This window comes from Streptomyces sp. NPDC056128 (assembly GCF_042263835.1).
In the GTDB taxonomy this organism is placed as follows: Bacteria; Actinomycetota; Actinomycetes; order Streptomycetales; family Streptomycetaceae; genus Streptomyces.
Map to the genome: position 1 here is coordinate 275026 of NZ_JBHJVQ010000002.1, position 57671 is coordinate 332696.

General features: G+C 71.7%; 46 protein-coding genes and 2 tRNA genes (2 of these 48 only partly in view). 37 read left to right on the top strand and 11 right to left on the bottom strand.

Annotated elements, in window-relative coordinates:
- Positions 1–1177 carry the 5' portion of a sporulation protein gene (locus tag ACFC1X_RS05205; RefSeq protein WP_376348918.1) on the bottom strand. The gene continues 200 nt to the left of window position 1, outside the view, so the window shows 1177 of its 1377 coding nt (coding positions 1–1177); its start codon is at positions 1175–1177; its stop codon lies off the left edge, out of view.
- 208 nt (positions 1178–1385) lie between these two features.
- On the opposite strand from ACFC1X_RS05205, the gene ACFC1X_RS05210 reads away from it, so the two are divergent.
- Complete coding sequence (locus ACFC1X_RS05210; protein WP_376348919.1) at positions 1386–1952, top strand: ATP-binding protein; 567 nt, start codon at positions 1386–1388, stop codon at positions 1950–1952.
- A 323-nt stretch (positions 1953–2275) separates the two neighbouring features.
- Positions 2276–2575, top strand: a complete 300-nt coding sequence (locus ACFC1X_RS05215) for a hypothetical protein (RefSeq protein ID WP_376348921.1) — start codon at positions 2276–2278, stop codon at positions 2573–2575.
- A gap of 410 nt (positions 2576–2985) precedes the next feature.
- Here ACFC1X_RS05215 and ACFC1X_RS05220 read toward each other — a convergent pair whose 3' ends face one another.
- Positions 2986–3765: a GntR family transcriptional regulator gene (locus ACFC1X_RS05220; protein WP_376348923.1), complete on the bottom strand. Its 780-nt coding sequence runs from the start codon at positions 3763–3765 to the stop codon at positions 2986–2988.
- A gap of 164 nt (positions 3766–3929) precedes the next feature.
- Here ACFC1X_RS05220 and ACFC1X_RS05225 point away from each other — a divergent pair, with 164 nt between their 5' ends.
- From ACFC1X_RS05225 to ACFC1X_RS05240, 4 genes are all read left to right on the top strand, one after another.
- Positions 3930–4280: a hypothetical protein gene (locus ACFC1X_RS05225; protein ID WP_361855384.1), complete on the top strand. Its 351-nt coding sequence runs from the start codon at positions 3930–3932 to the stop codon at positions 4278–4280.
- The gene (locus tag ACFC1X_RS05230) at positions 4280–5581 is read left to right on the top strand and encodes an FtsK/SpoIIIE domain-containing protein (protein ID WP_376348925.1); all 1302 of its coding nucleotides are present in this window, start codon (positions 4280–4282) and stop codon (positions 5579–5581) included. The genes ACFC1X_RS05225 and ACFC1X_RS05230 overlap by 1 nt, the downstream gene beginning before the upstream one ends.
- Complete coding sequence (locus ACFC1X_RS05235; protein ID WP_136207521.1) at positions 5578–5775, top strand: hypothetical protein; 198 nt, start codon at positions 5578–5580, stop codon at positions 5773–5775. Before ACFC1X_RS05230 ends, ACFC1X_RS05235 begins: the two co-directional genes overlap by 4 nt.
- A gap of 295 nt (positions 5776–6070) precedes the next feature.
- Complete coding sequence (locus ACFC1X_RS05240) at positions 6071–7441, top strand: replication initiator (RefSeq protein ID WP_376349771.1); 1371 nt, start codon at positions 6071–6073, stop codon at positions 7439–7441.
- Positions 7442–7609: 168 nt separating this feature from the next.
- Here ACFC1X_RS05240 and ACFC1X_RS05245 read toward each other — a convergent pair whose 3' ends face one another.
- The gene (locus ACFC1X_RS05245) at positions 7610–9172 is read right to left on the bottom strand and encodes a recombinase family protein (RefSeq protein ID WP_376349773.1); all 1563 of its coding nucleotides are present in this window, start codon (positions 9170–9172) and stop codon (positions 7610–7612) included.
- Positions 9173–9563: 391 nt separating this feature from the next.
- On the opposite strand from ACFC1X_RS05245, the gene ACFC1X_RS05250 reads away from it, so the two are divergent.
- From ACFC1X_RS05250 to obgE, 7 genes are all read left to right on the top strand, one after another.
- Complete coding sequence (locus tag ACFC1X_RS05250) at positions 9564–11462, top strand: trypsin-like serine protease (RefSeq protein ID WP_376348928.1); 1899 nt, start codon at positions 9564–9566, stop codon at positions 11460–11462.
- Between the two features lie 37 nt (positions 11463–11499).
- Positions 11500–12501: a hypothetical protein gene (locus tag ACFC1X_RS05255; protein ID WP_376348929.1), complete on the top strand. Its 1002-nt coding sequence runs from the start codon at positions 11500–11502 to the stop codon at positions 12499–12501.
- Positions 12502–12549: 48 nt separating this feature from the next.
- Positions 12550–13326, top strand: a complete 777-nt coding sequence (locus ACFC1X_RS05260) for a TIGR03936 family radical SAM-associated protein (RefSeq protein WP_125493032.1) — start codon at positions 12550–12552, stop codon at positions 13324–13326.
- A 274-nt stretch (positions 13327–13600) separates the two neighbouring features.
- Positions 13601–17596: a ribonuclease E/G gene (locus tag ACFC1X_RS05265; protein WP_376348931.1), complete on the top strand. Its 3996-nt coding sequence runs from the start codon at positions 13601–13603 to the stop codon at positions 17594–17596.
- Between the two features lie 273 nt (positions 17597–17869).
- Positions 17870–18190, top strand: coding sequence for a 50S ribosomal protein L21 (gene rplU, locus ACFC1X_RS05270; RefSeq protein WP_003976204.1), 321 nt, complete (start codon positions 17870–17872; stop codon positions 18188–18190).
- Between the two features lie 14 nt (positions 18191–18204).
- Positions 18205–18459, top strand: a complete 255-nt coding sequence (rpmA, locus tag ACFC1X_RS05275; RefSeq protein ID WP_003976205.1) for a 50S ribosomal protein L27 — start codon at positions 18205–18207, stop codon at positions 18457–18459.
- 110 nt (positions 18460–18569) lie between these two features.
- Positions 18570–20006 (top strand): GTPase ObgE, encoded by a 1437-nt coding sequence (gene obgE / locus ACFC1X_RS05280; RefSeq protein ID WP_376348933.1) that lies wholly within the window; start codon positions 18570–18572, stop codon positions 20004–20006.
- Between the two features lie 68 nt (positions 20007–20074).
- On the opposite strand, the gene ACFC1X_RS05285 is transcribed toward obgE, so the two are convergent.
- From ACFC1X_RS05285 to ACFC1X_RS05300, 4 genes are all read right to left on the bottom strand, one after another.
- Positions 20075–21289: an acyltransferase family protein gene (locus tag ACFC1X_RS05285; protein ID WP_376348935.1), complete on the bottom strand. Its 1215-nt coding sequence runs from the start codon at positions 21287–21289 to the stop codon at positions 20075–20077.
- A gap of 162 nt (positions 21290–21451) precedes the next feature.
- Positions 21452–22597 (bottom strand): glycosyltransferase family 4 protein, encoded by a 1146-nt coding sequence (locus ACFC1X_RS05290; protein ID WP_376348936.1) that lies wholly within the window; start codon positions 22595–22597, stop codon positions 21452–21454.
- Entirely contained in the window at positions 22594–25470 is a 2877-nt protein-coding gene (locus ACFC1X_RS05295) for a CDP-glycerol glycerophosphotransferase family protein (RefSeq protein ID WP_376348938.1), read from the bottom strand. Before ACFC1X_RS05295 ends, ACFC1X_RS05290 begins: the two co-directional genes overlap by 4 nt.
- Before the next feature lie 19 nt (positions 25471–25489).
- Positions 25490–27736 (bottom strand): CDP-glycerol glycerophosphotransferase family protein, encoded by a 2247-nt coding sequence (locus ACFC1X_RS05300; RefSeq protein ID WP_376348939.1) that lies wholly within the window; start codon positions 27734–27736, stop codon positions 25490–25492.
- Positions 27737–28066: 330 nt separating this feature from the next.
- Here ACFC1X_RS05300 and galE point away from each other — a divergent pair, with 330 nt between their 5' ends.
- Positions 28067–29038 carry a UDP-glucose 4-epimerase GalE gene (gene galE, locus ACFC1X_RS05305; protein WP_376348941.1) on the top strand — a complete coding sequence of 324 codons (972 nt, stop codon included), beginning with the start codon at positions 28067–28069 and terminating at the stop codon, positions 29036–29038.
- A 24-nt stretch (positions 29039–29062) separates the two neighbouring features.
- Here galE and ACFC1X_RS05310 read toward each other — a convergent pair whose 3' ends face one another.
- A complete protein-coding gene (locus ACFC1X_RS05310; RefSeq protein ID WP_376348943.1) occupies positions 29063–31237 on the bottom strand; it encodes a hypothetical protein in 2175 nt (724 codons plus the stop codon).
- 187 nt (positions 31238–31424) lie between these two features.
- Here ACFC1X_RS05310 and proB point away from each other — a divergent pair, with 187 nt between their 5' ends.
- From proB to ACFC1X_RS05335, 5 genes are all read left to right on the top strand, one after another.
- The gene (gene proB, locus ACFC1X_RS05315; RefSeq protein ID WP_376348944.1) at positions 31425–32552 is read left to right on the top strand and encodes a glutamate 5-kinase; all 1128 of its coding nucleotides are present in this window, start codon (positions 31425–31427) and stop codon (positions 32550–32552) included.
- Positions 32553–32665: 113 nt separating this feature from the next.
- Positions 32666–33199: a hypothetical protein gene (locus tag ACFC1X_RS05320; RefSeq protein WP_376348946.1), complete on the top strand. Its 534-nt coding sequence runs from the start codon at positions 32666–32668 to the stop codon at positions 33197–33199.
- 97 nt (positions 33200–33296) lie between these two features.
- Entirely contained in the window at positions 33297–34583 is a 1287-nt protein-coding gene (locus ACFC1X_RS05325) for a glutamate-5-semialdehyde dehydrogenase (protein WP_376348948.1), read from the top strand.
- Positions 34584–34662: 79 nt separating this feature from the next.
- Positions 34663–35232: a hypothetical protein gene (locus ACFC1X_RS05330; RefSeq protein WP_376348950.1), complete on the top strand. Its 570-nt coding sequence runs from the start codon at positions 34663–34665 to the stop codon at positions 35230–35232.
- Positions 35233–35316: 84 nt separating this feature from the next.
- Complete coding sequence (locus tag ACFC1X_RS05335) at positions 35317–36387, top strand: hypothetical protein (protein ID WP_376348952.1); 1071 nt, start codon at positions 35317–35319, stop codon at positions 36385–36387.
- 15 nt (positions 36388–36402) lie between these two features.
- On the opposite strand, the gene ACFC1X_RS05340 is transcribed toward ACFC1X_RS05335, so the two are convergent.
- Positions 36403–37566, bottom strand: a complete 1164-nt coding sequence (locus ACFC1X_RS05340; protein ID WP_376348953.1) for a M48 family metallopeptidase — start codon at positions 37564–37566, stop codon at positions 36403–36405.
- A gap of 141 nt (positions 37567–37707) precedes the next feature.
- On the opposite strand from ACFC1X_RS05340, the gene ACFC1X_RS05345 reads away from it, so the two are divergent.
- From ACFC1X_RS05345 to ACFC1X_RS05385, 9 genes are all read left to right on the top strand, one after another.
- Positions 37708–37869 (top strand): hypothetical protein, encoded by a 162-nt coding sequence (locus ACFC1X_RS05345; RefSeq protein ID WP_185832559.1) that lies wholly within the window; start codon positions 37708–37710, stop codon positions 37867–37869.
- A 127-nt stretch (positions 37870–37996) separates the two neighbouring features.
- A complete protein-coding gene (locus ACFC1X_RS05350; RefSeq protein WP_125494020.1) occupies positions 37997–38164 on the top strand; it encodes a hypothetical protein in 168 nt (55 codons plus the stop codon).
- Between the two features lie 59 nt (positions 38165–38223).
- Positions 38224–38919 carry a nicotinate-nucleotide adenylyltransferase gene (gene nadD / locus ACFC1X_RS05355; RefSeq protein WP_376348955.1) on the top strand — a complete coding sequence of 232 codons (696 nt, stop codon included), beginning with the start codon at positions 38224–38226 and terminating at the stop codon, positions 38917–38919.
- A 16-nt stretch (positions 38920–38935) separates the two neighbouring features.
- Positions 38936–40666, top strand: coding sequence for a LytR C-terminal domain-containing protein (locus tag ACFC1X_RS05360; RefSeq protein WP_376348957.1), 1731 nt, complete (start codon positions 38936–38938; stop codon positions 40664–40666).
- A 106-nt stretch (positions 40667–40772) separates the two neighbouring features.
- Positions 40773–41219, top strand: a complete 447-nt coding sequence (gene rsfS, locus ACFC1X_RS05365; RefSeq protein WP_234954597.1) for a ribosome silencing factor — start codon at positions 40773–40775, stop codon at positions 41217–41219.
- Positions 41216–41887 carry a histidine phosphatase family protein gene (locus ACFC1X_RS05370; RefSeq protein WP_376348959.1) on the top strand — a complete coding sequence of 224 codons (672 nt, stop codon included), beginning with the start codon at positions 41216–41218 and terminating at the stop codon, positions 41885–41887. Before rsfS ends, ACFC1X_RS05370 begins: the two co-directional genes overlap by 4 nt.
- A gap of 121 nt (positions 41888–42008) precedes the next feature.
- Positions 42009–42081: transfer RNA gene (locus ACFC1X_RS05375), tRNA-Ala, on the top strand.
- A gap of 378 nt (positions 42082–42459) precedes the next feature.
- Positions 42460–42693 (top strand): hypothetical protein, encoded by a 234-nt coding sequence (locus ACFC1X_RS05380; protein WP_019523121.1) that lies wholly within the window; start codon positions 42460–42462, stop codon positions 42691–42693.
- 96 nt (positions 42694–42789) lie between these two features.
- Positions 42790–42862, top strand: a tRNA-Ala gene (locus ACFC1X_RS05385).
- 64 nt (positions 42863–42926) lie between these two features.
- On the opposite strand, the gene ACFC1X_RS05390 is transcribed toward ACFC1X_RS05385, so the two are convergent.
- Positions 42927–44537 carry an NADH-ubiquinone oxidoreductase-F iron-sulfur binding region domain-containing protein gene (locus ACFC1X_RS05390; RefSeq protein ID WP_376348961.1) on the bottom strand — a complete coding sequence of 537 codons (1611 nt, stop codon included), beginning with the start codon at positions 44535–44537 and terminating at the stop codon, positions 42927–42929.
- Positions 44534–45763: a cytochrome b/b6 domain-containing protein gene (locus ACFC1X_RS05395; protein ID WP_376348963.1), complete on the bottom strand. Its 1230-nt coding sequence runs from the start codon at positions 45761–45763 to the stop codon at positions 44534–44536. The genes ACFC1X_RS05390 and ACFC1X_RS05395 overlap by 4 nt, the downstream gene beginning before the upstream one ends.
- Positions 45764–46303: 540 nt before the next feature.
- Here ACFC1X_RS05395 and leuS point away from each other — a divergent pair.
- From leuS to holA, 9 genes are all read left to right on the top strand, one after another.
- Positions 46304–49204, top strand: a complete 2901-nt coding sequence (leuS, locus tag ACFC1X_RS05400; RefSeq protein ID WP_376348964.1) for a leucine--tRNA ligase — start codon at positions 46304–46306, stop codon at positions 49202–49204.
- 255 nt (positions 49205–49459) lie between these two features.
- Positions 49460–50194: a hypothetical protein gene (locus ACFC1X_RS05405; RefSeq protein WP_376348966.1), complete on the top strand. Its 735-nt coding sequence runs from the start codon at positions 49460–49462 to the stop codon at positions 50192–50194.
- 73 nt (positions 50195–50267) lie between these two features.
- Positions 50268–51113 (top strand): DegV family protein, encoded by an 846-nt coding sequence (locus ACFC1X_RS05410; RefSeq protein WP_125494028.1) that lies wholly within the window; start codon positions 50268–50270, stop codon positions 51111–51113.
- A gap of 137 nt (positions 51114–51250) precedes the next feature.
- Entirely contained in the window at positions 51251–52288 is a 1038-nt protein-coding gene (locus ACFC1X_RS05415) for a helix-hairpin-helix domain-containing protein (protein WP_376348968.1), read from the top strand.
- Positions 52285–54933: a ComEC/Rec2 family competence protein gene (locus ACFC1X_RS05420; protein ID WP_376348970.1), complete on the top strand. Its 2649-nt coding sequence runs from the start codon at positions 52285–52287 to the stop codon at positions 54931–54933. Before ACFC1X_RS05415 ends, ACFC1X_RS05420 begins: the two co-directional genes overlap by 4 nt.
- 4 nt (positions 54934–54937) lie before the next feature.
- Positions 54938–55774, top strand: a complete 837-nt coding sequence (locus ACFC1X_RS05425) for an arylamine N-acetyltransferase (RefSeq protein WP_376348972.1) — start codon at positions 54938–54940, stop codon at positions 55772–55774.
- A gap of 86 nt (positions 55775–55860) precedes the next feature.
- On the top strand, positions 55861–56742 hold the full coding sequence (locus ACFC1X_RS05430) for a YceI family protein (protein WP_376348974.1): 882 nt from the start codon (positions 55861–55863) through the stop codon (positions 56740–56742).
- 46 nt (positions 56743–56788) lie between these two features.
- A complete protein-coding gene (locus ACFC1X_RS05435) occupies positions 56789–57034 on the top strand; it encodes a hypothetical protein (protein WP_234954578.1) in 246 nt (81 codons plus the stop codon).
- 66 nt (positions 57035–57100) lie between these two features.
- On the top strand, positions 57101–57671 hold the 5' portion of the coding sequence (holA, locus tag ACFC1X_RS05440) for a DNA polymerase III subunit delta (RefSeq protein WP_376348976.1). Its footprint extends 419 nt past the window's final position; the window shows 571 of its 990 coding nt (coding positions 1–571); it begins with the start codon at positions 57101–57103; the stop codon falls past the right edge of the window.

Genomic DNA, 57671 nt, shown 5'->3' on the forward strand with positions numbered 1-57671 from the left:
GCTGGCTCTGGGCGAGAACCATGCGGCAGAAACCGAGAGTCCGTGCGTACTTCGGGTCCGTGCCGTCGACGGCACGCTGCGCCTGCTCGACGGCTTCTCGGCGCATCTTGAGGTCGCGGAAGCAGTGGCACAGTTCGCCCATGAGTTCCGCTGAGTCGAAGTAGCTGAGCCACGCCGGGTCTTCTCCCGTGTCCGCACGTTCGAAGTGGCGTTCCGCTTCGTTCATGGCGCGTCCGGCGCCGATCCGGTCACCTGCGTTCGACAGGGCGCGTGCTTCCATCGCGGAGTAGTTCGCCATGGCTCGCGGGGTGGCTCGGCCCTTGGCCCCCTCGACGGCGGCACGGGCCAGTTGGATGGCCTGGGTGTGGTGGCCGAGGTAGTTCGCCTGGTGGCTGAGGTTGCCAAGGATGCGGGCCCCGAACATGCGGTCATCGATGACCTGTGACAGGCGGAGTGTGGAAGTGAGGTAGCGATGGGCAAGCCGGTGGTTGCCGGTGTCGTACGCGGTCCACGCGAGTAGCTGGGACACCTCGGCTGCGGCGCTGTAGAGCGCGGTCCCCACCTTCTCGCTGTAGCTCGCACTGAGGAGGGGTAAGACCTCATGTCGGAAGTAGTGGCGTAAGGCGCGGTGGCCGTGGCCACCTCCATACTTGAAGTCGAGCTGCATGAACATGTCCCCTGCGTCTCGGATCGCGCGGACGTCGCGCATGCCGATTCGCTGGTGTGCCGGCCTGTCGGCCTGGATGCCGTCGGGCCTCCCGATCATCCAGGACAGGACTGTGGAGCTCAGGTCCGCGTCGGCGACGATCAGACCTCCGCCGGGCGGCGCGTCTTCGGCGCGTTCCTGGGCCAGTCCGTCAAGCATGGACAGCGCGTCGGGGACGGTGCTGGGGTAGCCGACGGCTTCCGGTGTGGACTGTTGCGAGTGGTCGAAGAAGCCAAGATCGCCGGGTGTGACGCGACGGCTCAGTTTGGCACTCAAGACATCAGCCATGATCGCTGCCGTATGCGGCTGGATGCCTGCGCCATCGCGCCAGCGCTGGACGGCTACGTGAGTGGTTCCGAGAGGCGTGCCGCGTTGCGTTGCGGCGTCCTTCATCCGCTTCGCTAGGCCCTTGTTCGAGACCTGCGCTTCGTTCATGACCGCGATCAGTTGCGCGTTCGGCTCTCGGCTCATGCTCCCCTGCCAACCCGAGAATGACGGCGAGTATTCATCGTGTCACAAAGTGGCGGGTTGGGGGGTTCATTGGTGAACCCCCCTTGGCTTTGCCGGTGTTCACGTGAACCCCCCGGCGAACACTCCCGGTCAGACGTCGTCCGCCGTGTACTGGATTCCGCGTAGCAAGCGGTCTCGGAAGGGCCGTCGAAGCTAACAAGGGGACGTCATGGACGCGAGGAAAGTGCGGCAGCGCGAACAAGTGGGCGCGGAGATCGAGGCGTTCGCCCATTGGTTCGCCAAGCCTGATCCCTCCGCCGGGCACTTCCTGACTGTGACGCTCTTTGCGGAGGCCGCCGACACGGCTCGCGTGGCGCGAGACATGACGGCCGTCTTCCTGCGGGGCGCCGGTGCGGATGCCATGGTGGACGACGCTCGGCTGATCGTCTCGGAGCTGGTCGGCAACGTGGTGAACCACGTGGTGCCGGAACGTGGCCTGGCCCAGCCTGGTGGATCTCGTCGTATGGACGTGAGCTTCAAGCTGTGGCCGAAGTGGCTCTTCATTGGCGTCGCGGACGAGGACTCGACGCCGCCGCTCCTCCCACTGGGAGATGTCTTCTCGCCTGGACTCATGGGTGAGCTGTCAGAGGCCGTGCTTCCCGACAACGGCCGGGGTCTGCTGATCGTTCAGCGACTCGCATCGGCCGTCTGGTGGACGCCGGGTGAGGGTGGCGGCAAGACGGTCTGGTGCCGCATGGACGCAGACCAGGGGGCAACGGCCGGCACGCCCCGTTGATCTCCGGGCCGTCGCCTCCACAACCCTCCTTCGCGATCAGGAGTGGGGTGACGGCCCGGGCATCGGCCGGAGTTTGACCTCTCCGGCCCACAGGGCGCGGTCCCTTGGGAACTGTTCATCGGGTTCCCCACCCGGCCAAGGGGCCGCGCTTCACAACCTCATACCGAGACCGGACCACCCCCGCGCCTGGCAGCAACCGGGGTGGTCCGGGAGGGGACACAGCGTTCCCCGGTGCCCGATGGTACCGGGGTCGTTGTGCTGTCTACACACCCCGGGCCACGAAGACTTGATGATCCGTTAGCTGAGCGGATGGGAGTGGCCAAATGACTGGCGCGGGTGAGGGTTGGCTGCATGACGGGCTCGATGACGTTGCGGGTGTGGAGTCGGGTCTGTGGGTGCGCGGGGTCGATTACGTCGGGGGCTGGCGGTCGGCGCGTGAGTCTGCGGACCGGCTGAACCGTGCGCTTCTGGGTGCGGGTTTCGAGCTGTCTGCGGTGCGGGCGGTGGCGTCGGCCGACGAGTGCGGGCGTGGGGTGGTGCGGCTGGCGGGTTGGCCGGAGACGGCTGATCGGCTCGCGGTGCTCCTGGAGGCGCTGGCTGATCGTGATGGCGGTGGTCGGTGATGGGCGCTGGGTCGGGTGAGCGGGTTGCGTGGGCACGTCGTCGGGCTCTGGGACTTTGGGCGGGAGCTGCCATGGGGCGAGTGAACAGGGGGCCTTACGCTCGTCAGGCGAATCGGGCAGGCACTGGTCCTGCCCGCGTTTGTGGCCGATGGGCCCCCTGTTCTTCGAGGCTCGCCCCATGGTGGCTGCCTAAAGTCCCGGAGCCCGGCGACCCCCGGCCCACCACGCCCCGGCTCCCGGCGGCCGGTCGTCCCCCGGACTCCCTGGGCGTGCTGCGGTGTGGGGCGTCTGCCGACCGGACGGGACCGGCGGTCACGCCGCACGCCCGGCCGGGGCGGCCGGGCGCCCCGGCGCGCCGCAGGCGCGCCCTTGAGGAAGTGAAGGTGGTTTCGACCGATCCTCGTTGCCGGTCAGGTCTGGCGGCGTCGGGTGCGCTGCTTGTCGGCGGTGATCCGGTAGGCGGCTTCGGCGCGGTCGGCTCCGATGCGGAGTTCTTCGAGGATCAGCGGCCGGTCGTCGGTGCCGTGCGTGACGCGGGACAGATGCAGGATCGGGGTCGCGTCCGGGAGCTGGAGCGTGGCGCGCTCATCCGGCACAGGCATACGGGCGCGCACGGTCTCCGACCACCACAGCTTGTGCCCGGCCTTGGCGAGTGCCGCGTAGGCGGTTGTCGGCTGCTGGCCAGGCTCTTCGGCGAGTGCCGGCACACTCTCAGCGACCTCGAAGGGGATCAGCGTCCGGTGCATCGCCCGCGCGCCGGTGCTGGCATCGGTCAGGAGACGGTCACAGCCGAACAGCTCCTCTTCCTCGCCCAGGTCGAGCAGTCGGCCCGTGCTCTTCGTCGTGCGGGTGCGGTACGTGCTCGGTTCCTCGGCCTCGCCCCAGACGTCACCGCCGAGCATGACGAACGTGCCGCCGGGGGCGTGGCTGATGCGGCGATCCAGGCTGAGGGTGGGGTGTCCGTCGGAGCGTACGAAGCTGCCCTTGCCGTGCCGGACGTCGATCAACCCTTCTGCCCGCAGGGCTGCGATGGCGTTGCGGACGGTGGGGCGGGATACGCCGTAGCGGGTCATGAGCTGGGCTTCGGACGGCAACGGGGCCTCGGGTGTGAGTTCTCCTGTCAGGATCGCTTCGCGGATGGCGGCGGCGACCTGTTGGTAGAGGGCTCCGGGGCGCTGGATCTCCGTCATCTCGGCATCTCCGGTCTGGTGTCGTAGGCACGTCGCACGCGCGACATCACTCGTCAGCATAAGTACTTGCACTCTCGCCGTACAGTGCTCCAAGCTTGGCACTCGTAAGGACAAGTGACGTCCGTATAGGTCGGGCGTCCTGATTGGCCAGGGAGGCCACAGAAATGCAGTCCATTCCCGTGGACACGACCCGGCTTGGCGTACTGCGCTGCGCCATCGCGCCGGAAGCAAAGCTCAGCAACCCCGAGACGCAGGAGGTGAAGAAGGACCGGGACGGCAACCCGGTCTACACCGTCGCCGTGACCGTGCGGCAGGACCGGCGGCGGATCTCCGTCATCGAGATCGCCGTGAGCGGCGAACCCAAGGGCATCCAAGAGGGCCAGATCGTCAAAGTGACCGGCCTGACCGCGTTCGCCTGGTCGATGGGCGACCGGCACGGCGTCAGCTTCCGCGCCGACGCCATCACCCCCGTCCCCGCCACGGCGACGGCGCACGGCAAGGGTGGTGACGCCTGATGGAACCGATCCTGATCGCCTTCGCCCTGGCGGTGGGGGCCTGGCTGCTGGTCGTCGGTGACCTGGTGCGCCGCCACCGACCGGCCTGGCACTGGTACCTCACCGGATACCCCGTGACGGCCTGGCGGGTGGCGTCCACCTGGCGGCGGGTCGCCCTGCTCAACGACCTCGCCGTGTCCCGGCTCCCGGCCCGCACGCTGGTCGGGCATCTGCTGGTCAAGGGTGACCCGGTGCGGCCAGTGGCCCCGCGGATCTCCTTCCCGCGGGCGACCCGTATGGGGCTGACGGTGGTGGTGCGGCTGCACGCGGGCCAGACCCCTGCGACGTACATGCAGGCGGCTGACGCGCTGGTCCACGCGTGGAAGGTCCACGCCGTGCGGGTCACCTCGCCTGAACGCGGCCTCGTGCTGCTGACCGCCACGGCCACCGACCCGTTGGAACGGCCCGGGTTAGCGAGCGCTCCGGCGGAACTGCTGTCGGCGTTGATCGGTGCGTTGGAGACGGGCGGGGCGTGGGTGATGAACCTGCGCCTGGTCCCGCACTGGCTCATCGCGGGGGCCACCCGCTCGGGCAAGTCGACCCTGCTCGCCCGGGTCATCACCCAGTTCGCACCCCAACCGGTCGCGCTGGTCGGCATCGACTGCAAGGGCGGCATGGAACTCGGTCTCTTCGCCGACCGGCTGAGCGCGCTCGCCACATCGAGGCGCGAAGCGGTCGCCGTGCTGACGGCCCTGGTGGTCGACATGCAGGACCGCATGAGTGCCTGCCGCACGGCTGGGGTGCGCTCGGTGTGGGAGCTGCCGGACAAGCTCCGCCCGGTGCCGGTCGTGGTCCTGGTGGACGAGATCGCGGAGCTGTACCTGTCCGACGGCACCCGGCAGAGCAAGGCGGAAGCAGAGCAGTGCTCCACGCTCCTACTGCGGCTGGCCCAGCTCGGTGCCGCGCTCGGCCTGCACCTGGTGCTTGCCGGCCAACGCGTCGGCTCCGACCTCGGCCCCGGTGTCACCGCCCTGCGCGCCCAGCTCGGCGGCCGGATCTGCCACCGCGTCAACGACCCCGGCACCGCAGAAATGACCCTTGGCGACCTCAACAAGGACGCCGTGGCGGTGGCGCAGGCGATCACGGCTCAGGAACGCGGCGTGGCGGTGTGCACCGGCCCGGACGGGGGCTGGGCCCGTGCCCGCTCCCACCTGACCCTCACGGATGAGGCCGTGGCCACGGCTCGGAAGCACTCCGCCATGACCCCCGAACTCCCGGCCATAGAGCGCGCCTTGGTGGCGCTGGAAGGAGACGTCAAGTGATCAGCGAAGGTACGGCGTTCACGTTCGCGGTGGTCTTCGGGATCATCACCGTCCTCCTCGTCCGCTCCCGCGACGTACGCGGCTGGGAGGCGGTGTGCGTGGGCCTGTTCGGCCTCTACCTCGGCCAGACCCCCGTCCTGTTCACCATCCACGGCTTCGTCACGTGGGCCGTCAGCGGCTTCTCCCACACCTGAGAGACAAGGACTCCTCCATGACGATGCGCCGCGTGAGGTGCACCCACTGCAAGGGTGACGGAGCCCGCAAGACCTGGACCGGACGACTGCGCCGCTGCCGCGTCTGCCGGGGCACCGGAACCATCCGCTAACCCACCATCCACCCCGCACCAACAGGAGTGATCCCCATGACGGATGACGCGCCACCACCCACCACCCGTGCCGCTGCGGCGGCCCACCCCGGAAGGTCACCACCATCACCCCGCACCCCACCACCCCGGCTGACCGGCGCGCCGCCCTCGACCGCGCGGCGCGCCTGCGTCAGCTCCCCGAAGCAGACCGAGACGCCCTCCGCATCGCCCAAGACCCCGACTTTCCCCGCTGGCTGCAACAGATCACCCAAACCGGCGGCTGCGCTCATCCCGTGCACCTCTCCGGTTCCACCACGACCCTGGACGGCACAACCGGCGAGATCCTCCGCCACTACGACACCCGCAACGAACCCGGCGAACGCCTCCTGGTCCGCTGCCGCAACCGCCGGGCGACCGTCTGCCCCGCCTGCTCCCGACTCCACGCGGGCGACACCTTCCACCTCGTCCGCGCCGGTCTCATGGGCGGCAAGAACGTTCCCGCCACCGTTCGCACGCGGCCCCGTCTCTTCGTCACCCTGACTGCCCCCTCCTTCGGAGCGGTGCACCGTGCGGGGCAAACATGCCGCCCTCGCCGTGACGGCGGCGCCTGCGAGCACCGCCGTCCCCTTGGCTGCCACACCGTGCACGCCCCCGACGCCCCCGTTGTCGGACAGCCCCTCTGCACGGACTGCTACGACTACACCGCACACGTCCTGTGGCACGCCCACGCCTCCAAACTGTGGGACCGCTTTGTCATCGACGTCCGGCGGCGCCTCGCCTCCTCGGCGGGCATCGTCCAGTCCCGCTTCGCCCGCCACGCCCGGCTGTCGTTCGCGCGCATCGCCGAGTACCAGAAGCGCGCGGCCGTCCACGTGCATGCCGTGGTTCGCCTCGACGGGCCGGACGGTCCCGCCGAAGATCCCCCGGCCTGGGGCACGACGGATCGGCTCACCCGCGCCGTGCACGCGTCCGCCCGGCGCGTCTCAGTCTGCACCCCCTACAGCCCGGCCGTCGGCGAACTGGAATTGAGCTGGGGCGCGCAGACCGACGTACGCGTCCTGCACGCCGACGGTGACGGGCCCGACGACGACGCCGTGGCCGCCTACGTCGCCAAGTACGTCAGCAAAGGCACCGCCGAGACGGGCGCCGGCACCGACCACAAAGTCACCACCTGCGACGACATCGACACGGCACCCGTCAGCCGACACGTCCGCACCCTCATGCACACCTGCTGGAACCTCGGCGGCCTCCCCGAACACGCACCGCTGCGCCTGCACACCTGGACCCACACCCTCGGCTACCGGGGCCACATCCTCACCAAATCCCGCGCCTACTCCACCACCTACGCCGCCCTGCGTGCCGAACGCGCCCACCACCTCGGCCACACCGACACCCCCGACGCGATCACGGATGCGCACTGGCGCTACGTCGGCTCCGGCCACACCCCCGGCGCCGCCCTCATCGCCGCTGGCGTCGCAGAAGACCTTGCGGAGTGTCGGCGACTCGGCGCAGATGCGATGCAGCAGGGAGGTGGGGCCGATCACTCCGCTGCCTAAACCTGAGCCTGGGAATGACAGGGCTACGAGCCTGATCGAAACCGAGATCGTGATCGTGGATGAGGACGGTACGGAAGCACCGTTCGACCCGGCGACATGGTTCGAATAGAACAACGGAGCCGCCTCCCTATGCGACGGGGAGGCGGCTCCGTTCATGGGTGGACGTGGTCAGAAGGCTTGCGCGAAGTCGTCCTCTCGGATGACGAGTCGTTCGCGTACGTCCTTCGGAATCAGAAGACGGAGATGCACCTTGGGGGCTCGGACCTTCGGCACCTTCGTACGGGTCACTTCGCAGCGGATGCCGACTCGGTACAAGTCGGCGGACATGGCCTCCATGCCGCCTTCCTGCCAGTGCTCACGGAACGTCTTACCGCCGTGGACGTTGACCCATCGATCCTTGGCCGTCTCGGGATCGATCGTTTCGAGCTCCCCAATGAGCTTGTCCAGCGTCGCCTCCGCCTGCTCCTTCGTGAACCGCGTCTTCGTGTAACGGCCTCCGGGTTCGAGCTCCTTCATATACAGAGCGATGGCCTCTTGAAGGCGCTTGATCTCCCTGCGCGCCTCGGCACCTTCGGCGTACTGGCGAACCTGCACGGGGAAGTCTCCGAGGACCTTCAGCACGTCCTCCACCAGACGCTCGTAGACCCGCTCCGGGTTGGGCGCGCCAAGACCTCCGCTCTTGCAGTTGCGGCACCGCAGGTACTGGTACGTCCCGAACTTGTTGTTCGTGATCTGTACCGTCATGTTCGTCTTGCAGGCGGCGCACAGCATCACGCCAAGGAACTGTGTCGCTCCGCCGACACGGCGCGGCGGCTGGTTCTTCGAGCGAAGATCGAGAGCGGCCCCGAGGGTTTCGAACTCCTCCTCGGTGAAGATGGCAGGAGCGACTTTGATCGGCCTGCCATCCTTGCCCAGTAGCGGCTTCGAGCGTCGCTGACCGCCGTTCTTGTCCTCCTCCACCCGGTAGCCGAGGAGCGCGGGATTGCGTAGACGGCGGTGGAGCGTCGCCACGGTGAGCCCCTGTGTCATCAGGCCGGACCGCTTTAGGCAGCGCACCATGAATCCGGCGGAGCGTCCCCGGAGGGCCATGCGTCGGGCCCAGTGCAGGGCCTTGGACGCCTCCGGGTCGACCACGAGAACGACTTTCCCCGTGTCGTCCTCGTCCGTGACGTACCCGTATGCCGGCTTCCCGATGATCCAGTCTTCCTGGGACTTTGCGTAGTCCCACAGACTCGTGACCCGGGTCGATGTGTTGGCCGCCTCGATCTCGGCGATACCACCGATGATCGTGACCATGATCTTCCCGGCGGTCGTCGTGAGGTCAAGGCTGTCGTTCTTCGAGACCAGGTTCTTGCCGCGCTTCAGGCTCCACTCGATCATCGTCGAGAGATCGGAAAGACGACGTACGAAGCGGTCGAGCTTCCAGAAGAGGAGCTCATCGAACTCGGGGGAGCGGTTGTTCAGCCACTCCCCGAGCTGCTTCCGCTTCCACGGCGGAACCTTCGTCGCCGACACGTTCAGATCGGATGCGACGCCGATGACTCGGCTTCCTCGCTCCCTGGCCAGGATGCGGAGATCCAATTCCTGCCGCACTGGTGACGTCGTGTCGTCCGTCAGCACCGATAAGCGGACCGACAGGAGAGCCCGGGGAGCATCCTCGGGGAGCAGGGCCTCAGCACGCTTGAGCTCTGCCAACAGGGCAAGGTCGGCTTCGGTCCACTCGGCTTCCACGCTGTAGGCCACTCGCTCTGTCGCAAGCCGCCGCTGTCCTCGTTTCCTCATGCTGAACAGCGTGGCGCAGTTTTAAGCGTTTTTCCATATGCCCCGCGATGGACACCGAGATCCAGGTCGGCCCGACCGGCAAGAAACTGCTGCCACTGACGGTCAAGTAGCGGCGGTCGTTTCTCGGGTGACGTAAGTCATGCTCCGGGTGTGACGTACTGTCAGTTTGGGTGGTTTGACCCGTGGACGAGATCATGGAGCACGGTCTTGGATGGCCGAGGGGGGCGGGTATCGGGTGTATTTCGTGAACGCCTAGCGAAGGCACCCTCCGACAAGTGAAGAGCAGTCGGCGTACCGCAACCTTCGAGCCAGTTTTCCCAGACCGACTCCTAGGACTGCAATGAACGCACGCAGCAAGACCGATTCCCGTCCGAACCGGCTCAGACATGCCGCCGCGCTGCTCGGTGCCGCGCCGCTGCTGCTCCTCGGCGTCACACCTGCGCACTCGGTGGTCGGCGAGCCCTCGACGGACGCCGGTCTCGGCTTCACCGCCCGGCTCTTGGTCGGTGACCACCAGCGGGGCTGCTCGGGCTCGCTGGTCTCGCCCGAGTGGCTGCTCACGACTGCCAGTTGCTTCGCCGAGGACCCGGCCGCCGACCTCTCCGTGCCGGCCGGCCCGCCCCGGCTGAAGACCGTCGCGACCGTCGGCGGCGAGAAGCGTAACGTTGTGGAACTGCGCCCGCACGGTGAGCGCGATCTCGTGCTCGCCCGGCTCGCGCAGCCCGTGCGGGGAGTGGCCCCCGTCGCCCTCGCCACCACGGGACCCGCCGCCGGACAGGACCTCACCGTGGCCGGACACGGCCGTACCGCGACCGAGTGGGCGCCGCTCGACAAGCACACCGGTACCTTCGCCGTCACCACTGTCGACGGCGCCGACCTGGTCCTGAGCGGCAAGGACGGAGCCTCGGTCTGCCAGGGCGACGCGGGCGGCCCGGTCCTGCGCACCGTCGACGGCCGCCCGGCGCTCGTCGCGGTCAGCAGCCGTTCGAACCAGGTGGGCTGCTTCGGCGTCGACTCCACGGCGGGAGCCACGAGCAGCGCGGTCGCCGCCCGCATCGACGACATCCGCGACTGGGTCACCGCGAACGCCGTGCCGACCCCCGCCGCCGACTTCGACGGCGACGGCCGTAGCGATGTGGGCGTGCTGTACGACAACGGTCAGGGCAGTGACGGGACCAACCGGACCGCCCTGTGGACGCTGACCAGCAACGGCTCCGGGTTCGGCGGGCCGGTGCGGGCCTGGGACAGCGCCACGGGCGGCAGCTGGGACTGGGGCCGCTCGAAGGTGGTCTCCGGTGACTTCGACGGCGACGGTCGCGGTGACGTGGGGGTGCTGTACGACTACGGCCGCCAGAGCGACGGGGTCAACCGGACCGCGCTGTGGACGCTGACCAGCAATGGTTCCGGCTTCGCTAAGCCCGTGAAGGTCTGGGACAGCGCCACGGGCGGCAGTTGGGACTGGGGCCGGTCGAAGGCGGTCTCCGGCGACTTCGACGGTGATGGTCGTGGTGACGTGGGGGTGCTGTACGACTACGGCCAGGGGAGTGACGGGGCCAAACGGAGCGCCCTGTGGACGTTGACCAGTAATGGTTCCGGGTTCGGTAAGCCTGTGAAGGTCTGGGACAGTGCGGGGTCGATCAGTTGGGACTGGGGTCGGTCGAAGGTCGTTTCCGGTGACTTCGACGGTGATGGTCGTGGTGATGTGGGTGTGTTGTACGGGAACGGTCAGGGGAGTGATGGGGCGAATCGGAGCGCGCTGTGGACGTTGACCAGTAGTGGTTCCGGGTTCGGTAAGCCTGTGAAGGTCTGGGACAGTGCGGGGTCGATCAGTTGGGACTGGGGTCGGTCGAAGGTGGTCTCGGGTGACTTCGACGGTGATGGTCGTGGTGATGTGGGTGTGTTGTACGGGAACGGTCAGGGGAGTGACGGGGCCAATCGGTCGGCCTTGTGGACGCTGACCAGCAACGGTTCCGGGTTCGGTGGGCCGGTGCGCAAGTGGGACAGTGCGGGGTCGATCAGCTGGGACTGGGAGCGGTCCAAGGTGGCGTCGGGTGACTTCGACGGTGATGGTCGTGGTGACGTCGGCGTGCTGTACGACAACGGTCGGGGGAGTGACGGGGTCAGTCGGACCGCCCTGTGGACGCTGACCAGTAACGGTTCCGGGTTCGGCGGGCCGGTGCGCAAGTGGGACAGCTCCGCGTTCGGCAGCTGGAGCTGGGGACGCAGCGAACTCACCTGACCGCATCCGGGCGGGGCGTTTCGGCGTCTGTGCCGGTATGGAGCTTGAGAAGCGGCCCGACGGCCGTCCGCAGGAGCCGCCGCGGCGATCGGACCCGGAGGGGTGCGTCGCCGCGGTGATCCGCGTTCCGGTGCGGATCGTCGTCCTGGTGCTGGTCGTACCGGTACGGATGGCGTGGGACGTACTGGTCGTCGCCGGGCGGTTCCTGCGGGACACCGTGTTCCGCCCGGCCGGACGGGCGCTGGCCTGGCTCGGGCGGGTCCTCTTCGTGTGGCCGCTGGTCGGGATCTGGCGGTACGCCGTCGTACCGCTGGGCAAAGGCGTGGCCCTGCTCGGACACGGGCTGCTCGTGGTGCCGGCGGTGTGGCTGTACCGGAGGGTGCTGACGCCGGCGGGGCGCGGGCTGTACGCGGCCCTCGCCTGGCTGGGGCGGTACCTCGTCGTCGTACCCGCCGCCTGGCTCTACGCCTGGCTGCTCACGCCGGTGGGCCACGGGCTCGCGTGGTGCGGGAGAGGGCTCGCCTGGTGTCTCGGCATGATCGTCACCGGTGTCGGCGCGGTCCTCTACTGGACCACCCGGGTGCTGGTGGTCCTGCCCGCCCTCGCCCTGTGGCGGTGGGTGCTCACCCCGGTGGGCCGGGTCCTCGCGGTCATCGGCAGGGAGGTCCTGGACGCCCTCGGGCACGCCTGGCGGATCGCGGGGTACGTCTCGCGCGCCTTCGGGCGGTTCCTCGGCACCCTGTGGCGGTGGACCGTGGCCGAGCCGGCCCGCTGGGCGTACCGGAGCGTGCTCACCCCGGTGGGGCACGCCGTACGGGACACCGTCCTGCGGCCCGTCGCCGACGCCGGACGGGCCGCGGGGCGGGCGACCCGGCAGGCTCTCGCCGCCGCCCGGCTGACCGTGCGGCAGGCCCGCGCCGACGTACGCCGGGCACTCTTCGGGGAGCCCGCGAAGCCGCGGCCGGTCGACCGGCGGGAACCATCCGTCGCCGAGGCACGTACTCTTGGTAGTAGTACGACCGCTCTCACGAAGGACTGAACGACACTGGGCAAGCGACAGCCCGAAGGCCCGCCGCCCGTACCCGCGGTGCAGCGCATCCGACTGCGCTACACCAAGCGCGGCCGCCTCCGGTTCACCAGCCACCGTGACTTCCAGCGTGCCTTCGAGCGCGCGCTGCGCCGCGCCGAGGTGCCCATGGCGTACTCGGCGGGGTTCACGCCCCACCCGAAGGTGTCGTACGCCAATGCCGCACCCACCGGCACGGGCAGTGAGGCGGAGTACCTGGAGATCGCGCTCACCGCGGCGCGTGACCCGGAGCAGCTCAGGGTGCTCCTCGACGCGTCGCTGCCCGCCGGGCTCGACGTCGTCGACGCGGTCGAGGCCCGGACCTCCGGGCTCGCCGACCGGCTGACGGCATCGGTGTGGGAGCTGCGGCTGGACGGGGTGGAGCCCGCGGACGCCGAGCGCGCCGTGGCGGCCTTCAACTCGGCCCCGGCCGTGGAGGTCCAGCGCCGGACCAAGAACGGCGTCCGTACCTTCGACGCCCGCTCCGCCGTCGCGAGCCTGGAGAGCGCCACCACGCACGGTTCACCGGCTGATAGGCCGACCGACCAGCCCTGTGCGATACTGCGGCTGGTTGTTCGGCACGTGACGCCTGCCGTACGACCCGACGACGTCCTGTCCGGTCTTCGCGCCGTGGCCGACCTGGCGCCGCCGGTCCCCGCAGCGGTGACCAGGCTGGCGCAGGGGCTGTTCGATGAAGAGACCGGTGCGGTGACCGACCCGCTCGCGCCCGACCGCGAGGCAGAAGCGCCCGAGCCGCAACCGGCCGCCGCTTCCGCCGCCGCGAAGGCGCCCGCGTAGGGAAGGTTCCGCGTAGGGACGGACGTCGTAGCGTCGCCCTCGAACTCGGGAGCCACCTGGGTCGGGCAGCGCACCGACCACAAGACTTTCGCCAGGCCGTGCACGACAAGGGGTACGGAACCGGCGAGACAAGACACGGAGAGCTTCCGAGCGGCGCCCGCGCCCCGGACGGCGGCGACCGCGCACCGCGCGAGCCGCGGACGTCACCGGCGGTCGATCAGATCGATGCCGGACCAGGCGCGGCGCCCGGGAGCCTGACGGGAGAAACCCCCGCATGCTCGAACCGACCGAACCCACCGAGTCGTCGACCACCTCGACCGACTCCGAGTCGAACACCCCGAGCGACACCCTGCCGCCGCGCCGTCGGCGCAGGGCCGCTTCCCGCCCGGCGGGTCCGCCGTCCGGCGGCTCCGACGCGCCGGCCGAGACCGTCGCGCCCGCCGAGGTGACCGCCACCACCGACGAGGCGGAAGAGACCGAGGAGACGGAGGCCGCGCAGGCCGCCGCCCCGGCCCCCGAGGCCGCCCCCGCCCGGCCGCGGCGCCGTGCGGTCCGCCGCGCCTCCGCGCCCGCCGGGACCCCGACGTCGACGGAGGCGGCCGAGACCGTCGTCGCGGCGCCCTCCGGTGCCGAGGCGCCCGTCGCCGAGCCGGTCGCCGAGGCCGGTGAGGTCACCGAGGACCCCGCGCCGCGCCGCAGCCGCCGCCGGGCCACGCGCAGCGTGACCACGCCCGCCGAGCCGGCCGCCGCCGAGACCGCCGCAGCCGCCCCCGCCGAGCCCACCGCCGCCGCGGAGGCCGAGCCCGCCGCCGCTCCCGCCGCCGGGACGGAGGCCGAGGACGCCGCGCCCAAGGGCCGCACCCGCCGTCGTGCCACGCGCCGCGTGGCCGCCCCGGCCGAGGCGCCCGCCGAGGCCGCCGCCGAGGTGAGCGAGCCCGCCCCCGAGCCCGTCCGTGAGCCCGCCCCCGAGGCCGCCAAGGACGCCGAGACCCCCGCTGCCGCCGAACCCGCCGAGCCCGTCGAGGACGCCGCTCCGCGCCGGGCGCGCCGCCGGTCCACCCGTAAGGCCGCCAGCGGTTTCGCCGCCCCGGCGCAGACCGCCGCCTCCGACGACGCCGACGCGCCCAAGCGCCCGTCCCGGCCCGCCGTCGCCGTGTTCCAGGCGCCCGTGTTCGCCGAGCCGCAGTTCCAGACGCCCGAGCGGGCCGCCGCCGAAGCCGCCGCCGAGGCGGCCGGTGCCGAGCCGGCGAAGCCCGCCGAGGCGGCCGAGGAGCCGTCCGAGGAGCAGGCCGCCGGGTCGCGTCGCCGTCGCCGCCGCAAGGGCGCCGCCGAGGAGGGCACCGAGGACCGGACGCCCGCGGCCGCGCAGGACGAGCGGGAGACCGACACCCGCGCCGCCACCCGGGCCGAGGCCGACACCGAGGCCGACTCCGACTCCGACGAGTCGGGCGAGGACCACGACGACGCCGACGGCTCCGAGGAGTCCGGCTCGCGCCGCCGCCGGCGCCGGGGCGGCCGTCGTCGTCGCCGCGGCGACTCCGCCGACGGCGACCTGAACGACGGCGAGAGCGAGCAGACCGCCGCCGAGCAGGCGGATCAGGACGCTGCCGACACCGCCGAGCAGGCCGAGGAGGATGCCGAGGAGGGCGCGGAGTCCGCCGGTGACGGTGGCGGCTCCAGCAGCAGCCGGCGCCGTCGCCGCCGTCGCCGCCGGGCCGGGGACGGCTCCGGGGACGGCGACGCGTCCACCGACGACCCCGAGCGCACCGTCGTCAAGGTCCGCGAGCCCCGCCCGCCGCGGGAGAAGAGCGAGCCCTCCGACGAGGTGCAGTCCATCAAGGGCTCGACCCGCCTGGAGGCCAAGAAGCAGCGCCGCCGCGAGGGCCGCGAGCAGGGCCGCCGGCGCGTGCCGATCATCACCGAGGCCGAGTTCCTGGCCCGCCGCGAGGCCGTCGAGCGCGTCATGGTCGTGCGCCAGCACGGCGAGCGCACGCAGATCGGCGTCCTGGAGGACGGCGTGCTCGTCGAGCACTACGTCAACAAGGAGCAGGCCACCTCGTACGTCGGCAACGTCTACCTCGGCAAGGTGCAGAACGTGCTCCCGTCGATGGAGGCCGCCTTCATCGACATCGGCAAGGGCCGCAACGCCGTCCTGTACGCCGGTGAGGTCAACTTCGAGGCGCTGGGCATGGCGAACGGCCCGCGGCGCATCGAGTCCGCCCTCAAGTCCGGCCAGTCGGTCCTGGTACAGGTCACCAAGGACCCGATCGGCCACAAGGGCGCCCGCCTGACCAGCCAGGTCTCGCTGCCCGGCCGCTACCTGGTCTACGTGCCCGAGGGCTCCATGACCGGCATCAGCCGCAAGCTGCCCGACACCGAGCGGTCCCGGCTGAAGACCATCCTCAAGAAGATCGTCCCCGAGGACGCGGGCGTCATCGTGCGCACCGCCGCCGAGGGCGCCAGCGAGGACGAGCTGCGCCGCGACGTCGAGCGGCTCCAGGCGCAGTGGGAGGACATCCAGAAGAAGGCCAAGAGCGGCAACGCGCCCACGCTGCTCTACGGCGAGCCGGACATGACCGTCCGGGTCGTGCGCGACATCTTCAACGAGGACTTCTCCCAGGTCGTCGTCAGCGGTGACGACGCCTGGCAGACCATCCACGGCTACGTGTCCCACGTGGCGCCGGACCTCGCCGACCGGCTGTCGAAGTGGACCAGCGAGGTCGACGTCTTCGCGACGTACCGGATCGACGAGCAGCTCGCCAAGGCGCTGGACCGCAAGGTCTGGCTGCCCAGCGGCGGTTCGCTGGTGATCGACCGCACCGAGGCGATGATCGTCGTCGACGTCAACACCGGCAAGTTCACCGGCCAGGGCGGCAACCTGGAGGAGACGGTCACCAGGAACAACCTGGAGGCGGCCGAGGAGATCGTGCGCCAGCTCCGGCTGCGCGACCTCGGCGGCATCATCGTCATCGACTTCATCGACATGGTGCTGGAGTCCAACCGGGACCTGGTGCTGCGGCGCCTGCTCGAGTGCCTGGGCCGGGACCGTACGAAGCACCAGGTCGCCGAGGTGACCTCGCTGGGTCTGGTGCAGATGACCCGCAAGCGGGTCGGCCAGGGCCTCCTGGAGTCGTTCTCGGAGACCTGCGTCCACTGCAACGGCCGCGGTGTCATCGTCCACCTCGACCAGCCGACCGCCGCCGGTGGCGGCGGCGGGAGCAAGCGCCGCAAGCGGGCGCGGGCCGGGGCCGACCAGCCGCACGAGCACGAGGCCGTGGCCGGCGTCGAGACCGGTCCGACGGCGGAGCAGGAGGCGGACACCGAGTCCGAGTCCGAGGTCGCCGCGGAGGTCGCCGAGCCGGTCGCCCTCCCGGCGCCCGACTTCACCCCGGACGAGGAGCTGTACAGCAGCGCCGCCGAGGCCGAGGCCGCCGCCACGCGCGGTCGTGGCCGGCGTCGCGCGAGCCGTCGGGCGTCCGCCCCGGCGGGCGCGCCGAAGGCCGGGAAGGGCGAGGCCGCGCGTGCCGGGGGCCCGACGGCGCAGGACGTCACGGTGCAGGAGGAGGTCGAGCGTCCCGTGCGGCGCGAGTCCGCCGCCGAGGTGCTGGCCGAGCCCGCGGCCGTCGAGGACGCGGTCGCCGGCGGTCACGTCACGGCACCCGCCGAGGCCCCCGCGGCGCCCGCCGCCGAGGAGGCCGCGCCCAACGGCCGTACCCGCCGCCGGGCCACCCGGAAGGTGTCCGCACCGGCCGGTTCGCCCGCGGGTGCGGAGGCCGCCGTACTGACGGTTCCCGAGACCGCGCCGTCCGCACCGGCCGCACCGGCCCCGCAGGCCGAGCAGGCGCCTCAGGCACCCGCCGAGGCCCCCGCGGAGCCCGCCGCCGAGGAAGCGGCCCCGGCCCGTACGCGCCGCCGGGCGGTGCGCAAGTCCACCGCGCCCACCGCGTCCGAGGAGGCGGCCGTCATGGTCGTCCCGTCGGCCGGTCCGGAGGAGGAGCAGGCCGCGTCGGACACGGAGGCCGCCGAGGAGGCCGCCCCGGCCAAGAAGGCGGCGGCCCGCAAGACGGCCAAGAAGGCGACGGCGAAGAAGGCCGCCACCAAGAAGACCGCGGCCAAGAAGACGACGACCGCGAAGAAGGCCACGGCGAAGAAGGCGGCCAAGACGACGACCGCCAAGAAGACCACGGCCAAGAAGACGGCGTCGAAGAAGACCGCGGCCGCCGCCCAGCAGGCACCGTCCTCGGTCACGGCCGCCACCGACGAGGCCTGACCCGGCACCCGTCGCAGCACCTGTGGCCCCGTTCACCCGGAATCCGGGCGGGCGGGGCCACGGTGCGCAGGCGGGCAGGGGCCCGGTTTGACCCCTGTCGTGCGGCCCCGTAATCTTGAGCGTCGGCGTGTCGAGTGACGCGTCACATCCCCGTAAACCTCTTTCCTTCCGGGTACGGGCCCTTCGCGGGCCCCGGCCGGGAGAGGCTGTCCGTGTGTCACCGGGTGGCTGGACTGCGGGGGTGCCGTTCCCGAGCGAGAGAGTGAGATCCGCGTGTACGCCATCGTGCGCAGCGGTGGTCGCCAGCACAAGGTTGCTGTCGGCGACATCGTTGAGGTTGACAAGATTTCCACCGGCAAGGTCGGCGACACGGTCGAGCTCTCGACCCTGCTCGTCGTCGACGGCGACGCTGTGACCAGCGACCCGTGGGTGCTGGCCGGCATCAAGGTCCAGGCCGAGATCGTGGACCACCACAAGGGCCAGAAGATCGACATTCTGCGCTACAAGAACAAGACCGGCTACCGCCGTCGTCAGGGCCACCGCCAGCAGTACACGGCGATCAAGGTCACTGAGATCCCCGCGGCTGCGAAGTAAGGGACTGAGGAGACATGGCACACAAGAAGGGCGCATCGTCCACCCGGAACGGTCGCGACTCGAATGCCCAGCGGCTCGGCGTGAAGCGCTTCGGCGGTCAGGCCGTCAACGCGGGTGAGATCCTGGTCCGTCAGCGCGGCACCCACTTCCACCCGGGCGCCGGCGTCGGCCGTGGCGGCGACGACACGCTGTTCGCCCTGCAGGCCGGTGCGGTGCAGTTCGGCACCCACCGTGGCCGCAAGGTCGTGAACATCGTCCCGGTCGCCTGACCGGACACTTTCGCGAGGCGGGCCTCACTTCCCCGAGGGGAAGCGGGTCCGCCTTTCGCGTGTTATCCAAGAGACATCCCCGCAGTAAGCAGTAACTGGAGGCACATCCCATGACCACCTTCGTGGACCGCGTCGAGCTGCACGTCGCCGCGGGTAACGGAGGCCACGGCTGTGCCTCCGTCCACCGTGAGAAGTTCAAGCCGCTCGGCGGCCCGGACGGCGGCAACGGCGGCCGGGGCGGCGACGTCATCCTCACCGTGGACCAGTCCGTGACCACGCTCCTCGACTACCACCACTCGCCGCACCGCAAGGCCACCAACGGCAAGCCCGGCGAGGGCGGCAACCGCTCCGGCAAGGACGGCCAGGACCTGGTCCTGCCCGTGCCCGACGGCACCGTGGTCCTCGACAAGGAGGGCAACGTCCTCGCCGACCTGGTCGGCCACGGCACCTCCTACGTCGCCGCGCAGGGCGGCCGGGGCGGCCTCGGCAACGCGGCGCTGGCCTCCGCGCGGCGCAAGGCGCCCGGCTTCGCGCTGCTCGGCGAGCCCGGCGACCTCCAGGACATCCACCTGGAGCTGAAGACCGTCGCCGACGTGGCGCTGGTCGGCTACCCGAGCGCCGGCAAGTCCTCGCTGATCTCCGTACTGAGCGCGGCCAAGCCGAAGATCGCCGACTACCCCTTCACGACGCTCGTCCCGAACCTGGGCGTGGTGACGGCCGGCGAGACCGTCTACACCATCGCGGACGTCCCCGGCCTCATCCCCGGCGCCAGCCAGGGCAAGGGCCTCGGCCTGGAGTTCCTGCGGCACGTGGAGCGGTGCAGCGTGCTGGTGCACGTCCTGGACACGGCGACGCTGGAGTCCGAGCGCGACCCGCTCTCCGACCTGGACGTCATCGAGGCCGAGCTGCGCGAGTACGGCGGCCTGGACAACCGGCCCCGGATCGTCGTCCTCAACAAGATCGACGTACCCGACGGCAAGGACCTCGCCGAGATGGTCCGCCCGGACCTGGAGGAGCGCGGCTACCGCGTCTTCGAGGCGTCCGCGGTGGCCCACATGGGCCTGCGTGAGCTGTCCTTCGCGCTGGCCGAGCTGGTGGCCGGGGCGCGTGCCGCCCGGCCCAAGGAGGAGGCCACGCGGATCGTCATCCGGCCCAAGGCCGTGGACGACGCCGGCTTCACCGTCACCCGCGAGGAGGACGGCCTGTTCCGGGTGCGCGGCGAGAAGCCCGAACGCTGGGTGCGCCAGACCGACTTCAACAACGACGAGGCCGTCGGCTACCTCTCCGACCGGCTCAACCGCCTCGGTGTCGAGGACCGGCTGATGAAGGCCGGCGCCCGCAACGGCGACGGTGTGGCGATCGGCCCCGAGGACAACGCGGTCGTCTTCGACTGGGAGCCGTCGGTGACGGCCGGCGCCGAGATGCTCGGCCGCCGCGGCGAGGACCACCGCTTCGAGGCGCCCCGTCCGGCCGCCCAGCGCCGCCGCGACCGGGATGCCGAACGGGACGACGCGGAGCGGGAGTTCGACGGATTCGAGCCGTTCTGAGCGTCCCGCTGCCCTGAACTACGGCCGGGTCGGCGTCCTCGTACGCTGACCCGGCCGCCGCGGGCAGGTCACGACCGTTGCCGCGGGGCCGGCGCCTTCAGGCCGAACTCGGCGCTGCTCAGGCGCCGTCGCATGGCGACCGCGATCGGACGCTCGACGAAGCGCTGGACGAAGTACGAGAGCACGATGAGGCCGCCGGCGGTCATCCCCACCAGGGCCCAGGGGTCCACGCGGCCGCTGAAGTGGTGCACCACCGTCACCCCGAGGACGTCGTGCAGCAGGTACAGCGGGAAGGTCAGCGTGCCGGCGACGGTCAGCCAGCGTCCGCGGATCCAGGTGGTCCAGCCGAGCGCGATCGCGGCGATCAGCAGGAAGAACACCGTGGTCGAGAGGATCAGCCAGCCACGCCACGGCGACCAGGTCTCCCAGTTGTTGCGCCCGCCGTGCGGGGCCAGCAGGAAGTGCAGCGCCAGCAGCCAGGACATGGCCACGATGCCCCACAGCAGCGGTGTCGGCCGGTAGCGGTACATCAGGTAGAAGGCCATGCCCGCGATGAAGAACGGCGCGGACGTCGGATTGACCAGCAGCGTCAGCAGCGGGATCCCGGCGCTGGGCGCCAGCACCGCGGCGACCGTCCACAGCCCGCAGAAGATCACCACCCGCTGGTAGGTCAGCCCCTTCCACACCACCACCGCGAAGGTGAGGTAGAAGCAGAGCTCCGGCCAGAGCGTCCAGTAGACCGAGTCGAGGTTGTCGACGCCGAGCGGGGTCTGCAGCATCGTGAAGTTCGCGAAGAGCACCCGGGGGTTGGGATGCCCGAACGGCGTGTCGAAGAGGTAGATCACGCCGGCCGACACCACGATCGCCACCCAGTACATCGGGTACAGCCGGGTGACCCGCGAGATGAAGAAGTCGCGGGGGGTGCGGCCCCACGCGCTCATGCAGATCACGAAGCCGCTGATGAGGAAGAACAGGTCGACACCGAGCCGGCCGAAGGCGAAGTAACGGTGCGCGTCCGGGAACAGGGTGTCCACCGGGCGGCCCCACACGAATTCCATCGCCCCCGGCGTCTGGCCGACGAAGTGGAAGAGGACCACCGCGAGCGCCGCCAGGAAGCGCAGCCCGTCCAGGGCGGCGAGCCGGTTCTTGCGGACCACCGGTCCGGCGTCCGCCACCGGCACCTCCGCGGCCGGCTGCGGCGACGGCGCTTGCGGGACGACCGCGGACACCCCCAGCTCCACGGTGGGGCTGTCCGCCGGTGGGTGCTGGTCCGTCTGGCGCATTCATCTGCCTTTCCGGTGGCATGCCGAGGTGCGTGAGGTCCCCGGCGCGATCGCGCTTCCATGACCGACCGGCCCAGGGAATGGTTGTAGAACTTTCCAGCACGTACGGCGGGCGCGGGCCGTTCGGCGGCCCGCGCCGTCACCGTCGGCGGGGTCCGGGACTCACCGTTCCAGGAAGGTGAACAGCTCTTCCCACTGGTCCGTGATGGCCGAGGGCGAGTAACGCTGCACGTTCTCACGCGCCTTCTCGCCCATGGTGTCCCGCAGCTCGTCGTCCTCCATGAGCCGCCCCAGCTGACGCGCGAGCTCCATGGTGTTGCCCGGCCGGGCGAGGAGACCGTCCTCCTCGTCCTGGACGATCTGGCGGACACCCGGAGCACAGTCGAAGGCCGCGCAGGGCACGGCACACGCCATGGCCTCCAGCAGCGCCAGCGGGAAGCCCTCGCCGCGGGAGGACTGGACGAACACCGAGGCACCGTGCAGCGCGCCCACCACGTCGTCCGTCTGGCCGGCCCACTCCACCGAGTCGTCCAGCCCCAGACGAGTGCACTGCTCCTTCAGCGCGCTCTCGTCGGGACCGGAACCGTAGATGCGCAGGCGCCACCCGGGGTGCTTGGGCGCCGTGTCGGCCCACGTGTCCAGGAGCATGTCGATGCCCTTCTGATGACCGAGGCGGCCGATGCTCGCGACGACCTTCTCGGTACGCGCGGACGGGACCTCCGGCATCATCGGCAGGGGGTTGGGCATGAACCCCACGTTGTTCAGGCCGCGGCCGACCCAGAGGTCCGCGTCCTCCTGGGTGAGCAGGAGAAGCCGGTCGATGTCCTTGTAGTAGCGCTGGACACGCTGGAAACGCGAGGAGCCCTTCGAGTACTCGTAGGACTCGTGGCTCATGCCGATGACCGGGTGACCGGCCGTGTCGGCGGCGGCCACCCACTCCATCGCCCAGACCTGGGTCACGACGATCATGGCGCCGGGACCGGCGGACCGGAAGAGCCGGGACAGCCGTTCCGCCGCCTCCCGCATGCCCGCTTCCCGGGCCGCCTCGCGGCGCCGAGCCGCGATGTTGGCCCGGTCGCGGAGGTTCTTGGCCTGCCACGGACCGGGCGGGCGCCGGTCGTAGAGCGTCACCGTGGTGAAGGGCGGGTCCTCCCCGAGGTCCATCGGCACCTCGGGCGGCGCGATGCCCACGATGGTCACGCGGTGTCCGCGCTCGGCGAGCAGCTGGGCCATCAGAGCCTGCCAGCGGGCGACGCCGCCGAGTTCGTTGACCTCGTTGGCCACGAAGATGATGTCGCGCTGTGTCATCGGGCTGCTCCCTCGGAGCCGAAGAAGCGGTCGACGATCTGCGCGGCCGCGTCGCCGCGGTCGTACTCGCCGTACTGCGTCATGAATTCCTTGACCGGGCCCTCGCATCCGGACGCGAGCGCGTCGAGGTCGGACAGCACCTCGAAGAGCTCCTCCGCCGTCTCGGCCACCGGGCCGGGGGCCTTCTCCGACAGGTCGAAGTAGGTGCCGCGGCTGTTCTGCGCGTACTCGTCCCAGTCGTAGGTGAAGAAGACCATCGGCCGCTGGAGCAGGGCGTAGTCGAACATCACGGAGGAGTAGTCGGTGACCATCGTGTCCGCGAGCAGCAGGACGGGGGTGATGTCCGGTTCCTCGCTGACGTTGACGACCCGGCCGGCCACCGACGGCGGCAGCGTGACGTTGTTCAGGTAGTGCGTGCGGATCAGCAGCGTGAAACGGTCGCCGAAGCGGTCCGCGAACTCCTCGACGTCGAAGGGGAACTCGAACTTGCGGACCTTGCCGTTCGCCTGCGCCCGGAAGGTCGGGGCGTACAGCACGACGGGGAGGTCCCGCCGGATGCCCAGCCGTTCGGCAAGCTCCTGCGCCGCCGGGTCGGTGGTCGCCGAGTCGCGGGCACGCACCAGGGCGTCGTTGCGCGGGTACCCCGTGCGCAGCAGCCGTTCCTCGGGTATCCGGTACGCCCGGGCCAGCGTCTTCTCGTCGTGCTCACCACGGACCACGAAGTGGTCGAAGCGGTCGATGGCCCGCTGGTAGGCCCGCTGCTCGTGCTCGGGCATGATCCGGTAGTTCGGCTCGTCGAAGCCCATGCGCTTGAGGGCGGAGCCGTGCCAGGTCTGGATGTAGGTGGTCTCCGCACGCTTGGGCAGCTTCAGCGGGAAGCCCTGGTTGTCGATCCAGAACTCGGCCTGCGCCAGTGCCCTCAGGTACGGCCAGGACCAGCGGCGCACCAGCTCGACCTCCTCGGGGAAGCCGGTGGGACGGTTGCCCGCGTATGACCAGATCGCCTTGATCGGCACACCACGCCGGCGCAGCTCCTCGTAGATGGCGCGCGGGCTGTCGCTGTACTGCTTGCCGAGGTGGCTCTCGAAGACCACGGTGCCCTTGCGCACGGGCAGGATCCGGATCATGCGCTCGAAGGTCTCGATCTTGCGCGGACCGGAGTTCAGGTCCTTGCGCACCTTGGCGACCTTGCGCACCATCTTCTTCGCCATGCGCGCCGGAGGGCTCTGGATGTTGCGCTGGACCAGCGACGAGGTGCGCTGTGCCAGCCGGCTGTGCTGGGTCAGCCGGAAGGCGAGGTGCCCGTTGGCCGAGGCGTGCGGGAGGATCCGGTCGGCCATCATCCGGCCCAGTCTCGGCCGGATCCGGATCGCGCCGGCGCCCTCCAGGTCCGTGCGCCCGACGGTGAGCCGGCTCGTGGTGCGCTCGCCGTCGACCACGAGGTGCAGGCGGACGTCCCACACGTCGTCGACGAGGCCCACGGGGCGCAGCCTGGTCGCCAGCGCGACCGTGGTCTGCCAGGTCAGGGAGTCGCCCTCGTGCCGGATCTCCGACACCGGGAAGCGGAACGACTGCAGGCTCTTGCGGCGGGCGCGGAACTCCAGTTCGCCCTCGAGGACCGCCTCGGGAGCGATCACTCCCAGCGGGTTGACCAGGGCGCCGGCGAGGACGACCCCCGTGGAGTTCTCCGCGTACCGGGTCACCGCGTTGCGCAGGTTGAGACGCTGCACCGGCTTGGCGTGGTAGCCGAGGTCGGTCACGTCGAGGATGGTGCGGCCCATCGGGTCGTCGAGGTGCTCGGCGCACCAGTAGACCCGGCCGTCGCGCTCCAGCAGCGGGCTGGAGACCTTGCTCTTGTTGATGAGCGTGTCGATGGCGGGCATGAGGTGTTCCCAGTCCTCACGCAGCAGCAGGTAGGCGCAGAGCCGGTGGATCGGGGACAGCTCGGCGTACGCCTCGTCGGGGAAGTCCTGGATGTAGCTGCGGGCCATCTCCGCGAAGTGGTGCCGGTACTCGTCGTCCAGGAAGGGCAGGTCCCGGAGGTAGAGGACCAGGTCGTGCTTGAGGAACTTGGTGTCCTTGTGGAGCTTGAGCTCGTCGTGGCCCTCTTCGGCGAGGATGCGGTCGATCCTGCGGTGGATCTCCAGCCGGTCGGCGAAGTTGTTGATCTCGTGTCGCCGGTTGCTGATCGACTTCTCTTCGGTCTTCTCGACGACGTTCCAGTGGTAGACCGTGTTGGGGATGAGCGTGATCCGGGACGCGGCCAGGTACGCCTGCGCGGAGAAGAGCAGGTCCTCGTAGTGGATGCCGCGCGGGAAGGTCAGTCCGCTCTCGACGAGGAACTCGCGCCGGTAGCACTTGTTGGTCGACAGGGTGTCGAAGACCAGCAGGTCCGGTATCTCGGCGACCGAATCGAAGGTACGGGTCTGCCGGTAGAGCCACTGGTACCACTTGGCCGTCTTGCCCGACCGGCTGTCGGTGTGCACGCGCAGGCAGAGGCCGGAGACGAGATCGGCGCCCGTGCGCTCGGCGGCCTCCAGCATGTTGCGACAGGCGTTGACCTCCAGGGTGTCGTCACTGTCGAGGAACATGACGTAACGACCGCGGGCGATGGCTATGCCCTGGTTGCGTGGCTCGCCGCAGCCTCCGCTGTTCTCCGCCAGCTGGATGGCGCGCACCCGGTCGGAGCCGGCCGCCAGCCGCTGCGCGACCTCGAACGAGCCGTCGGTGGAGTGGTCGTCGGCGACGATGACCTCGACGTTGTGAAGGGTCTGGTCGATAACCGACTGCACCGCCGTCGGAAGACGGTCGGCGTCGTTGTAGACGATGACGACGACGCTTACGTCTGGTGTTCTGTCGTCTTGCTGGGACACAGCGGCAGCTACCTCTGACTCAAAGAACGGATATCGGGTCGGACGCTGCGACGTCCGGGCCGGGCGGTGGAGCAGGCACCCGCTCGTCCAGCGGCACGATCGGCGGCAGTTCCGCGAGCGGTTCACCCAAGAAGACGTGTCGAACCACCCGTTCGGATGCACGACCGTCATCGAAATCACAGAAACGCCGCCGGAACCGGGCCCGGGCCTCGGCGGCCCGGTCGCCGCGCCACTCGCCGGAGCAGAGCAGCTCGCTCAGCTCCTCCTGCGTGGTGGCGACGGCTCCCGGCGCCTCCCGCAGCACGTCGAAGTACGTTCCACGGACGACGGAGTAGGTGTCCCAGTCGTCGGCGAAGATCACGATGGGGCGGTTCAGGTTGGCGTAGTCGAACATCGCCGACGAGTAGTCCGTGATCAGGGCGTCGGCGGCGAGGTACAGCCGCTCCACCGACGGATGACCGGACACGTCGACGATGCGTCCGCTGGACCGCAGCTCGGCGAGACGTGCGGAGCCGCCGTAGAAGTAGTGACCGCGCACCAGCACGGTGACGTCGGGCCCCAGCCGTTCGGCGAGCTGCTCCAGGTCGAGCCGGGGCACGAAGCCGCTCTGGTACTCGCGGTGCGTCGGCGTGTAGAGGAAGGCGGTGGTGCCCTCACTCAGGCCGAGCTCCTCCCGGGCCTCACGCACGTCCTCGGCCGTCGCCCGGAGAAGGATGTCGTTGCGCGGGTAGCCGGTCTCCAGCGAGGTGTAGGAACAGGGGTACACCCGCTCCCACACGCTCGACGAGAAGCGGTTGGAGCTGAGGCTGAAGTCCCAGCGGTCGCAGCGCTGCAGAAGCTTGCGGAAGCTCATGTTGGTGGAGGCCGGATACTTCTGCTGGTCCAGGCCCATCGTCTTCAGCGGGGTGCCGTGATGGGTCTGTACATGGACCTGGCCCTCCCGCTTCACCACGCTGTCCCCGAAATTCACGTTGTTGACGAGGTACTTGGCGCGGGCCACGGCCGCCCAGTACTCCCGCGACCCCACGCGGACGCATTCCACGCCCTCGGGGACCTGCTTCACGGCTTCCGGCCGGACCGCCCATACCCGGCGCACATGGGGAGCCAGGCGGCCCAGCTCGGCGTCGATGGCAGCGGGGTTGCAGGACACGCTGCGCCCCCAGTAGGCGGAGAACACGGCCAGGTTCTCGTCCAGCGGCAGCCTCAGCTGCGACCGGTAGAAGACGCCCATCGCGCTGCGCTTGGAACGGTTGAGCACGCGACGCGTCTTGCTCTGCACCCGCTGACGGGTCCGCACGGCGGCCAGTGCGCTCACCATGGCGGGGTACGCGTCGCGCTGCAGCATCGTGTACTTGTGGCGGCGACGGCCGGCCGGCAGCTCGAAGTCCAGCGGCAGATACGCCCGGTAGTCGGCGGCGGCGCGGTGGAAGAACTCGGCACGGGCGTCCCGCGGCAACCGGCCCGGACGCTCCAGCACGGTCAGGTAGTGATCGACCATCTTGCGGAACAGCGGAGCGTGCCACTGGGCGAGTTCGTCGCGCCGGCCGACGAAATCGAAGACACGGCGGTACTGGTCGAAGACGTCGAAGTGCTTGCGGCTGACCGTCTTGAGGATGTTGCCGCCCTCGCGACGCTGGCGGTAGAGCACGCAGACACGGCCCAGCACGGCGATCCGCTCGGCACTGATCATCGAGCAGAACGTCCAGGGCGCGTCCTCGTAGTACCCGGGCGGGAAGGTCAGCCCGATCCGGGTGATGAAGTCGCGGCGGTAGGCCTTGTTCCAGACGATCTGCAGCAGGTCGAGCAGTTCCGGACGCTCGGCGAGGGAGAAGACGTCGGGGCCCTCGGCGTCGAGGACGTCGGCTCGCAGATTCGGGCGGACGCGGCCGTCCCAGTAGGTGCGGGCGTAGTCGTAGACGAGCACCTCGGGGTTTCCGGTGGCCTCGAGACGTTCGGCTATCGCCGTCAGGGCACCGTCGGACAGCGTGTCGTCACTGTCGAGGAAGAGCACGTACTCGCCCTGCGCCCGTTCCAGCCCCGCGTTCCGCGCGCGACCCAGGCCGACATTCTCCGTGAGATGAATCACATGGACGCGGGGGTCCCGCTTCGCATACTCGTCAAGAATGGCCCCCGACCCGTCCGGCGAACAGTCGTCGACCGCGACGATCTCGTAATCCGTGTATTCCTGACCGAGTACGGAATCAAGACATTCGGGCAGGTATCCCTGCACCTTGAACACGGGAATGACGAGAGAGAGCTTGGGCATTCTTACAACCTGTTCCGAGTCGCGGAGGGGCGCGGGCTGGGACCGGAACGCGCTCCGAGCGTCGGTGGGCCCGGGCGCGCCGCCGCATCAGCGTAAAGGATTCACGTGAAGTTTCCGTGGGCGCGGTGGCCCGGCTGGGGGAGACCGGGCACCGGGCGGAGCAAGGCGTGGCGGAATGCCCGGTGGGCACGGTGCGGGGAGGGCGAGACCTTGCTCACCTTCGGTCCACCCGCACCTTTCTTCGTTTCTGCCCCGATGTGCCCGACTCGATTTTCCGCAGCCCACCGACGAGTGTGCAGCCCAGTGACAAAGATCTGGGAGGCATGAGAAATGAGCTGGCTGGTCACGGGCGGAGCCGGGTACATCGGCGCGCATGTGGTGCGCGCCCTGGTCGACGGCGGTGAACGTGTCGTCGTGTACGACGACCTGTCCACCGGCAGCGCCGACCGGGTGCCCGACGGGGTCCCGCTGGTGGTCGGCAGCGTGCTCGACGGAGCCCTGCTGGAAGGCGCGATTCGTGACCATGCTGTGACAGGCGTGGTGCACATCGCGGCCAAGAAGCAGGTCGGCGAATCGGTCGAGCGGCCACTGCACTACTACCGGGAGAACGTCACGGGTCTGGCGACCCTCCTGGAGGCCATGACGTCCACCGGTGTCGGCCGCCTCGTCTTCTCCTCCTCCGCCGCCGTCTACGGCATGCCCGATGTGGACCTCGTCACGGAGGACACCCCGTGCCTGCCGATGAGCCCCTATGGCGAGACGAAGCTGGTCGGCGAGTGGCTGATCAACGCCGCCGCCCGGGCCCACGGCATCCGCGCCGCCTCACTGCGCTACTTCAACGTCGCGGGCGCGGCTACCCCCGAGCTGTCCGACTCCGGTGTCTTCAACCTCGTCCCCATGGTCTTCGAGCGCCTGGAGGCGGGCGACGTCCCGCGTGTCTTCGGCGACGACTACGCCACCCCCGACGGCACCTGCGTACGGGACTACATCCACGTCGAGGACATCGCCTCCGCCCACCTCGCGGCCGCGCGGCGCCTGGCGGACGCCCCGGACGGTACGGCGCTCACCCTCAACATCGGCCGCGGTGAGGGCAGCTCGGTGCGGGAGCTGGTTGACCGCATCCTCAAGGTCACCGACAGGCAGGACCTCGCCCCGCAGGTGACCGGACGCCGCCCCGGTGACCCGGCCCGCGTCGTCGCCTCCGCCGACCGCGCCCACGAGGAACTGGGCTGGACGGCCCGCCACGACCTGGACGCCATGATCGAGTCCGCCTGGCAGGGCTGGCGCCACCGGCACGGCTGACATCCGGCCGCGCGGCGGTGGCGCTCAGGCGCGGCCCCGCGGCTCCGTCTGCCCGGCGTGCGGGGTGCCGGCCGACGCCGTGGGCCGCTGGGCGGGCCCGCGCCGCGGCCCGGGCAGCGGCAGCTCCGTGGCGAGCCGCTCGGCCATGCGCGCCCGGTGCTCCCCGGCCGCCGTGCACAGCGACCGGACGGCCGCCGCGAAGCGCTCCTGGGGCGGCGGCCCGGCCGGGCCCAGCAGCCGCAGGGCCAACGCGGCGCGTTCCCCGGCCAGTTCGTCCAGCTCCGGATGGCGGACCGCGTCCAGCAGGTCCGGCACCCCGGCCGCGTCCGGCGTCAGCACGGTCGCCGCCACCACCGTCGGGAACGACTTGCGGAACCCGTCCTCGGCCAGCCCGCTGGTGTTGGCCACCGCGTACGGCTTGCCGCTCGCCAGGAAGTCGCTGATCACGCTGGAGACATCACTGATCAGCAGGTCCGCCCGGTTGAAGCAGGAGTAGAGCGGCGGCCGGGCCTCCGTGACCACCTGGTGCTCCCACCCGGGCAGCGACGCCCAGTACGCCTCCTCCCAGGCGGCCGTCGCCCGCGCCACCGCCTCCGCCCGCCCGGACGCCGGCTCCGGACCGCGCAGCATCCGCTCCGCCTGGTCGGCGGCCGACCGGAAACCGGGCGCGGTGAGCCGGTCCAGCTCGGCCGTCCGCTTGGCCAGCTCGGCGGAGGCCGACGGCGCCGGGCGGGGCCCGCCCCGCTCCCGGTTCGCCGCCCGCACCAGCTCCCGGACGCGCAGATCGGCCGCCCGGGCCCGCGGATCCACCGACCCCGTCAGCGGATGCGGCTTGTACAGCAGCCGTACCGCCGGGTCCGCGAGCAGCGCCCGGACCAGGTGCTCGCCCGCCTCGACCACCGACGTGTTGCCCGGATTGCCGTCCCAGCCCTCCCAGGTCGGCGCGTACAGCACGGTCGTGAAGGCTCCCGGCGCGGGCGGCCCCGCGTGCGGCCGTACGGCGCCGAGCTGCGGGCGGCCGATCTCCACCACGTCCTTGTCCTCGACGCCGACCTCGGCCAGCGCGTACCGCTCGCGCGCCGCGGGACCGGCCACCCACACCTCGTCGTACGCCTTCGCGTACGGGTTGCAGGAGGACAGCTTGTCGCTCTCCCCGTGGTTGACGAAGGCGTGCTTGATGGTGGGGATGCGCAGCACCTGCGAGGTCTTCCCGGAGTTCGAGGGGTGCAGGAGGACCCGGAGGGTGGAGTGCTCCAGGCGCATCAGCGTGGACACCTTCGGCAGGCACACCACCGGGATGTCGGTCGCCGCGATCCGCTGCACCATGAACCGCTCCCGCAGCACGATCACCGGCCGCCCCTCCAGCCGCGCCAGCGGCTCCAGCCACATGTTCGCCTGGTACGCCGAGGACGCCCCGCCCGAGAAGTACAGGCCGACCGTCGGCCGGTACTCCGCCAGCCACGCCTCGAACCAGTCGAGCACCTCCTGCTCACCGGCGGGCCGGCGCCCCGGCAGCAGCCGCGTCAGCAGCGCGCACAGACCGGCCACCGCCAGCGTGAGGGAGAGCCCGAGGCCCGCCGCGCCCCACACCGGCGCGTCGGTGGCCGCCGTGGCCAGCAGCCCGCCCGACGCCGGCAGCCCGAAGACCGCCAGCCGGTGCCCGGGGCGGCGCAGCAGCAGCGGGGGCGCCGGGGTCAGCCGCAGCGCCGAGGCGTCGATGTTCCGGGTCACCACGGGCAGCGTCCGGGTGCGGCGGACCAGGACGGAGACCGCCTGGAGCGCCCAGTGCAGCCCGTAGAAGACGAGCAGCGCGGCGACCAGCGGGGCGTACACCCCCTCCCGGTCCTGCTCGCCGAGCCGCAGCAGCCCCACCACGAGCAGCAGGTCCCGCAGTACGTGCCGGACCGTGACGTCGGCGTGCGACTTGGCGAACAGCGACACCATGCCCCGCTGCCACCGGTACAGCACCCCCTCGGCGGCCAGCGAACCGGCGGTCGCGGCGAGCAGCAGCGGTACATGCGGCAGCAGCGCGCCCACCGCCTGGGCGGCGAAGGCGGCCGCCAGGACGCCCAGGACGAGCAGCTTCACCACGGTCCGGCGGCCCGGCAGGCGCGGGCGGCGGCGGAGGCGGGAGGGGCGGGGGAGGCGGGGGCGGGGCAGAGAGAGGGGCACTGCGGTCGCTCCAGGCTTGTCGCGCATCGGACATCCGGGTTAACGCCGGGCGGCCTCCCGACGACACGCGCGTGTTGACGCCAACCCCCGCGCGGAGGTGCCCCGCCGCCCTGTCCGCAGCCTGGACCGCGGCGCGGGGCGGGTGCCCCTTCGCGTAGATTGCCTGGCGAGCGCGGGGTTCGCGCGCGTCGAACGGGAGAGGCGGACGGCAACCGTGGCAGGGGCAAGGCAGGCCGTGGGCGAGGCCCGCAGGATCGTCGTCAAGGTCGGCTCCTCCTCGCTGACCACCGCGTCGGGCGGCCTGGACGCCGACCGGGTCGACGCGCTCGTCGACGTTCTGGCCAAGGTGCGCAGCGGGGGAGAGCGGGAGATCGTCCTCGTCTCCTCCGGTGCCATCGCCGCGGGGCTCGCCCCGCTGGGCCTGCGCCGCCGTCCCCGGGACCTGGCCCGCCAGCAGGCCGCCGCCAGCGTCGGCCAGGGCCTGCTGGTCGCCCGCTACACCGCCTCCTTCGCCCGCTACGGCGTCCGCGTCGGCCAGGTGCTGCTGACCAGCGACGACATGAGCCGCCGCGCGCACCACCGCAACGCCTCCCGCACCCTCGACAAGCTGCTGGCGATGGGCGCCTTCCCGATCGTCAACGAGAACGACACCGTCGCCACCGACGAGATCCGCTTCGGCGACAACGACCGGCTCGCCGCCCTCGTCGCCCACCTGGTCCGGGCCGACCTGCTGGTCCTGCTCTCCGACGTGGACGGCGTCTACGACGGCGACCCGAGCAGGCCCGGCACCTCGCGGATCGCCGAGGTGCACGCCCCCGCCGACCTCGCGGAGATCGAGATCGGCAGCGCCGGCAAGGCGGGGGTCGGCACCGGCGGCATGGTCACCAAGGTCGAGGCGGCCCGGATCGCCGCCGCGGCCGGCATCCCGGTGGTGCTGACCAGCGCGGTCCACGCCGCCGACGCCCTGGCCGGCGGCGACACCGGCACCTACTTCCACGCCACCGGCAGGCGCTTCGCCGACCGGCTGCTCTGGCTCCAGCACGCCTCCACCCCGCGCGGGGCGCTCATCCTCGACGAAGGGGCGGTGCGCGCGGTCGTCGAGGGCCGCAAGTCGCTGCTCCCGGCCGGGATCGCCGGCGCCGAGGGCGAGTTCGCCGCGGGCGACCCCGTCGAGCTGCGGGACGGCGCCGGACGGGCGGTGGCGCGGGGCCTGGTCAACTTCGACGCCAAGGAGATCCCGCGGCTGATCGGCCGCTCCACCCGGGAGCTGGCCCGCGAGCTGGGACCCGCGTACGAACGTGAGGTCGTACACAGGGACGATCTGGTGATCCTGCACCCGTAATAGGTCGAAACGTCCCCGAATCGGCGGTGGACGTTCCGCAAAACCGCCCCGCGATCGCGCGCGGCCTGCTCAACTTTCCTCAGGGACGAACCCGGCCGACCGCCGGGCCAGCCGTGTGTGTGAAGGAGGCCGTCGTGAGCGGAGCGCGCCCTGGGCCTGCGGCGTCCCGCGGTGGTACCGCCTCCCGCGGCGGCACGGGCGCCCGTCCCGGCGGCGCCCGCAACGGCGCCCGCGCACCCGGCGAGGAACGCGCCCTGACCAGCGTCGCGGCCGGCGACCGGTTCCGGGGCGAGGACCCCGGGCACACCCCGCGCCTGTGGCACGTCACCCTCAGCGTCTCCGGCGCCCGCGCGCCCCTCACCGAGGTGCGGCGCGCCCTCGAACAGCTCGCGCACGACCATCCCTTCCTGCTGACCAGCAGGTACGCCGACGACCACGCGGAGATCCGGTACTGGGAGGAGGCCCGCGACCTGCACGACGCCGCCGCCGTCGCCCTGCGCCTGTGGGGCGAGCACCGGCAGACCGCGGGACTGCCGCCGTGGGAGATCGTCGGCCTGGAGGTCATCGACCGGGCCACCTACCACCAGCGCATCGCGGCGGGGTACGGCCCGGCCCCGGCGACGCCGGTCGGGGTGCACCCCTTCTAGCGAGTTCCGTTTTGGTGGGGTTCCGTACCGTCCGTTGCATGTCTCGGGGTTTGGGACGACGGGTGGACGGCCTGGCCCCGCCTACTACGCTGCCCCCATGACCACGCTCTCGCCGTACGACTCGATGTCCCCGGTCACCCGGGCCGCCTACCGGGCCAAGGCCGCCGCGGCCGACCTCGCGCCGTTGCCGCGGGCTGTCAAGGACGACGCGCTGCTCGCCGTCGCGGACGCGCTGGAGGTCCGGACCAGCGAGATCGTCGAGGCCAACGCGCAGGACGTGGCCAAGGCCCGCGCCGCCGGGACCAGCGAGGCCCTCATCGACCGGCTCACCCTGACCCCGGAGCGGGTCCGCGCCATCGCCTCCGACGTGCGCGACGTCGCCGCGCTGCCCGACCCGGTCGGCGAGGTCGTGCGCGGCTCCACCCTTCCCAACGGCATCGACCTGCGCCAGGTCCGGGTGCCGCTCGGCGTGGTCGGCATCATCTACGAGGGCCGGCCCAACGTGACCGTCGACGCCGCCGCCCTCTGCCTGAAGTCCGGCAACGCGGTCCTCCTGCGGGGCTCCTCCTCGGCCTACCAGTCCAACACCGCCCTGGTCCGGGTGGTCCGCGACGCCGTGGGCGGGGCCGGGCTGCCCGCCGACGCCGTGCAGCTGGTGCCCGGCGAGAGCCGCGAGAGCGTGCGCGAGCTGATGCGGGCCCGCGGGCTGGTCGACGTCCTCATCCCGCGCGGCGGCGCCTCGCTGATCAACACCGTCGTCCAGGAGTCCACCGTCCCCGTCATCGAGACCGGCACCGGCAACTGCCACGTCTACGTCGACGCGCGGGCCGACCTCGACACGGCCGTCGACATCCTGGTCAACTCCAAGGCACAGCGGGTCGGCGTCTGCAACGCCGCCGAGACCCTCCTGGTCCACCAGGACATCGCCGCCGACTTCCTGCCCCGCGCCCTGGACGCCCTCGCGGAGGCCGGGGTCACCGTGCACGCCGACGAGCGCGTGATGGCGTACGCCGAGGACTCCAAGGTGACGGCCGTCGAGGCCACCCCGGAGGACTGGGAGACGGAGTACCTGTCGTACGACATCGCCGCGGCGGTCGTCGACTCCCTCGACAAGGCCGTCGAGCACATCCGGCTGTGGACCTCCGGCCACACCGAGGCCATCGTGACCACCTCGCAGCAGGCCGCCCGCCGTTTCACCCAGCTGGTCGACTCCACCACGGTCGCGGTGAACGCCTCCACCCGCTTCACCGACGGCGGCCAGTTCGGCTTCGGCGCCGAGATCGGCATCTCCACCCAGAAACTGCACGCCAGGGGCCCGATGGGGCTGCCCGAGCTGACCAGCACCAAGTACATCGTCACCGGCGACGGGCACGTACGGCGCTGACACGATCGGGGCATCCCACCCAACGGACGAATTTCCCGGCCGTCTGCCCAAAACGACCCCCCAGGTCTACTCTGGATCCGTGCCGGAGGACGTGGGGGGTACGCCGTTTCCCGACGGCTGGGAGCCCGACGACGAACACGACCGCGGGGTGTCGGACGAAGAGTTCGCCTCCGTGGTCTTCGACGAGGCCTTCGTACGGGCGGCCGCGGTGCACGAGCCGACCGCCGTCGAGCGCCTCCTGGCCGCCGCGCAGGCCCGCGCCGAGGCCACCGAGGCCGAAGCCGCCCGCCGCGGCCGCACCAGAGGCGAGCGCTACGACGACGGGTACGGCGATTTCGGCCATGATCCCGACCTCGACGACCCGGACGACGACCGCGACCTCCTGGACCGCCCCTACGGCGCCCCTCCCGCGTCCGGCAAGCAGGTCCGCTGGCACCGGCCCGTCGCCTGGATACTCGCCCTCGTGATGGGCGTGGGCATGGTCGCACTGGCCTTCGTGGCCGTCTACCGGGGAGCCTCCTCGGGCAGCGGCACAGAGCAGGTGCCGCCACCCGCGTCGACCGGCCCCGAGCAGGGCGGCACCGTGACCCCCTCCGCCTCCGCCGACTACTCGCAGCCCGCCGTCCCGGTGCTTCCGAGCAGCCCCTGACCTGCCGTCCCGCGGCCCGAAGCTGTCCCAACTTGACCTGCACAGGCGCGTTTACGCGACCTCCCGCCGACCTACCCTGAAGGTATGGCAGGGCTTGGCGATCCGCCCGGAGGGACGCCCGAGGGCGCCCCCGGCGGCGGAGAGGACGAATACCGATCCGTCGTCTTCGACGAGTCGTTCGTCCGCGCTGCCCGGCTCCAGGAGTTCTCCGCCCAGGAACGCATCACCGACCACGCCCCCGCCGTCCGCCGCCGCCCGCCGCTGCGCCGGGCCGGCCTCTCCCGGCAGGCGCTCGTCCTCGTCGTCCTGATCGCCGTCGCCTTCGGCACCGCCATCTACATGGGCGTACGGCACCCGTACCAGAACCCGTCCGCCCAGCGGGCCGCCGAGCCGGTGCGGATGACGGTCGTCCCGCTCGCACCCCAGGGCAGGGTGCCCGGCGCCGACGACGCCGGCTTCCTCTACGAGCACAGTCCCGCCGCGCAGTTCCGCACCGCCGCCGAGGGCGTCCCGCTGCCGGGGGCCCGGCGCACGGCGCACTTCTCCGAGGACCAGGTGCTGAACGCGCTGACCACCGCCAAGAACTACATCGTCCGCTCGGCGCTGGACCCGGACGTACTCGGCGGCCGGGAGGTGCGCTCGGTGCGGGTCCTGCTCGACCCCGACCAGCTCCACCAGTTCGACGAGAGCTTCGAGCGGCCCACCGCCGACGGACGGCACGCGCCCACCGGGTGGCTGGTGCGCTTCGACCCCGGCCGGGCCGAGCTGGCCGACTCCGAGATCCGGGTGAACGGCAGCCTGCGGGCCGTGGAGACCGACGCGTCCACGCTGGAGGTCGCCGCCGACCACACCATGGTCTACGCGCTGCGGCCGGCCGGTGACCAGCGGGCCGGGACGTCGCTGTTCACCGTCCGGCGCGAGCTGACCTTCCGCTACGACCGGGAGGACCTGCGGCTGCACCAGACGCAGCTGGTCGCCTCCTACGTCCAGGCCGGGCCGCTCTCCTGCGCCGAGGACTCGGCGAACCACCTGCGGCCGCTGCTCGCCGGCCAGACGGCCAGGACCGGCGCCCCCGCCGGCACCGACCCGTACACTTCGGACAACGCCACCGCCCTGTGCGGGACCCTCGCGGCGAGCGCCCAGCCCAAGGTGTGACGCCCCCGCGCCGCCTCAGGCGCCGTCGCGCGGCGGGCGGTCGTCCGGGTTCTCCGGGCCGTCGGTGCCTGCCGGGCCCCCGTCGGAGCCCGCCGGGCCCTCGGAGGACCCGTTCGCGTCCCCGGGCGGTCGCGGCTGGGAGGACGTGAAGCCGCCGAAGCCCCGCCGCATCCGGTCGCCGAGGTCACCGGCGCCGCCCGCGATGTCGTTGACCAGCTTCATCAGCGGGTCCTTGGAGCCGCGCACGTGCGTCGCGTAGTGGGACGCCGACTCCCGGAAGGAGTCCCGGACCGAGGTGTCCTTGTCCTCGTCGCGCCGCGGGTAGTGGCCGTCCATGATCCGCTGGAAGTCCCGGGAGGCCGCCCACTTCTTCAGCTCGGCCGCCCGCACCGTGGTGAAGGGATGGGTGCGCGGCAGCACGTTGAGGATCTTCAGCACGGAGTCGCGCAGGTCGCCCCCGGCCTCGTACTCGTCGGCCTGCTCCAGGAACGCGTCCACGTTCATCTCGTGCAGGTGGTTGCCGCCCGCGATCTTCATCAGGCCGCGCATGGACGCCTGGATGTCCTGGCCCACCAGCAGACCCGCGCGGTCGGCGGACAGCTCCGACTTGCGGAACCACTCGCGCAGCGCGGTCACGATCGCCATGATCGCCACGTTGCCCAGCGGGATCCAGGCGACCCGGACGGCGAGGGAGGTCAGGAAGAGCAGGATGGTCCGGTAGACCGAGTGCCCGGACAGCGCGTGCCCGACCTCGTGCCCGACCACCGCCCGCATCTCCTCCTCGTCGAGCAGCTCGACGAGGCCCGTGGTGACGACGATGATCGGCTCGTCCAGGCCGATGCACATCGCGTTCGGCACCGGGTCCTGGTTGACGTACATCGGCGGGACCTTCTCCAGGTCCAGGATGTAGCAGGCGTCGCGCAGCATGACGTTCAGATGGGCGAACTGCCGGTCCGAGACGCGCACCGAGTCGGACAGGAACAGCAGCCGCAGGCTCCGCTCGGGCAGCAGGCCGCTCAGCGCCTTGAAGACCGTGTCGAAACCGCTCAGCTTGCGCAGCGCCACCAGGGCGCTGCGGTCGGCCGGATGCTCGTACGCACGCGAGGAGATCCCCGGGAAGCGCCTGCGCTGCCGGCTCGGCACGTGCTCGTGCCCGTTGTCCTGATGGCCGTCGGACATGTCTTCCCCCATGTGCGTGTGTGTGGCCTGTGCGTGTGTCTGGCCTTTGCGAACCCTTGTGCGGTCCTTCGCACCCCCGGAGCCGGGCCCAGCCTAGGCGGAGATACCGTGGACGGGCAGTACGTCGAAGGAGTCCACGCCATGCAGCACATCCCCCACCCCGACTGGCTCGCCGGGGCCGCGACCGCCGCCGAGCAGCAGGGGCCGGGGAATCTGCTCCGGATCGTCCTGATCGTCATGGTCCTGGGGTGCGTGCTGACCGCGTGGTTCCTGCTGCGGGGGTACAAGCGGAAGGACGACTGAGGCGATCCGAAGGTTCCCCGGACCCCTCCCGCGCGGCACCGTCGGCGGAGTCGGCGTGATCGCCCGTGAGCGGCCCGCATACGATGAGCGGACGTCTTGTCCCGCCCACACCGGATAGGTCCTGCCGATGAGCCTTCCCCTCAGCGCCGCCCAGTTCGCCACCCTCGCCGCCGAGGGCGGCGAGGAGCACAGCGGCAACCACGAGAGCCTCAGCCCCTACGTCACCGGCATCGGCGCGTTCATCGCCCTGATGCTCCTGCTGTGGATCACCACCCGGTTCAACCGCGACCGCTGAGCACCCGTGGCCGTGGGGGCGGCCGGGGTGCCCGGGGCGGGCCGGTAGGGTCTGCACGCATGGGAGAGCAGGACACGCCTACCGGCCCGGCGCACACGCCGGGGCGCGGCACGCAGAACGCGGTGCCCGCCCGCGCCACCGGTCCGGGCAACGGCCCGTCGTCGCCGGGCAAGCGCCGTCTGGGCGTCATGGGCGGCACCTTCGACCCGATCCACCACGGGCACCTCGTGGCGGCCAGCGAGGTCGCCGCGCAGTTCCAGCTCGACGAGGTGGTGTTCGTCCCCACCGGACAGCCGTGGCAGAAGAGCCACCGCACGGTGTCCGCGGCCGAGGACCGCTACCTGATGACCGTGGTCGCGACCGTCGAGAACCCGCAGTTCTCCGTGAGCCGCATCGACATCGACCGCGGCGGCCCCACCTACACCGTGGACACCCTGCGCGACCTGCGCGCCCTCAACCCGGACGCGGACCTGTTCTTCATCACCGGCGCCGACGCCCTCGCCCAGATCCTCACCTGGCGCGACAGCGAGGAGCTGTTCTCCCTGGCGCACTTCATCGGCGTCACCCGGCCCGGCCACACCCTCACGGACGCCGGGCTCCCCAAGGGCGGCGTCTCGCTCGTCGAGGTCCCGGCCCTCGCCATCTCCTCCACGGACTGCCGTGCGAGAGTCGCCAAGGGCGATCCCGTCTGGTATCTGGTGCCGGACGGAGTCGTGCGCTACATCGACAAACGCCAGCTGTACCGCGGCGAGTGAACCGAGAGGGGCACCGGTGAACGACGGATACGACGCGGGATACGGCGGCGACGACCCGTACGAACTCGTCGGCTACGACGAGTACGGCCGGCCGGTCTACCGCCAGGCCCAGGCCGCTCCCGGCGGGCAGCAGCAGTACGACCCGTACCAGCAGCAGGGTCAGCAGTACGGGCAGCAGGGCTACGGCTACGACCAGTACGCCCCCGCGGACGGCGGGCAGGCGGCCCAGCGGCCCTACGACCCGTACGACCCCTACGGCTCCGGTACCGGCTACGACACCGGACAGCAGCCCCCCACGCCCGGCCACGGCTCCTACGGCTATCCGCCCGCCGCGCAGCAGCCGTACGACCCCTACGGCCAGGCCGCGACCAGCGGGCCGCAGCCCCGGGTCGCCGAGCAGACCGCGCACATCCCGCAGCAGGCGGGTCCGCGCGAGGAACCGCAGCCTTCCGCACCCGCCGACGGCGACCGGGACTACCGGACCGAGCAGTTCGCCTTCGTCGAGGAGCCGGCCGACGGCTCCGAGGACGTCATCGACTGGATGAAGTTCACGGAGAACCGCACCGAGCGCCGCGAGGAGGCCCGGCGGCGCGCACGCACGCGTGTCGTCGCCCTGGTCGTCGTCCTGGCCCTGGTCGCGGTCGGCGGCGTCGGCTACCTCTGGTACGCCGGAAAACTCCCCGGCGTGGGCTCCTCCGACGACAAGACCGGCGGTACGACGGCGGCGGGCGCCCAGAAGCGCGACGTGATCGCCGTCCACCTGCACGACACCAAGGGCGGCGCCACCTCCACCGCGCTGCTCGTCGACAACACCACCACCAAGCAGGGCACCGCCGTCCTGGTGCCCAACGACCTCGCCCTGACCGGCGACGACGGCAGCACCACCACGCTCGCCAAGTCCGTCGACGACGAGGGCCCCGACGCCACCCGGACGGCCCTGGACTCCTCCCTCGGCACCGACATCGAGGGCACCTGGCGCCTGGACACCCCGTACCTCCAGATCCTCGTCGACCTGGTCGGCAACATCGAGGTCGACACCAACGCCGACGTCGCCGACCCGGAGGCCAAGGACAAGGGCGCCACACCCCTGGTGCGCAAGGGCCAGGGCCAGACCCTCAGCGGCAAGATGGCCGTCGCCTACGCCACCCACCGCGGCTCGGGCGAGCAGGCCGACGCCCAGCTGCAGCGGTTCGGGCAGGTCATGCAGGGGGTGCTGCGCAAGCTGTCCTCCGACCCGCAGGCCGCGACGACCACCATCCAGACCCTCGGGCTGATCCTCGACCCGCCGCTGACCGAGAAGGACCTCGGCTCCTTCCTCGCCGGGCTCTCCGACCTCGCCAAGGGCGGCGACTTCAGGACCCGGCTGCTGCCCGTCGAGGACGGCGGCTCGCTCAGCGCCGAGGCGAGCGACAGCGTCGTCAAGGACATCCTCGGCGGCACCGCCAAGAGCCCCGACAAGGACGCGGCCGTCAGCGTCTCCGTCCGCAACGCCACCGGCGTCGAGGACCGCACCGGCAAGGCCCGCGTCGTCCTGCTGAACGGCGGCTTCACCTTCCTGTCCGGCGGCACCGCCTCCGGCACCGAGGCGAAGTCGGAGGTCGTCTACGCCGAGGCCGCCGACAAGGAGAACGCCGTCCAGGTCGCCAAGACCCTGGGCCTGCCCACCGACGCCGTCGCCCAGGGGAAGACCTCCGCGAACGCGCGGGTCTCGGTGGTGCTCGGCCAGGACTACGAACCGGCGTCGTAGGAGCCACGGGCCCCTTCGCGGGGCGGCGGCGCGGTTAACGCGTGGGCCGCCGTCGGCGGTCGTGAGACCCTTGAGGTCAACCGACCGCCGACCCGAAAGCCAGGCAGTGACCGCGACCGACCGCTCCATCGAACTCATCAGCACCGCCGCCCAGGCCGCGGCCGACAAGCTCGCGCACGACATCATCGCCTACGACGTCAGCGACGTGCTGTCGATCACGGACGCCTTCCTGCTGGCCTCCGCGCCCAACGACCGCCAGGTCAAGTCGATCGTCGACGAGATCGAGGAGCGGCTGAACAAGGAACTGGGCGCCAAGCCGGTGCGCCGCGAAGGCGACCGCGAGGCCCGCTGGGTCCTGCTCGACTACGTCGACATCGTCGTCCACGTCCAGCACAGCGAGGAGCGCGTCTTCTACGCCCTGGAGCGGCTGTGGAAGGACTGCCCCGAGCTGGAGCTGCCCGCCGACGCCAAGGAGACCCGCGGCAAGGCCGAGGAGCACGCCAGGCTCCAGGCCGCCGAGGAGGCGACGCAGACCGACGGGGACTGGCGATGAGCGCCACCGGCGAGGTGGCGGCGGGCCGGCCGGGACGCGGCCGGCGCGTCATCCTCTGGCGGCACGGCCAGACCGCGTGGAACGTGGAGCGCCGCTTCCAGGGCAGCACGGACGTCGAGCTGACCGCGACCGGCGTCGCCCAGGCCCGCCGCGCGGCCGAGCTGCTGATCCACCTGAGGCCCGACGCGATCGTCGCCTCCGACCTGGTGCGGGCCGCGGACACGGCCGCCGAGCTGTCCGTCCTCACCGGCCTCGAAGTGACCCTGGAGGAGGGCCTGCGGGAGACCTACGCGGGCGTCTGGCAGGGGCTGACCCACGACGAGATCATCGCCCGGCACGGCGAGGAGTACACGGCGTGGAAGCGCGGCGAGCCCGTGCGCCGCGGCGGCGGCGAGCTGGAGACCGAGGTCGCCGACCGCGCCGCGCCCGTGGTCCTGCGGCACGCCGAGAAGCTCCCCGAGGACGGCACCCTCGTCGTGGTCAGCCACGGCGGCACCATCCGCACCACCATCGGCCGCCTGCTCGGCCTCGACCCGCGCAGCTGGGAGAGCCTCGGCGGCCTGACCAACTGCTGCTGGTCGGTCCTGGGCGAGGGCGCGCGCGGCTGGCGACTGCTGGAGCACAACGCCGGCACGCTGCCGGAACCGGTGCTCGGCGACGACGACTGAGCCGCGGCCGGCGGGCCCGGTCCCCGGATTTCACTTTCCGGCAGGCCACAGGCTAAAGTTCTTCTTGTTCGCCCCGCCGAGCGGAGCGAACAGGAACACGCGGCCCGGCCGCGTGGCACCAGGGGCTATAGCTCAGTTGGTAGAGCGCCTGCATGGCATGCAGGAGGTCAGGAGTTCAATTCTCCTTAGCTCCACAGCCCACGGACGAATCCCGTCCCCCTCGGGGGGCGGGATTTTTCGCATCCGCCCGCTTGAGCAACTGGGCTCCCAGGGGCGTATACCCCTGTGGAACTCCGTGTCCGGACTGGTACTGAGGCGTCGCTGACCGTATTGGCCCGGTCGTGGCAGAATCAAACGGCCGGAAGGGGACCGCGACCCGACGGGAGGGAGTGGCGATGCCTGCGAGCATCCTCGAGGAGGTCGGTCACCTCCTCGGCGGAGCGGTGGCACGGAACACCGTCACTCGCCTCCACTGCCCTTCCTGCGGTTCCGGGCACGTGGCCCAAGTCCTCGGTGACAACGGCGGAATCTCGTACGTGTGCACGGCCTGCGGCCACAGCTGGAGCTGATCGATGGGTGCACACAGGCGGAAGTGCGACTGGTGTGGCAGCGGTACGCCGATCGTGCGCGACATGGAGCCGCTCAACCCGGACTACCAGTACTGGTGCGAGGAATGCGCGCGGGCGCTGATCATAAAAGGCGACCCGATCGAGACGTACCGCGAGCTGGAGGGCGAACCGATCTACGGCCGGCTCCTGGAGGAGCACTGCACCCTCAAGCGCTTCTACTCGTTCGTGACGGCTTAGGGCAAACCGGACGGAACGGAAACGATTTGGTGTTCGCCCCGGTGGACCGTGTAATGTTGGCGTCGCCGCCGGGGAGACCGGGCGGATGAAGGGCAAGGGGCTATAGCTCAGTTGGTAGAGCGCCTGCATGGCATGCAGGAGGTCAGGAGTTCAATTCTCCTTAGCTCCACAGCTTCACGAAGAACCCCCCGGATCATGGTCCGGGGGGTTCTTTCGTGTGTCCGACGTCCCCGTCAGCGGCCGAGCGCCCGGCGTCCCCGGCCCTGGGAGAGGACCGGCAGGTTGGTGCGCGAGGACGGCGCCGGTCCGCGGAGCTCCTCCTCGATCCGCAGGGCCAGCGCGGGGCAGCGGCGCACCGCGCGCACCGCCTTGGCCTCCGCGAACCGCGGCACGTCGGCCTGCGCGACCGTCGGGAAACCGTCGGCGCCCAGCTGGAAGACCTCCGGGAGGATGTCCGCGCACAGCCCGTGGCCCCGGCACAGGGTCCAGTCGACGTAGATCTTCTGGCGGCTGGGGCCGTTGCCGCCCTCGCCGCCGGGGACGCCCGTAGGGGTCCTGCCCCCCTCGAAGAGCGGCAGGACGCCCTCCACGGGCCGTCCGCAGCCGTTGCCGAGGACATGGGCGGCGAGGTCGTCCGTGAACGCGCTGACGGTCGACTCCAGGAACATCGCCGAGCCGTCCGGGTGTGAGCAGGCGCCGCGCCGCTTCACGTTCCGCGCGACCTGCTTGACCGCCTCCAGGGCGGCCGGGCCGCCGCCGTTCAGGATGTCCTCCAGACCGCGCGCGGCGGCCGGCAGACCGAGGTAGCAGGGGCCGCACTGGCCCGCGCTCTCCTCCGCCAGCCACTGGGCCACCCGCAGGGACTCGCCCAGCGGGCAGGTGTCCTGACCGATCGGCAGGATCGCGCCCGCGCCGAGCGAGCCGCCCACCTGCTGCAGGGAGTTGCGGGAGACGATCGCCTCGTCGACGCTCGCCGCGTCGATCCACTTGCCGTGGTAGCCGCCGGTCAGCACGCCCTGCGGCACCGGCGGGGCGCCGGCCAGCTGGAGGACGTAGCGCAGTGGCACACCCGTCGGCACCTCGATGACCATCGGCCGGGCGACCGCGCCGGAGACGGTGAGCATCACGGTGCCGGGTTCGTCGTACAGCCCGGTGTTGCCGTAGCGCTCCGGGCCGATGCGGGCGGCGATCGCGAGCTGGGCGAAGGTCTCGGCGTTGGACAGCAGGGTCGGGGCGCCGCCGACGCCGCTCCTGGAGGCGCTGACCTTGCGGCCGGCCGGGATCGCCGGGCCGCCGTCGATGGAGCGGACCAGCGAGGCCGCCGCGCCGGTCACCATGCGGACCGGGTTGCGCTGCACGCGTGCGCGCAGGGCGGAGCGGCGGCCGTTGCTGAGGCCGCGTTCGGCGAGGGCGGCCTCCATGGAGCGCTGGGTGGACTCGCGGGTGACCCCGATGACGAGGGTGCGGGCGCCCATCGCCTCGGCGCACAGCAGCGCGCCGTCCAGGATCAGGTGCGGGGCACGGTTGATGAGCACCGTGTCCTTGCGGCAGGCCGGCTCGTCCTCACTGCCGTTGACGACCACGACCGGCCGGACGCCGCGCTTGATCGCCGCCTCGGCGACCGAGCGCAGCTTCTTGTGGAAGGGGAAGCCCGCGCCGCCGCGGCCCCTCAGGTTGATGCGTTCCGAGAGCTGCGCGAGCTGCTCCCCGCCCATCGGTTCGAGCGGACCGTGCACCTTGAGGTGCATCGGCAGATCCAGGCGCTCGACAAGGTCGAAGCCCGACGTGAGCTGGGGAAGACCGACCACGCGGACTTCTGGGACGTCGGGCAGGGCCTCGTTCACTTATGGCCTCCGGAAGGCGTGTTCCAAGGTTCGCCCGAACCCGGTGCGTCGAAGTCGTAGGCCGACGAAGGCGTACCGGGGGTTGGTTCAGTGGCGGGACCGCTGTTGTACGTGTCGTTCGGGTAGTACGTGTCGTAGACCGCGTTCGTCTCAGCGGTGTCGTACACGTCACTCGACCCGTAGCCGGAGGCGTCCGGATTGCCGTAGACCGGGATGGTGTGTCCCGTGTCGTTGAGCGGGTCGTAGGCCGACGGGGGCGCCTCGCCGACCGGTGGCGGCGACGGTATGGGCCAGCTGCCCGAGGTGCTCGCGGCGCTGTCCACGTAGGGCATCGACTCGGTGGGGCGCATGTCGGGCGGCAGCGTGTGGGACCCGGTGCCGTCGCCCGCCAGCGGTGGCCGGCGGGCGCCGGACGGGCCGGACACGGCGCGGTAGGCCGCCGCGAAGCCGCTCGCGCGCTCCGGAGTCACGCGCTCCGCGGTCTCGTACAGCGGTGCCGACCTGCCACGCCGCCGCCGCGCCCCGGCCTGCTCGTAGCCGGGCAGCGCGGCGGGGTCCTTCCACTGGGGCAGCTCCTCCGACCGCTCCTCGCGGACCGGCCACTCCCCGGTCCCGAAGAGGGCGGCGATCCGGGCGGCGGCCCTGCGCCTGACCGGCCGGGGGGCCGCCCGCAGTGCCAGGGCACCCATGACGCCCAGCACGGACAGGCCGTACAGGATCGTGAAGACCGGCTGCGCCGCTCGACCCGCGTAGAGCCCGTGCAGCAGGGCCAGGCACCACGCCGGGTAGGCCAGCATGTGCATGGCCCGCCAGCGGGAGGCCACGGGGGACGCGGACGCGAAGCGGGTGCGCAGGGCGCCGGTGACGCTCACGAAGAGTATGAGCATGCTGGCCAGGGTGCCGAAGCCGATCAGGACGGCGCGGCCGCCGAACTCCTCGTCGTCCGTGGCGAGCAGCCCGAACGGGAGGACCGCGGCGACCCAGGTGGTGTGGTCCAGGGCCAGCTTGACCCCGATGTGCACCAGGAGGAACACGACCGAGGCGACCGCGGTGATCCGGTGCACGGCCTGGGCCAGGATCCGCTGGCGGGTGTCGAGGACGATCCGGTCCTGGGCGAGGAGTCCCCAGATCACCGAGCAGCTGAGGAAGACCAGGGAGAGGACGCCGGCGCCGAAGTTGAGGAACTCGGCGAAGGTGTCGTCGACCGTGCTGTCGGTCGTCACCACGGCAGACCTCCCCACGTCAGGGACGCGCGGGAAGGCGGCGAGCTGGTGTCGTGAGGGTGGAGCGGAGGGCGGATCGGGGGAGGGTTCATGGGGGCAACTCCGGAGCGGTTCGGGAAAGCGGTCCCGCTGCCGCACTCTAAGTGGCGCCATACCCGTGGGTACGAGGTTTGAGTTATTGCGTTGTTATCAAACGACAGTGCGCTCGTAGTGTTGTCCCCTTACTGGTTGTTACGCGAAGTAACCTTTGACCTTGGTTCAGGTTTGCCGGCCGCTTTGCCGCCCGCTTTGCCCGCCGCGCGGGTGGCCGGAACGCGCGTCGCCGCCCGATCGGCGACTGCGGTACCCTGACGCCATGCGTGCCGTACGCCTTCTGCTTAGCGAGCCGCGCTGATCAGTCCCGACCCCGGTCGAAGTCCGGTGGCCGGAATCGGCGCGGCGTCCCCTCCTGTGCGAGGGGATTTTTCATTTCCCGGCATCCGCAGCCGCTGGTCTTGAAGGTCGCAGCCGCTGGCAGAGACGATCGATGGAGCTTTGAGGATCATGAGCGAGACGAACCCCGCGGCGACCGCCCCTGTGTCGGCGGACGCCGCGCCGCACCGCTACACGGCCGCCATGGCCGCCGAGATCGAGGCACGCTGGCAGGACTTCTGGGACGCCGAGGAGACGTACGCGGCGCCGAACCCCAAGGGTGACCTGGCGGGCGACCCCGAGGTCGTCGCCCGGCCCAAGAAGTTCATCATGGACATGTTCCCGTACCCCTCCGGCGCGGGCCTGCACGTCGGCCACCCCCTGGGGTACATCGCCACCGACGTATTCGCCCGCTTCCAGCGGATGACCGGCCACAACGTCCTGCACACCCTGGGCTTCGACGCCTTCGGACTGCCCGCCGAGCAGTACGCGGTGCAGACCGGCACGCACCCGCGCGTGTCCACCGAGGCCAACATGAAGAACATGGTGAGCCAGCTGCGCCGGCTGGGTCTGGGCCACGACAAGCGCCGGTCGTTCGCCACGATCGACCCCGAGTACTACAAGTGGACCCAGTGGATCTTCCTGCGGATCTTCAACTCCTGGTACGACGACGAGGCGAGGAAGGCCCGCCCGATCGACGAGCTGGTCGCCCAGTTCGCGTCCGGTGAGCGGGCGATCCCGGGCCACCCCGGAGGCGCCTGGAGCACGCTGAGCGAGGCCGAGCGCGCCGACGTCCTGGGCGAGTTCCGCCTGGCCTACGCCTCCGACGCGCCCGTCAACTGGTGCCCCGGGCTGGGCACCGTGCTGGCCAACGAGGAGGTCACCGCCGACGGCCGCTCCGAGCGCGGCAACTTCCCCGTCTTCAAGTCCAAGCTGCGCCAGTGGAACATGCGCATCACCGCCTACGCCGACCGGCTGCTGAACGACCTGGACGAGCTGGACTGGCCCGAGGCCATCAAGCTGCAGCAGCGCAACTGGATCGGCCGCTCCGAGGGCGCCCGCGTCGACTTCCCCGTCGACGGGGAGCGCATCACCGTCTTCACCACCCGCCAGGACACCCTGTTCGGCGCCACCTACATGGTGCTGGCGCCCGAGCACCCCCTGGTCGAGAAGTTCACCCCGGCCGCCTGGCCCGAGGGCACCCACCAGGTGTGGACCGGCGGCCACGCCACCCCGACCGAGGCGGTGGCCGCGTACCGCGCGCAGGCCGCGTCCAAGTCCGACGTCGAGCGCCAGGCCGAGGCCAAGGACAAGACCGGCGTCTTCATCGGCGCCTACGCGACCAACCCGGTCAACGGCGAGCAGGTCCCGGTCTTCATCGCCGACTACGTCCTGATGGGCTACGGCACCGGCGCGATCATGGCCGTCCCGGCCGGCGACCAGCGCGACTTCGAGTTCGCGCGCGCCTTCGAGCTGCCGATCCGCTGCGTGGTCGAGCCGACCGACGGCCGCGGCACCGACCCGGCGACGTGGGAGGACGCCTTCGGCTCCTACGACGCGAAGATCATGAATTCGTCCAACGGTGAGATCAGCCTGGACGGCCTGGGCGTCGCCGACGCCAAGGAGCGCATCACCGAGTGGCTGGAGCGCACCGGCACCGGCGAGGGCACCGTCAACTTCCGCCTGCGCGACTGGCTGTTCAGCCGCCAGCGCTACTGGGGCGAGCCCTTCCCGATTGTCTACGACGAGGACGGCATCGCGCACTCGCTGCCCGAGTCGATGCTGCCCCTGGAGCTGCCCGAGGTCGAGGACTACTCGCCGCGCACCTTCGACCCGGACGACGCCGACACCCGCCCCGAGACGCCGCTGTCGCGCAACGAGGACTGGGTGAACGTCACCCTGGACCTGGGCGACGGGCGCGGCCCCCGCCGGTTCCGCCGCGAGACCAACACCATGCCCAACTGGGCCGGCTCCTGCTGGTACGAGCTGCGCTACCTGGACCCGCACAACAGCGAGCGGCTGGTCGACCCGGAGATCGAGCAGTACTGGATGGGCCCCCGCGAGGGCCTGCCGCACGGCGGCGTCGACCTGTACGTCGGCGGCGCCGAGCACGCCGTGCTGCACCTGCTGTACGCGCGCTTCTGGTCCAAGGTGCTGTTCGACCTGGGGTACGTGTCCTCGGCCGAGCCGTTCCACAAGCTGTTCAACCAGGGCATGATCCAGGCCTACGTCTACCGGGACAGCCGCGGCATCGCGGTGCCGGCCGCCGAGGTGGAGGAGCGCGACGGCGCCTTCTACCACCAGGGCGAGAAGGTCTCCCGGCTACTGGGCAAGATGGGCAAGTCCCTGAAGAACGCGGTCACCCCCGACGAGATCTGCGCCGAGTACGGCGCCGACACGCTGCGCCTGTACGAGATGGCGATGGGCCCGCTGGACGTCTCCCGGCCCTGGGACACCCGCGCGGTGGTGGGCCAGTTCCGGCTGCTGCAGCGGCTGTGGCGCAACGTCGTCGACGAGGACTCCGGCGAGGTGACCGTCACGGACGTCGCGGACTCCGACGTCGACACGGACACGCTGCGCGCCCTGCACAAGGCCATCGACGGCGTCCGGCAGGACCTGGAGGGCATGCGGTTCAACACCGCCATCGCCAAGGTCACCGAGCTGAACAACCACCTGACCAAGGTGGGAGGCCCGGTTCCGCGCCCGGTCGCCGAGCGCCTGGTGCTGCTGGTCGCGCCGCTGGCCCCGCACGTCGCCGAGGAGCTGTGGCGCAAGCTGGGGCACACGGACTCCGTGGTGCACCACGACTTCCCGGTGGCCGACCCGGCCTACGTCGTCGACGAGACCGTGACCTGCGTCGTGCAGATCAAGGGCAAGGTCAAGGCGCGGCTGGAGGTCGACCCGGCCATCTCCGAGGACGACCTGGAGAAGGCGGCGCTGGCCGACGAGAAGGTCGTGGCCGCGCTGGGCGGGGCCGGGATCCGGAAGGTGATCGTGCGGGCGCCGAAGCTGGTGAACATCGTCCCCGCGTGAGGTCCTGAGGTCCCGAGGTCCTGTGGTCCTGAGGCCCTGAGGCCCTGAGGCCCTGAGGCCCGCTCGGGCGGGCCGAGCGCTGTATTTCGCCGGTCTCGGGGTGATCCCCTACGGGGAGGTCCGGGGTCGGGTGCGGGCAGGTTCGGGGTTCCGCCGGAACCCTGGGCCTGCCCGTTGCGTTTACCGTGGAAGAGCGGCGCGAAGAGTGCCGCGGACGCCGGCGCGCGCGGGCCGGACGCTCGGAGGAGGAGCTTCGTGGAAGCAGTGATCACCGTCTTCGCCCTGCTCTTCGTGCTCGCCGTGGTGCTGGGCGTCTACGCCACGGTGAAGGCGGTCGGCGCGGCCAAGCGCAGCGTGGACCGCGGTATCACCCAGGCCCGGCGCACGGTCGAGGACCACACCCTGCGCGCGAAGTCCCTCGTCCAGGTCGGCCCGGTCGGCGAGCTGGCGCAGCTGCGGCTGAGCCTGCGCACCTCCATGCGGGCCACCCAGGACGCGCTGCACGCGCGCGTGGCGGAGGACGCGTCCCTCAAGGAGTCGCTGGCCCTCTTCGAGCGGCTCAGCGCCCACGGTTTCGAACTCGACGGCGAGCTGCGGCGGCTGGAGTCCGAGCCGGACCGCGTGACACTCGCCGAGCTGCTGCCCTCGCTGCGCGAGCGCACCGAGCGCATCACGCGGTCGGCCGAGTCCCTGCGCTGGGCGGCCCGTGACCGGGCCCGCCGCTTCGCGGACGACGACCTCGACTCGCTGAGCGCGCAGATCGACGTCGAGGCCGGTGCCCTGCGGCACTGGACGGAGACGGAGCCCGCCGCCGCTCCGCCGCCCTGGCCCGAGGCTCCGGCCGCCGACGCCCCCGCCGCCCGGCAGAGTTGGCCGGAGCCCCCGGTCCAGGAGCCGGCGGAGGAGGCGGCGCGCCCCGCCCTCGACCCACCCGGACCCAACCCCGTGTACCCCTGGCAGAAGAAGACGCGCCCGGAGAGCACGACCTGACCACGGCCCGGTGAACACCCGGTCACCGGGGCCGGGCTGCCGGACGGACAGTACGCCAGGTAACCTCCAGCTCATGTCCCGCCATGTCGCGATCGTCACCGATTCAACGGCCTACCTCCCGGCCCGGACGATGGAGCGGCACGGCATCACCGCGGTACCCCTGACCGTCGTCCTGGGCGACCGGGCGCTGGAGGAGGGCACCGAGATCTCGACCCGCTCCCTGGCCCAGGCCCTGCAGAAGCGGCGCCCGGTCACCACCTCCCGCCCCAGCCCCGCCCTGTTCGCCGAGACCTACCGGAAGATCGCCGAGTCCGGCGTCGACGGCATCGTCTCGCTGCACCTCTCCGCCGAGCTGTCCGGCACGCACGACGCGGCCGTCGTCGCGGCCCGTGAGGCGCCGGTCCCGGTGCGCGTCGTGGACACGGGGATGATCGCGATGGCCCTCGGCTTCTGCGCGCTCGCCGCCGCGGACGCGGTGGAGGCGGGCGGCACGGTGGACGAGGCCGTCACGGCCGCCGAGAAGCGGGCCGCGGGCACCTCCGCCTACTTCTACGTCGACACCCTCGACTATCTGCGCCGCGGCGGCCGGATCGGGGCGGCCCAGGCGCTGTTCGGCTCCGCGCTCGCCGTGAAGCCGCTGCTGCAGCTGGACGGTGGCCGCATCGAGCCCCTGGAGAAGGTCCGCACGGCGTCCAAGGCCATCGCCCGGCTGGAGGAGATCGCCGCCGACCGGGCGGGCGGCGCACCCGTCGACATCGCCGTCCACCATCTCGCGGCCCCGGACCGGGCGTCGGCCCTCGCGGACCGTCTGCGGGAGCGGGTGCCCGGCCTGGCCGACCTGCATGTGAGCGAGGTCGGGGCGGTGATCGGGGCGCATACGGGGCCCGGGTTGCTGGGGGTTGTCGTCTCGTCGCGGTGAGGGGGCGTTGCGCGGTCGCGTGATTGCGCCGCAGCGTGTCGTCCGTTCGGGGGGCGGAGTTTTCCACAACCCGTGGGTAGTCCACGGGAATTGAGCATGATCGTCGCGGGTGGGGCGAGGTGTCGGATCCTCGGCGCATGGCACTTCGATCACGCTCACGCTCACAGTCACCCTCACGCTCACGGTTGCGCACGGCGACCGGGTCCAGTGGTCCGGGTCGCGCACCGGCTTCCGACGGGCGGCTCCGCCACCCGCCCCGCTCCCACGCCCGGCACGGACGCCGGCACGCACCCGCGGAGGAACTGCGGCGACGGGCGGAGGCGCTGTTCGCCGAGCGGGACGGGCAGGCCGAGCACGATGGATCGCGCGGGGAGTCGGGGAAGGGGCCGCCGCTGTACGGCGGAGATGGAGGCGGAGGCGGAGACGCGCCGCTTCCCGTCGCGGCCGAGGGTGCCGGCCGGGCGGCCTGGAAGGAGCGGGCCGGGCAGGCGCTGCGGGAGCGGATGCCGGTGTGGCTGCAGGCGCGGTGCGGGCTGGAGCGGCGCAGCGTGGCCGCGCTCACGGTGCTGCTCGTCGTCGCGGCGCTCTTCGCCGTGCAGCACTTCTGGACCGGCCGCACCCAGTCCGTGGCGGCGCCCGAGGTGGTGCGGGAGGCGGCGGCGTTCGGAGCGCGGGACGAAGGCGCGCGTGAGGGTGAGGGCAAGGCGGTCGGTGGAGCGGCGCCCACGGCCGGTGCCGAGATCGTCGTGGACGTCGGCGGGAGGGTCCGCAAGCCCGGCGTCCACCGTCTTCCGGCCGGTTCACGGGTCGCGGACGCCCTGCGGGCCGCCGGAGGCGTGCGGGACGGCGCCAAGACCGACGGGCTGAACCAGGCGCGTTTCCTGGTGGACGGCGAGCAGGTCGTCGTGGGCGCTCCCGCACCCGTCGCGGGGGTCGCCCCCGGCGGTGCAGGTACCGCCGGGAGCGGGGCGGCGGCGCCCGCGGCACCGGTCTCTCTCAACACCGCGACCCCGGACCAACTCGACACCCTGCCCGGCGTGGGCCCTGTGCTCGCCCAGCACATCATCGACTACCGCACCCAGCACGGCGGATTCCGGTCGGTGGACGAGCTGCGGGAAGTCAACGGCATCGGCGAGCGCCGCTTCGCCGACCTGCGGGATCTCGTGCGGCCATGAGGACGGGTCTGCCCACGGGGCTGCCCACGGGCCTGCCCCCGGATCTGCCCACGGGTCCGTCCCCGGATCGGCCCACGGACCCTGCCAGGCAGTCCCACGACCGGACGGCGCCCCCACGCGCGGCCGTGCACGCCGCCTCCGGTCACCGGCTCGGCGCGGCCCACCCCCGCCAGGAGGGGCCCACGGACCTCCGGCTGGTGCCGCCCGCGCTCGCGGCCTGGGCGACGGCGGCGCTCATGCCGGCCGCACCGACCGGATGGGCCGTGGGCATGGTGACCGGTGCCTTGGTCCTGGCGGGTGTACTGCTCCGGAGGGAGCGGAGGCAACGCGCGACGCGCGGACGGCCCCCGGTCGCCGTCGCCGCCCTGCTCCTCTGTGTCGCCGCGGCCGCCACCTCCGCCGCGCTGCACGGCGCGGACCTGCGGCGCGGACCCGTGCCGGGGTCGGCCCGGCAGTACGCCACCGTCACCGCCGAGGTGGAGGTCACCGCCGACCCCCGCCTCACCAGGCCACAGGTCCGCGGCAACCGTGCTGCCCCGCCCACGGTGCTGATCGAGGCCGACGTGCGCCGGGTCATGGCGGAGGACGGCACGGCGGTCGCGACGCGGACGCCGGTGCTCGTGCTCGTCGACGTGGGGGAGGAGGACTCGGGTGAGGACGCCGGGCGGCCGTCCCGTGCCGATCCCGCGGCCTCGCGCTGGCTGGGGCTCCTGCCGACCACCCGGCTCCGCGTCATCGCTCGCTCGGCGCCCCCGAGGACGAGCGGCGACCGGATCGCCGCCGTGCTGCGGGTACGGGGTGGTGGGGCCGCGCCCGAGGTGGTGGCCGGTCCGTCGGCGGCGCAGCGGCTGGCGGGGCGGTTGCGGGCCGGGTTGCGCGAGGCGACCGACGGTCTGCCGGGGGACGCGCGGGCGCTGCTGCCCGGGCTCGTCGTAGGGGACACGTCGCGCGTCACTCCGGAGCTGGAGGAGGCGTTCAAGGAGACGGACCTGGCGCACACGCTGGCCGTCTCGGGGGCCAACTTCACGATCGTGCTCGCCCTGCTGCTCGGGCCGCCCGGGCTGGCTCAGCGCAGTGAGCGCCGGGGAGTCGCACCCCGTCTCGGGCTCTCCCTGCGGACGACGGCGCTGCTCGGCGGGGCGCTCGCGCTCGGCTTCGTCGTGGTGTGCCGACCCGACCCGAGCGTGCTGCGGGCCGCGGCCTGCGGGTCCGTCGCCCTGCTCGCCCTGGCCACCGGACGCCGCAGATCGCTGCTCCCGGCGCTGGCGACGGCCGTACTGCTGCTCGTGCTGTACGACCCGTGGCTGGCCCGGAGTTACGGGTTCCTGCTCTCCGTGCTGGCCACGGGGGCGCTGCTCACGCTCGCGCCTCGGTGGAGCGTGGCGTTGCGGCGGCGCGGGGTGCCGCCGCGCCTGGCGGAGGCGCTGGCCGCCGCGGGGGCCGCGCAGGCCGTGTGCGCGCCGGTCGTCGCCGTGCTGTCGGCGCGGGTGAGCCTGGTGGGGGTGCCGTGCAACCTGCTCGCGGAGTTCGCGGTGGCCCCGGCCACGGTGCTGGGGTTCGCGGCGCTGGCGACGGCGCCGGTGGCGATGCCGGTGGCCGAGGCGCTGGCCTGGTGCGGGGGCTGGCCGGCCGGGTGGATCGCGGGGATCGCCCGCACCGGGGCCGCGCTGCCCGGCGCGGGAGTGGACTGGCCGGGAAGCTGGGCCGGGGCGGCGCTGCTCGCGTTCGTCACGGCGGGCGGGCTCCTCGTGGGCCGGCGGCTGCTGCGGCATCCCTGGTGGTGCGGGGTCTGCGCGGTGCTGCTGGTGCTGGCGGTGGTGCAGCCGCCGCCGCTGGCCCGGGTGATCAAGGGATGGCCGCCGCCGGGCTGGCGGATGGTGATGTGCGACGTGGGACAGGGCGACGCCATGGTGCTCGCGGCGGGGAAGGGCGCGGGCGTGGTCGTGGACGCCGGGCCCGATCCGGCGCTGGTGGACGGCTGTCTGCGCGCGCTCGGCATCACCCGCGTCCCGCTCGTGGTGCTGACCCACTTCCATGCCGATCACGTGGCCGGGCTGCCCGGGGTGTTGCGGGGGCGTGCGGTGGGGGCCATCGAGACGACCGCCCTCGAAGAGCCCGCGGACCAGGCCGACGCCGTCCGCAGACAGGCGGCGGCACGACGGATCCCCCTGCGGCACGCGGCCGCCGGGGAGCGGCGACGGGCCGGCCCGCTGTCCTGGCAGGTGGTGTGGCCGCCCTCCGGCACGGGCCCGGGGACGATGCCGCCCACGAGCACCGAGGGGCCCAACGACGCCAGCGTCACCCTCCTGGTGCGGACGGCGGGCCTGCGTCTCCTGCTGCTCGGGGACCTGGAGCCGCCGGCCCAGCGGGAGCTGGCGCGCTCCCCGGCGGCAGCGGCGCTGGAAGGGGTCGACGTGCTCAAGGTCGCCCATCACGGGTCGGCTCATCAGGACCCGGACCTCATACGGAGGGTGGCTCCGCGCCTGGCCCTCATCAGCTGCGGCGCGGACAACACCTACGGGCACCCGGCCCCGGACACGGTCGCGGCCCTGCGCGGGCAGGGGGCGACGGTGCTGCGCACGGACCGGGACGGGGCGCTGGCCGTCGCGGGCTCGGGCGGGGCGCTGCGGGTCTTGGGAGACTGAAGGCATGGATTCCGCACAGGTCGATGCCTATCTCCGCCGGCTGGGAGCCGAGTACCCGGCGTGGCCCACCGTCGACGCGCTGCGCGCACTGCACCTGCTTCATCTGCGGACGGTGCCGTTCGAGAACCTCTCCGTCCACCTGGGCGAGGAGATCGTGCTGGAGGAGGCGCGGCTGCTGGACAAGGTGGTGGGCGGGCGCAGGGGCGGTTTCTGCTACGAACTCAACGGTCTGTTCGGCGGGTTGCTCGCGGCGCTCGGATACGAGGTCACGATGCTCGCCGCGCGGGTGTACGGGGACGGGGGCCGGCTCGGGATCCCGTACGACCACATGGTGCTGCTGGTGCGGACGGTGGACGGGGGTGACTGGCTGGCGGACGTCGGGTTCGGGGCGCACAGTCACGGGCCGCTGGCGTTCGGGGAGCGGGCGGAGCAGGAGGACCCCGGGGGGACGTTCCGGGTCGTGGAGGCGGGGCCGGACGCGGCCGGGGTGCGCGGGGCGGAGGCCACGGCGCGGGCGGCCGACCTGGACGTGCTGCGCGACGGGCGGCCGGTGTACCGGGTGGAGGCCCGCCCGAGGGTGCTGGACGACTTCGTGTCCGGCGCGTGGTGGCACAGCACCTCGCCCCGGTCGCACTTCCTCCAGTCGACGGTCTGCTCCCGGATCACCGAGGACGGGGGACGGATCACGCTCAGCGGACGCCGGCTCACGGCGACGGCCCCCGACGGCAGCCGGGAAGAGCGCGAGTTGGGCACGGACGAGGAGGTGCTCACCGCGTACCGCGAACACTTCGGCATCCGGCTCGACCGGGTCCCGGTACGGCGGTGTGCCGATACCGGGTGAGTGGTCCCGTGTTGCCTCGAAAGCCCCATCGGTGATCGAATGTTGCTTCGTCAACTAATTCTGATGTGGGGCAGAGGGTGTCGCAGATGATCGGCCGCTTGCTGGGAAGCCGTACGAAGCGGATGCACCGGACGGGTCCCCTGGCGGCGGTGCGCACCCCGCCGGACGCCGGGGTGCTCAGCTGCCGGGTCCTCGACCCGGTCCACGAGCCGGTGCCGAACGCGGAGTTCGTGGTCAGCGACACCATGGGACGCAAGGTGGTCGGCGGCGGCACGGATCCCTTCGGGTCGTTCCTGGCGGCGGTGCCCGCGGGGGAGTACCGGCTCGCCGTCTCCGCCGAGGGCTACACGCCGTACCGGGCGTCCGTGACGGTCACCGAGGACGCGCTGGCCTCGCTCGGCGACGTGACCCTCCAGGTAGCCCAGCCGCCGGAGCTGCCCACGCCGGGCGACTGGGAGATCGAACCGGCGCACTCCTCGATCGCGTTCACCGCGCGGCACATCGGACTGGCCCGGATCCACGGCCGGTTCAACTCCTTCGCGGGCGCGGTGCGGATCGCGGACGAGATGGAGCGGTCGGCGATGCACGTGGTCATCGACGCGGCGTCCATCGACACCAACGTGAAGATGCGTGACGACCACCTGCGTTCGGCCGACTTCCTGGACGTGCGGCGGTTTCCGACGCTGGAGTTCTACAGCGACCGGTTCACGCACCGCGGCGGCAACCGGTGGGCCGTCACGGGAGCGCTGACCCTGCACGGCGTGACGCGCACGGTCACGCTGGACACCGAGTACCTCGGGCTCGGCAACGGCATGGAGGGCGAGACGCGGGCGGCCTGCCGCGCCACCACCGAACTGCACCGCGACGACTTCACGGTGAGCTGGCAGACGATGCTGGCCCGCGGCATCGCGGTGGTCGGGCCCAGCATCCGCATCGACCTCGACGTGCAGACCGTGCCCAAGGGCTGACCGCCCCCGCGCTCCGCCCGCCGCGCGGTGTCCGACAATGGCACCCGTGAGCGACGTGAGACATGTACTGGTGCTGCCCGACCGCGACGCGGCGGAGGAGGCGGCCCAGGCGCTCGGGGAGCGGTTCGGGCTCGACGAGGAACCCCGGCTCCTGCGGGACGCCCTGGCCGGCGAGGACGACGCCGAGGACGCCCAGTGGCTCGTCCTCCTGTGCGACGAGCGGGAACTGCTGGACCCCGGCGAGCTGGACGAATTCGCGGGGGAGTGGGAGGGCTGGCGCGAGGAGCCGTAGTCCCGCACCGGACCCGGCACCGGCGGCGGACGTCCGTTGTCAGTGGTGCGTGCGATGCTTGTCGCGATGGCCAGGAAGACTGCGAATGACGACCCTCTCGCCCCGGTGACCCTTGCCGTGGGCCAGGAGGACCTCCTGCTCGACCGTGCCGTGCAGGAGGTGGTGGCCGCCGCGAAGGCCACCGACGCCGACACGGACGTACGCGACCTGACCCCCGACCAGCTGCAGCCCGGCACGCTCGCCGAGCTCACCAGCCCCTCGCTCTTCGCCGAGCGCAAGGTCGTGGTCGTACGCAACGCGCAGGACCTGTCCGCCGACACGGTCAAGGACGTCAAGGCCTACCTCGGCTCTCCCGCCGAGGAGATCACCCTCGTCCTGCTGCACGCGGGCGGCGCCAAGGGCAAGGGCCTCCTGGACGCCGGCCGCAAGGCGGGCGCGCGCGAGGTGGCGTGCCCGAAGATGACCAAGCCCGCGGACCGGCTGGCCTTCGTGCGCTCCGAGTTCCGTACCGCCGGGCGGTCGGCCACCCCCGAGGCGTGCCAGGCCCTGGTCGACGCGATCGGCAGCGACCTCAGAGAGCTGGCCTCGGCGGTGTCCCAGCTGACCGCCGACGTCGAGGGGACGGTCGACGAGGCGG

Coding starts and splice junctions, on each gene's coding strand:
- ACFC1X_RS05220 (WP_376348923.1), bottom strand. CDS start 3,765: ATGACGGAGATCCAGCGCCCCGGAGCCCTCTACCAACAGGTCGCCGCC.
- ACFC1X_RS05325 (WP_376348948.1), top strand. CDS start 33,297: ATGACCACGCTCTCGCCGTACGACTCGATGTCCCCGGTCACCCGGGCC.
- ACFC1X_RS05225 (WP_361855384.1), top strand. CDS start 3,930: ATGCAGTCCATTCCCGTGGACACGACCCGGCTTGGCGTACTGCGCTGC.
- ACFC1X_RS05210 (WP_376348919.1), top strand. CDS start 1,386: ATGGACGCGAGGAAAGTGCGGCAGCGCGAACAAGTGGGCGCGGAGATC.
- ACFC1X_RS05230 (WP_376348925.1), top strand. CDS start 4,280: ATGGAACCGATCCTGATCGCCTTCGCCCTGGCGGTGGGGGCCTGGCTG.
- ACFC1X_RS05410 (WP_125494028.1), top strand. CDS start 50,268: ATGTCCCGCCATGTCGCGATCGTCACCGATTCAACGGCCTACCTCCCG.
- galE (WP_376348941.1), top strand. CDS start 28,067: ATGAGCTGGCTGGTCACGGGCGGAGCCGGGTACATCGGCGCGCATGTG.
- ACFC1X_RS05215 (WP_376348921.1), top strand. CDS start 2,276: ATGACTGGCGCGGGTGAGGGTTGGCTGCATGACGGGCTCGATGACGTT.
- rpmA (WP_003976205.1), top strand. CDS start 18,205: ATGGCACACAAGAAGGGCGCATCGTCCACCCGGAACGGTCGCGACTCG.
- obgE (WP_376348933.1), top strand. CDS start 18,570: ATGACCACCTTCGTGGACCGCGTCGAGCTGCACGTCGCCGCGGGTAAC.
- ACFC1X_RS05255 (WP_376348929.1), top strand. CDS start 11,500: ATGGAGCTTGAGAAGCGGCCCGACGGCCGTCCGCAGGAGCCGCCGCGG.
- ACFC1X_RS05250 (WP_376348928.1), top strand. CDS start 9,564: ATGAACGCACGCAGCAAGACCGATTCCCGTCCGAACCGGCTCAGACAT.
- ACFC1X_RS05430 (WP_376348974.1), top strand. CDS start 55,861: ATGATCGGCCGCTTGCTGGGAAGCCGTACGAAGCGGATGCACCGGACG.
- nadD (WP_376348955.1), top strand. CDS start 38,224: ATGGGAGAGCAGGACACGCCTACCGGCCCGGCGCACACGCCGGGGCGC.
- ACFC1X_RS05310 (WP_376348943.1), bottom strand. CDS start 31,237: ATGCGCGACAAGCCTGGAGCGACCGCAGTGCCCCTCTCTCTGCCCCGC.
- ACFC1X_RS05265 (WP_376348931.1), top strand. CDS start 13,601: ATGCTCGAACCGACCGAACCCACCGAGTCGTCGACCACCTCGACCGAC.
- ACFC1X_RS05300 (WP_376348939.1), bottom strand. CDS start 27,736: ATGCCCAAGCTCTCTCTCGTCATTCCCGTGTTCAAGGTGCAGGGATAC.
- leuS (WP_376348964.1), top strand. CDS start 46,304: ATGAGCGAGACGAACCCCGCGGCGACCGCCCCTGTGTCGGCGGACGCC.
- ACFC1X_RS05335 (WP_376348952.1), top strand. CDS start 35,317: ATGGCAGGGCTTGGCGATCCGCCCGGAGGGACGCCCGAGGGCGCCCCC.
- ACFC1X_RS05380 (WP_019523121.1), top strand. CDS start 42,460: ATGGGTGCACACAGGCGGAAGTGCGACTGGTGTGGCAGCGGTACGCCG.
- ACFC1X_RS05290 (WP_376348936.1), bottom strand. CDS start 22,597: ATGACACAGCGCGACATCATCTTCGTGGCCAACGAGGTCAACGAACTC.
- ACFC1X_RS05420 (WP_376348970.1), top strand. CDS start 52,285: ATGAGGACGGGTCTGCCCACGGGGCTGCCCACGGGCCTGCCCCCGGAT.
- ACFC1X_RS05345 (WP_185832559.1), top strand. CDS start 37,708: ATGCAGCACATCCCCCACCCCGACTGGCTCGCCGGGGCCGCGACCGCC.
- ACFC1X_RS05285 (WP_376348935.1), bottom strand. CDS start 21,289: ATGCGCCAGACGGACCAGCACCCACCGGCGGACAGCCCCACCGTGGAG.
- ACFC1X_RS05415 (WP_376348968.1), top strand. CDS start 51,251: ATGGCACTTCGATCACGCTCACGCTCACAGTCACCCTCACGCTCACGG.
- ACFC1X_RS05370 (WP_376348959.1), top strand. CDS start 41,216: ATGAGCGCCACCGGCGAGGTGGCGGCGGGCCGGCCGGGACGCGGCCGG.
- ACFC1X_RS05340 (WP_376348953.1), bottom strand. CDS start 37,566: ATGTCCGACGGCCATCAGGACAACGGGCACGAGCACGTGCCGAGCCGG.
- ACFC1X_RS05425 (WP_376348972.1), top strand. CDS start 54,938: ATGGATTCCGCACAGGTCGATGCCTATCTCCGCCGGCTGGGAGCCGAG.
- ACFC1X_RS05350 (WP_125494020.1), top strand. CDS start 37,997: ATGAGCCTTCCCCTCAGCGCCGCCCAGTTCGCCACCCTCGCCGCCGAG.